Below are 57,671 nucleotides of genomic sequence, written 5' to 3'. Positions count from 1 at the left end.
CCAGGACGCCAGTAATTTGCTGCTGCTCAGCGATCCGGCGCGCCTGATCCTGGGTTGCCGGCTGGCCAACCTTGGCAATGCGATATACCGCGTAGCCTTGCTGCGGCAATGTCACGCCGACATAGGCTGGCAATTTAGTGGTATTGGCCTTCATCACTGCCTCGAATGCCAACGGATCGATACCTTGGTTCTTGGCGCGCGATACAGTTTGCGTTGCACCGAAACCACTGGCGTTGTCTTGCGCTTTCAAAGCTGCCAGCTTTTCTTCGCCGGCCTTCTTGGCCAGTGCAGTTTCTTCGGTGCGGGTAACCTTGTCGCGAATGATCGCCTGGACTTCTTCAAACGAACGTTTCGTGACCGGCTTGTATTCAACTACATGGCCGGCGATAAACGTATTCGGCGCAACTTCGACTGCTTCAGTATTGTGCTTGTTCTTCAGCGACTCGTCCGAATACAGCGCTGTCAGGAATTTTTGGTTGTTGTATGGAGCGGTAGCAGCAACGGCTGGATTAGGCTGGCGGCCCAGATTCGCTGCCGACTGAATTTGCAGATGCAGCTTGTCAGCGACCGCCTTCAGGCTATCACCTTGCTCATACACTGTGTTGCTGAAGGTTTCAGCCATTTCAGTGAATTTGCGCGCAGCCAGTTGTTTCTTGATTTCAGCGCCGATTTCGGCCTTGACTTCATCCAGCGGCTTGAGCTGGGCGGCCTTGATGCCGGTCAGTTCGATAATGTGATAACCGAAATCGGACTGCACCAGATCGCTGATCTCGCCTTGCTTCAGCTTGCTGGCAGCATCGTCGAACGGCTTGACCATCATGCCGCTGCCGAAATAACCGAGGTCGCCGCCCATTTCAGCGGAGGCAGTATCTTGCGAATTAGCCTTGGCTACTTTGGCAAATTCAGCCGGATTCTTGCGCACTTCTGCCAGCAAAGCCTCAGCCTTGGCTTTAGCCGCAGCCTGCTCGGTAGCCGGTGCATCCTTCTTTACCGAAACCAGGATATGGCTGGCGCGGCGCTCTTCCGGCGTTGTGTAACGGCTCTGGTTCTGATCGTAATAGGATTTGATGTCGGCATCGCTGACCGTCACTTGCGCGGCAATTGCGGCACTGTCGAGCAGTACATAGTCGGCCTTGATTTGTTCTGGAATCTCGAATTCCTTGGCGTTCCTGGTGTAATAGTCCTGCAGCATGGCGTCAGTGACTTTCACCTGCGCGGCATAGTCGGCAGTCTTGAACAGCAATTCCTGCACATCACGTTCCTGATCGTTGATATCAGACAAACGCATGGCAACGGTTTTAGGTGTAAATGCCGTAGCTTGCACCGCGCCATTCAATTGCTGCATAGCCATGTCCTGACGCAAACGGGCCTCGTACATGGTCGGCGCCATGCCTTGTGCGGCCAGCAAAGACTTGTATCGTTCGTTATCGAACTTGCCATCCGCGCCCTGCAATGCAGGCACGCTCAGAATAGCTTGTTGCAGGCTTTGATCGGAGACGGACAGGTGTTCACTGTTGACAGTTGCGGCCAACACACGTTGTGAGATCAGATTATCCAGTACGCCTTGCTTGGCTTCCGGCGTCTCAAGCATCTTCGGGTCGAAACGCTCGCCGAACGCCTGGCGCATGCTATCCATTTGCTGGCGCAGGGCGTTGTCCAGTTCCTGCTGAGTGATCGGCTGGCCGGCGACCTTCGCCACCGTGTTGGCGCCATCGCCAAAGCTGCTATAGCTTTGCAGCCCGACTAGAGCAAAAGAAGGGATGATCAACAACAGCAACAGGAATTGCATCAAGCGCTGGTGGGTACGGACAAATTCAAACATGGTCGGCCAATCGAGATCAAGTAAGGCTGCAATACAAACCAGATGGACATAAGAAAAAAGGCGAACTTTCGTTCGCCTTTTTTGTATTTTGGCGGAGTGGACGGGACTCGAACCCGCGACCCCCGGCGTGACAGGCCGGTATTCTAACCAGCTGAACTACCACTCCTAAAACTACTCACAAATCTAAGCTGTTCTCACAAAACCTACGGTTTCATGAACCCATTTAAAATTCGTTTTTTCTGCCTGACTGTTGTTGGTGGGTGCTGAGAGGCTCGAACTCCCGACCTACGCCTTGTAAGGGCGCCGCTCTACCAACTGAGCTAAGCACCCTCGTTTGCCGGATTTATCAGGATCAATACAAAACCACCTGAAATAAAACACGACAGATTAGCCAGTCAAACATTTGGCGTTTGTCACCACGCCAAAAGACGCTAGTTTACAGCATCTTTCAACGCTTTGCCAGGCTTAAATTTAGGAACTTTCGCTGCCTTGATTTTAATTGCCTCTCCGGTACGTGGATTACGACCGGTACGCGCTGCACGTTTGCTTACCGAGAACGTGCCAAAACCAACCAGCGTCACGGAGCCGCTCTTCTTCAGAGTGGCTTTAACCGCGGCGACTACGGCGTCCAATGCGCGTGCCGACGCGGCCTTGGAGATATCTGCCGACTTGGCGATGTGATCGATTAGTTCGGTTTTATTCACTTAAGTCCCCTCACATGGATTGAAATTCGAGATGGTGGATGATGATGGATATTCCAGCATTTTTTCAGAAAATCATCGCAGACGGAGTACGGAAAAAATCTGCAAGGACGTATTAAACAAGCCGCAAAGCCTTGTGTCAAGCGGTTTGCGGGCGATATGGCCGTGGATTAACTTGATTTTACAAACTTGATATTTTCAACATTAAACGCATACATGTATGCAAAAAAAAAGCGCTCTTGCGAGCGCTTTTTTAAAGAACGAAAATTAAGCCTGTGAATTCAACAGCTTATTCCAGTCGCCTGGCAGCTTAGTTTCGTCTTAATGCTTGACTACACTGGGATCCGACTTCTCGCTACTCTTGGCGACCGTCGCATCCAGTATGGCTTCCTCTTCGGTCAGCGGCACCGGCTGACGCTCCAGAGCGACCTCCAGTACCTTGTCGATCCAGCGCACCGGTACGATTTCCAGCTTGTTCTTGACGTTGTCCGGAATCTCGGCCAGGTCCTTCACATTCTGCTCTGGAATCAATACCGTCTTGATGCCGCCGCGATGTGCCGCCAACAGCTTCTCTTTCAAGCCGCCGATAGGCAAGACTTCGCCGCGCAAAGTGATTTCGCCAGTCATGGCGACATCGGCACGCACCGGAATCCCGGTAAAGATCGAGACCAGGGCGGTAGTCATTCCGACACCGGCCGACGGACCGTCTTTCGGTGTTGCGCCTTCGGGCACGTGGATATGGATATCGCTCTTTTCGAACGCCTCTCCTTTTATGCCCAACTTCGCGGCGCGGCTACGCATGACAGTGCGCGCTGCCTCGATCGATTCCTTCATCACATCGCCCAAGGTACCGGTACGAATGATCGCACCCTTACCCGGCATCTTGACGGCTTCGATGGTCAGCAATTCGCCACCCACCTCAGTCCATGCCAAGCCGACCACCTGGCCGATTTGATTTTCCTTCTCGGCCACACCGTAGTCGAAGCGCCGCACACCGAGGAATTTATCGATGTTCTTGGAAGTGACCGCCACTTTCTTCTCTTGCTTCTTCAACAGCAGCAGCTTCACCACCTTGCGGCAGATTTTCGAGATTTCCCGCTCAAGCGAACGCACCCCGGCTTCACGCGTGTAGTAACGGATGATGTCGCGGATCGCACCTTCGGCAAGGCTGATTTCCTCGACCTTCAAACCATTGTTCTTGATTTGTTTAGGCAGCAGGTAACGCAGCGCGATATTGGTCTTCTCATCTTCGGTGTAGCCGGACAAACGAATCACTTCCATCCGGTCCAGCAACGCTGGTGGAATGTTGAAGGAGTTCGAAGTCGCCACGAACATCACATCCGACAAATCGAAATCGACTTCGATGTAATGGTCCGAGAACGTATGGTTTTGCTCAGGATCAAGCACTTCCAGCAAGGCCGACGACGGATCACCACGGAAATCCATGCCGAGCTTGTCGATCTCATCCAGCAGGAACAGCGGATTGCGCACCCCGACCTTGGACAGGCTTTGCAAAATCTTGCCTGGCATGGAGCCGATGTAGGTACGGCGATGACCGCGGATCTCAGCTTCATCGCGCACGCCACCCAAGGCCATCCGCACGAATTTACGGTTGGTGGCACGAGCGATCGATTGACCCAGCGAGGTTTTACCCACGCCTGGAGGACCCACGAAACACAGGATCGGCGCTTTCAGTTTGTCGACGCGCTGTTGCACGGCAAGATATTCCAGGATGCGTTCTTTAACCTTATCAAGGCCGTAGTGATCGCCTTCCAGGACTTTTTCCGCATTACCCAGTTCATTGTTGACCTTGGATTTTTTCTTCCACGGCAAAGCGACCAGCGTATCGATGTAGTTGCGCACCACCGTCGCTTCGGCTGACATCGGCGACATCAGTTTCAGCTTCTTCAGTTCGCTTTGCGCCTTTTCCAGCGCTTCCTTAGGCATCTTGGCGGACAGGATCTTCTTTTCCAGCTCTTCCAGATCCGCGCCTTCTTCGCCTTCGCCCAATTCCTTCTGGATCGCCTTGACCTGCTCGTTCAGATAGTATTCGCGCTGCGATTTTTCCATCTGGCGTTTGACGCGGCCGCGGATGCGTTTTTCAACTTGCAGGATATCCAGCTCGCCTTCGAGCTGACCCAGCAGGTGCTCGTAACGCTTGGCGATATTGAAAATTTCCAGGATTACCTGTTTTTGCTCAAGCTTCAACGGCAAGTGCGCAGCAATGGTATCGGCCAGGCGGCCGGCATCATCGATACCGGACAGCGAAGTCAGGATCTCTGGCGGGATTTTCTTGTTCAGTTTGACGTACTGGTCGAATTGCTGAACGATGGCGCGACGCATCGCTTCCACCTCAGCCTCATCGCCCAACTCGGATTCTACCGGCGTCAGATCGGCCACAAAGTGCGTGTCGAGTTCGCTGATGTGATGAATGCGGGCACGTTGCGCCCCCTCCACCAGCACTTTGACCGTGCCATCAGGCAATTTCAACATTTGCAAGATGTTGGCAACGCAGCCGATTTCATAAATATCGTCCGGCGACGGTTCGTCCTTGGCTGCGGCTTTCTGGGCCGCGAGCATGATGCTCTTGCCTTGCTCCATCGCGGCTTCAAGAGCCTTGATCGATTTCGGGCGGCCGACGAACAGTGGAATCACCATATGCGGGAATACCACGACATCCCGTAAAGGCAAGAGAGGTAACTGAGTTTGTTCAGTAAATGTAGAAGTCGTCATGGTGAGCCCTATCAAAAAAACTTATTAATGATGTTGGCACGAGTGGCCGAAACACAAGCCCCGGTTTCAACAATAAATCACCACTTCTATTGGTAATGCGCTTGCGATACATTTGCGATGGCCAATAAAAAAGCCACACGCGAAGTTAACTTCGGGTGGCTTTGCGATTGAAGCCAAATCGTATATTTTGGTAAATTGTACTACTTTTAGGTCAAAAACCTGCTTAAACCCCTGCCTTTTACATGGTTTTACAAATTTAGCGGGATTGGCCTTGCCGGCAAGGATCCGTGGCACGGCGTGGGCACTGGCGCCCGCCCTACAAGTTCAAACCATGACTGTAGGATGGGCAAGTTTTTTTGCCCACGGGGCTATCTTATTTCGCGCCCGACACCTTCGGTTGATCATGGTAAATCAACAATGGTTTAGCGCCGTTGTTGACAGTATTTTCATCAACCACGACCTTGGCGACATTTTGCTGACTTGGCAAGTCGTACATTACGTCGAGCAATACATGCTCCAGGATCGAACGCAAGCCACGGGCGCCGGTTTTACGCGCCAACGCACGTTTGGCGATGGCTTGAAGCGCGGCAGGCCGGATTTCCAGCTCAGCGCCTTCCATTTGCAGCAATTTCGAGTATTGCTTGACCAGCGCGTTCTTCGGCGCGATCAGGATCTCGATCAGCGCTTCTTCATTCAACTCGGCCAGCGTTGCAATCACCGGCAAACGGCCGACCAACTCTGGAATCAAGCCGAAACGCGTCAAATCCTCTGGCTCTGCGTCCAGCAACACTTCGCTGGAGGTGCGCTGGCTCTGGCTTTTCACATTTGCCGAAAAACCGATTCCACTCTTTTCCGAACGTTCGGAAATAATCTTGGCCAGGCCATCAAAAGCGCCGCCGCAAATGAACAGGATATTGGTAGTGTCGATTTGCACGAAATCCTGGTTAGGATGCTTGCGTCCGCCTTGTGGCGGCACCGAAGCCATGGTGCCTTCGATCAGCTTCAGCAAAGCCTGCTGCACGCCCTCACCCGACACATCGCGGGTAATCGACGGGTTATCGGACTTACGGGAAATCTTGTCGATTTCATCGATATAGACGATGCCTCGTTGCGCCTTCTCGACTTCATAATTGCAATTTTGCAGCAATTTCTGAATGATGTTTTCAACGTCTTCACCGACATAACCGGCTTCGGTCAAGGTAGTAGCGTCAGCGATCACGAACGGCACGTTCAACATGCGCGCCAAAGTCTGCGCCAGCAAGGTTTTACCGGAGCCGGTTGGGCCGACCAGCAAAATATTGCTTTTTGCCAGTTCGATGTCGTCCTTCTTACCGAGATGCTTGAGGCGCTTGTAGTGGTTGTACACCGCCACCGACAAAATCCGCTTGGCAGGCTCCTGGCCGATCACGTATTGGTCGAGCAGCTCGCAAATCTCTTGCGGGATCGGCAGTTCCGATTTTTGACCATCCAGCGTCTCGACGTTCGAGGCTTCATCGGTAATGATGTCATTACAGAGATCGATACATTCATCACAAATGAATACCGACGGCCCGGCGATGAGTTTTTTCACTTCATGCTGGCTTTTGCCGCAGAAGGAACAATAAAGCAGTTTTTCGCCGCTGGAAGATTTTTTATCAGACATAAAAGGCAGACTTTAATTAAAACTTTAGAGGGTGGGCCGCAGCATTGATTTGTTGCACGGATATCCAGTATTGAAATCCGGTATGGAATCGCAGTAACGATTTTATATTACCCGCGAAATCCGAATCCGTCACGCCCGGGCGTTTTTTGAAAAGCAAAACGCCCGTACCTTTGGGGCCGGGCGCCTAGCATTCCATCAATTACTTAGCAATCAAGCGCGTGTCGCCAGGACTTTATCAATCAGGCCATATTCCACAGCTGCATCTGCAGACATGAAATTATCCCGATCTGTATCCTTGCTGATCTGCTCAATGGTCCTGCCGGTCTTGTCAGCCAGGATACCGTTCAGGCGCTCGCGCAAATACAGGATTTCGCGTGCCTGGATTTCGATATCCGAAGCCTGCCCCTGAGCGCCGCCCAACGGCTGGTGAATCATGATGCGCGAGTTAGGCAGCGAAAAACGCTTGCCCTTGGCGCCGGCCGCCAACAGGAATGCACCCATCGAAGCTGCCATACCGGTACACAAAGTCGAAACATCCGGCTTGATGAACTGCATGGTATCGAAAATCGCCATGCCGGCAGATACCGAACCGCCAGGAGAATTGATGTACAAGGAAATATCCTTGTCAGGATTTTCACTTTCCAGGAACAGCAATTGCGCCACGATCAGGTTGGCGGTCTGGTCGTTGACCGGACCCACCAGGAAAATCACGCGCTCACGCAGCAAACGCGAATAAATATCATAGGATCGCTCGCCGCGGCCACTCTGCTCAATCACGATAGGCACCATGCCAAGCATGTCAGTATCCAGTGCCGAATTACGATTAAAGCCTGTCATATTTTTCCTTATGGAGAGCGCTCAAAACTTAATCAATCCACCGAACAGGTCCAGACATTACGTCTGAACCTGGAACTCAGCCGAAGTACAGCTAAGCTGCGGCTCGATTAAGCCTGTTGCCCGTTGTTGCTCATCAATTCATCGAACGCGACCGCTTTTTCGGTCACTTTCGATTTGCCCAACACGTAGTTGACGACGTTTTCTTCCAAAACAAGGGCTTCGACCTCTGCCAGGCGGCGGCGATCGCTAAAATAATATTTCAGGACTTGTTGCGGGTCTTCGTAGCTTTGGGCGAAATCTTCAACTTGAGCCTTAACTTGCTCAGGAGTTGCCTGCAGTTTGTTTTCCTTGACCACTTCGGCCAGGATCAGACCCAGGCGAACGCGACGCTCAGCCTGGGCTGTGAACAGCTCTGGCGGGAACGGCATGTCATTGACCTTCATGCCACGCTGCGCCATATCCTGGCGTGTCATTTCAACCAGACGCTCGATGTCTTGCTCGACCAGTGCTTTCGGCACGTCCAGGTCGCTGACCTTGATCAGTGCATCCATGACGCTGTCTTTGTTCTTCGCCTTGACGCGGGAACCGACTTCGCGCTCCAGGTTCAGCTTGATGTCAGCGCGCATTTTTGCCAGGTCGCCGTCTTCGACGCCCAGGGTTTTTGCAAACTCGGCATCAACTTCCGGCAGGTGTGCCCATTCCAGCTTCTTCAGCGTGATGGTGAATTCTGCAGTCTTGCCGGCTACATCCTTGCCGTGGTAATCCGCAGGGAAAGCCAGTTCGAAAGTCTTGGCTTCGCCGACTTTCAAACCGATAGTCGCGTTCTCGAACTCAGGCAACATGCGGCCTTCGCCCAGTACGTAAGCGTAATCGTCAGCTTTGCCGCCTTGGAATTCAACGCCGTCGATCTTGCCGACGAAGTCGACAGTCACGCGGTCGCCGTTCTTGGCTGTCAGGTCGCTGCCGCCATCGCCGTGCGCGCCTTGCTCGCCCTTGACGTGGTAGTGCACGCGTTGCTTGCGCAGGATATCGATGGTTTTATCGATTTCAGCGTCGCTGACTTCAGCCTTGGTCTTTTCGACTTCAACGCCGGTCAGATCACCGATCTTGACTTCAGGATAGATTTCGAAAGTAGCGTCGAATGCCAGCGTGCCTTCGGCTACGCCTTCGCTATTCTTTGGCTCGATCTTCGGGTAACCGGCAACGCGCAGGTTGTTTTCGTTGGCAGCGGTGTTGAAAGCATTGCCGACCTTGTCGTTCAGCACTTCGGTTTCGACCTGATAGCCGTATTGTGCAGCGACCATCTTCATCGGCACTTTACCTGGGCGGAAGCCAGGCGCTTTTGCTGTGCGGGCGCGAACTTTCAGGCGCTTTTCGACTTCGGTTTGCACTTCGCTCAGAGCGATAGTGAGGGTAAGGCGGCGTTCAAGTTTATCCAGAGTTTCGACTGCAGTTGCCATGTGGATCGTCCAAAAATTAAAAATTCCGTGGTGCGGCTAAGGTAAATGCGGAGTAAAGCGATGAAATGATGTCATTTCAACCCCAACCCAGCCGCGCTAAAGTCCGATATTCTATACGTAAAACAGTCCGTTGCGCCAAAACGCGTCACTCCGCTACTGCAATAACGCTATAAATAACGCAATATCAAGCCCGCTCATTTGAGCGGAATCGGATTACTGGCCGGCACCGGCACCGCCGTGACACTGTTTTGCGGGCTGCCATCGACCAATTTATCCGAATAGGTCAGATACACAAGTGTATTACGCTTGGGATCAACCAGCCGTACAATATGCAGGCGCTTGAACAGCACCGACATGCGCTCGGTAAATACATCTTCCTGCAGCGGCAGCTTGGCGCTGAACTGCACCGTGGCGGCGACCTGGCGACAGGCTATCGACGCCTCAGTCCGGTCCTCAGCCAATCCCACCGTGCCCTTGACGCCGCCGGTACGCGCCCGCGACACATAGCAGGTAATCCCTTGCACCTTGGGATCGTCATAAGCCTCGACCACTACCCGGTCATTGCGCCCGACCCAGCGAAATGCGGTACTCACCTCACCCACCTGCTCCGAAGCCGCCTGTACCGAGCCCATCGTAATTGCTGCCAGCCCCAAACCCAAACCAAGCGATACGATCAACACCAAGGATTTTGTACGCATATTTATTCCAGGAAAGAAATTACCATTGATTGTATGCCGGAGAATCCATTTGCCGCCGGCCATTGCAGGGGATATTCGAATGAAAATTCGAGCGAATACTCAAAGGGAAAATTGCAGGCGTAAAAAAACCCTCATCAGAGGGTTCTTCCATTGTCAGCTAGCCGCCAATAATCAATAACACTGGCAGAGCTGGTGCGACCGAGAGGACTCGAACCTCCACAAGATTGCTCTCGACAGGACCTAAACCTGTTGCGTCTACCAATTTCGCCACGGTCGCATTTCCATCAAATACAGCGCAATCCTGCTCAGCAAGATTGGACAGCCCGCTATTCTACTGCAAGCTGTCCGATATGGCGATAGGCTAGAGCAATTTTCGACTCACTTACCCCCCGTTATTCAGTTTATTGCGCCATCAATGCCTTGGTAGCAAAAAACAGCAGCGAAGGGCCAAGCAGACAACCTAATCCCGTATAAAAAGTCGATGTCATCGCACCATAAGGCACCAGCTTGGGATCGACCGCAGCCAACGCACCGCAAACACCGCTGGTGGTCCCCATCATGCCGCCGAAAATCATGGCTGTGCGTGGATTGTCCAGGCCGATGTACTTGCTTACAAAAGGCGTAACAACCATCACCAATACAGATTTGACCAAGCCAGCCGCGATGCTGAGCACAATGACTTCAGAACTTGCGCCAATTGCAGCGCCTGTGACCGGGCCGACAATATAAGTTACCGCGCCGGCGCCGATAGTAGTCATGCTGACGGCATCGGTGTAACCGAATGCGTAAGCCACTCCCGCGCCGACGATAAAGGACATGAATACCCCGACCAGGAGTGAAATGAGGCCACTCAGGCCGCAGCGCCGCATATCGCTCAGCGTGGCGCCGTAAGCGGTCGAGACAATCGCAAAATCACGCATCATGGCGCCGCCCATCAAGCCGATCCCGCTAAATAATTTGAGATCGACAAGACCTTGCTTGCCGCCGGTAGCGACACCGCCCATATAGGCCAACAACAGACCTATGATGATCGCCAGTGCCGAACCGTGTAATTGACCGCGGGTTAATCGCGCAGATAAAAAATAAGAAACCCACATTGTCAGCCCGATCACGGCAAAAGCAGTCAACAAGCCATTTTTAACCAGCAAATCGGTCAACACCTCGTTCATGTCGACTCCTGTTCATTTTTGTCGGCAAGATGTTCGGCCGCGATAAACCTGGCTTTACCGATACGATCAACTACAGGAATCAGCACAAAACTCACCGCCACGGCCAGCACACCGGCCAATATCGCCGCAGGCCCTCCTTTCAAGGCAGCAACCACATTTTGCTGCGCTGCCATCGCCACCACCACAGGGATATACATTGCGGTCCAAAAAGTAATTCCCTGCGTTGACATTGCAGGCATTTTTTTTGCGCGCTGCAGATAATCGGTTGCCACCAACAGCAATATCATCGCAAAACCGACTCCACCGACGTTAGCCTGCACGCCCAACACCACGCCAAGAATATTCCCTGCAAACTGACCGATTAAAGTGCAAATAGCGAGTATCGCTACGCCATAGATAATCATGATGCTGCCTCCATTCTTGCAACGTCTGCTTATATATTCATTGCCCTTCACCGCAGGTGCGCAGGTAGAGCTGGGAATGATGGTTCCGTCTGGGCCGCAGGGATAAATTGCCGGCGCAGTTTTCTGCTCAGGCTGTTAACAATGCCGGAGGCCGGCGTTGCACCCATTGCGTGGCTTGTTCATATGCATAGGCCAACTGCAATACAGCGAGATCGGCGCCACGCTTGCCTATGATTTGAACGCCCATCGGCAAACCTTGCACACCAAAACCAACCGGCACGTTGATAGCAGGACACCCTGATAACGACACTGGTACTCACAAGCAGGCCTCCCAGCGAAGAACCTCCCAACATTGCCAGGCCGCCGCCGGCTAGAAATTTCCTGCGCTGTGGTGAATTTGCAGATGTTTCGCCTGCATTCTCGGAAGTGAAGTCGCTTGTCATTGCAGTCTCCATTAATTTTTATATTTACCGAATACGGAGCGCATTTTTCTCAGCGTCTACGGCTCGGGCAAGATCGACTATTGCACAAGAAGCATCATGATGCAATAAAAACAATTACACAAACAATAACAATCGATTGTCGATATTGCCTGTATTTTTTAAAGATGAGATCGCATCGTCGAGGCGTGAAAATGCAAAGACCTCCGGAGGTGGCGGTCTTCTGGGTCACTCTATAATTGCACTCTACGATTGAGCTTTACTATTGAATTGCTGCTGCCAACACGCGATGTTTACTGCGGTTTCTTAACCCTGAACCAGGCCGCATACAAAGCCGGCAAAAACAGCAGGGTCAAGCCAGTTGCAACAATCAGGCCGCCCATGATCGCCACCGCCATCGGCCCCCAGAACACTGAGCGCGACAAGGGAATCATGGCCAGCACCGCCGCTGCCGCAGTCAGCATGATTGGCCGGCAACGACGCACCGCCGATTCGACAATCGCATCCCATGGCGCTACGCCATTGGCGATATCGTGTTCGATCTGGTCGATCAGGATCACCGAGTTGCGGATGATCATGCCGAACAGTGCAATCACTCCCAACTGGGCGACAAACCCGAACGGCCGCTGCAACAATAACAACGCCGCCGCTGCACCGGCGATGCCCAGCGGCCCTGTCAGGAACACCAGCAAGGATCGTGAAAAGCTATGCAATTGCAGCATCAGCAAGGTGAAGATAATGAAGATGACCAACGGCACATTGGCGGCAATCGAAGCCTGTGCCTTGCCGCTGTCATGGGCGGCGCCAGCGACGTCGATCACGTACCCTGGCGGCAATTGCGCCCGTATCTTGTCGAGCTGCGGATTGATCTGGTCGGTGACGGTCGGCCCTTGCACGCCATCGATCACATCGGCTTGCACCGTGATGGCCCAATTGCGCCATTCGCGCCATACGACACCCGGCTCCCACACCAGCTTGACGGTAGCAATTTGCGCCAGCGGCACCGACTTGCCACTGGCTGTCGGCACGTTGGCCTGGTTCAAGGCGTCGATGGTGGCCCGCTCATCCAGCGGTTGCCGCACCACGATGTCGATCAAACGATCATGCTCGCGATATTGGCCGATGGTGGTGCCGGTCAACAAGGTGTTCACGGTCTGCATCACGGTTTGCGAGCCGATGCCGAGGGCGCGCAGCTTGTCCTGGTCCAGGTCGACCCGCAGTACCTTGACCGACTCGTTCCAGTTGTCATTCAGGCCGATGATATTCGGATTGCCGTTCATGACGTTCTTGACCTGGTCGGCGATCGTCCTGACCTTGGCGGCGTCGGTGCCGCTGACGCGGAATTGCACCGCATACGGCACCGGCGGGCCGCTAGGCAGCAATTTGACGCGGCCTCTTACTTCCGGGAAGCCGTGTTTGAACGCCTCGGTAATTCTCAGGCGCAGGGCATCACGCGCCGCCAGGTTCTTGGTCAACAACACCACTTGCGCCACATTGGTTTGCGGCAGGATCTGGTCCAGCGGCAGATAAAAGCGCGGACTGCCGCTGCCGACATAGGTGGTCATGCTTTCCAGTTCAGGCGCGGCATGAATGAATGCTTCGAACTTCCTGGCCTGGGCTTCGGTTGCGGCGAAAGACGAACCTTCCGGCAACCACAGTTCGATCATCAGTTCGGGCCGGCTGGAATCGGGGAAAAATTGTTCTTCGATAAACTTGAAACCGAACACACCCAATGCGAAGATCATCAACGTCAAGGCGATGGTGGTCTTGCGCCATTCGACACACCAGTTAACGGCATTCCTGACACGTGTATAGAACGGTGTATTGAACAACTCGTGATGCCCGTCGGCGCCGGCTGCCGGCTTCACTTTCAACAGCAGATAGCCGATATATGGCGTAAACAGCACCGCCACCAGCCACGAGATCAGCAAGGCCAGTGCATTCACCGAGAACATGGAAAAGGTATATTCACCCGCCGCCGATTTGGCCAGCCCGATAGGCAGGAAACCGGCCGCGGTGATCAACGTTCCGGTCAGCATTGGCATGGCGGTCGAGGTATAGGCAAAGGTTGCAGCTTCCAGGCGCGACAAACCCTCCTCCATCTTGCGCACCATCATTTCCACCGCGATGATGGCGTCGTCGACCAGCAAACCCAGCGCAATGATCAGCGCTCCCAGCGAAATCTTGTGCAAATCGATGCTGAAGATACTCATGAACAGGAAAGTGATCGCCAGCACCAAAGGAATCGTCAAAGCCACCACCAGCCCGGGCCGCACGTCGATGCGGAACGGTTTGGTATGAAAACCGAGCGACAGGAAACTCACTGCCAGCACGATCAAGACTGCTTCCATCAGGGTCTTCAAGAATTCGTTGACGGATTCGGCAACGATCTTCGGCTGGTTCGTGACCCGCTCCAGATCGATACCGACCGGCAGCTTGGCCTTGATCTGGGCCGTGATGATTTCCATATCCTTGCCGAGCTGAATAATATCGCCGCCCTTCTCCATCGACACGCCGAGTCCGATCACTTCCTTGCCATTGAAGCGCATCTTGGTCTGCGGCGGATCCTGGTACTCGCGCTTGACTACGGCAAAATCGCCCAGCCTGAAGGTCGTGTTATTGGCCCGCAATTGCAGGTTTTCCAGATCCTTGGGAGATGCCAGCGCGCCGCTTACGCGGATCTGCAGATTATCGGTGGCCGTCGCCAGCATGCCGGTCGACTGCAAGGCATTTTGCGCGCTCAGCTGGTTGACGATGTCTTGTACGGTAATCCCCAGCTGCGAGAATTTTTTCTGCGAAAATTCGATGAATATTTTTTCATCCTGGACGCCGAACAAATCCACCTTGGCAACCGAAGGCAAGGTCAGCAATTGCTGACGGACGAAATCGGCATAGTCCTTGACGTCGGCATAGTTGAAACCATCGCCCGAGACCGCAAAAATCGAGCCGTAGGTTTCACCGAATTCATCATTGAAGAACGGCCCCAGCACACCTTGCGGCAGGGTCAGCTTGATGTCGTTGATCTTCTTGCGCACCTGATACCAGGCATCGACCGTTTCCTTGGGTGTGGCCGATTCCTGCAACTGCAGGATGATCAGCGTTTCGCCCGGTTTGGAATAACTGCGGATGGTATCGACGTGCGGCGTTTCCTGCAGCTTCTTTTCCAGTTTGTCAGTCACCTGGTCGGCCATTTGCAAGGCGGTGGCGCCGGGCCACTGAGCCGACACCACCATCGCGCGAAAGGTAAACGGCGGATCTTCATCCTGCCCCAGGCGGCCATAACTGAGGATGCCGCCGATCACCAGCACTACCATCAGGTAACGTGTCAGCGGTATGTGTTCCAGCGCCCAGCGCGACAGATTGAATCCGGTCTTTTTGCCATCGCTCATCGGGCCGCTCCGCCCGCTGGAGTGGAAACTGATGCCTCATTCGACGCCAATGGCTGATTCGACACGCTCTTAGGCGCAGGCAGACTACCTTCCGGCGCATTCAGAATAGTGACTTTTTGTCCCGGCTTCAGTTGGTTGACGCCGGCGGTAACCACCTGCTGGCCAGCACGCAGCGCGCCTTGAATCCACACCTCGTTGCCGTGCTGTCCGGTGACTTGCACCACCACCTGGCGCACCGCGCCACCATCGACCACCCATACCGCGCTATGGTCCTGCACCCGCAAAAGCGCCGTCAACGGAACCTTGATCGCATCGTCGCTGGTCTTACTGATGAAGCTGGCATAAGCCGTCATTCCCAGCTTCACGTTAGGCGTATCGTCGGGGATCGCAATCTTGATAGCGTAAGTGCGGGTTGCCGGATCGGCAATCGGCGACACCTCGCGTACCGTGCCTTGAATTACTTGCTTGGGATCGGCCCACAGACGCACTTGCACATCGTGGCTGCCGCGCAATTTGTCGACCAGGTTTTCGGGAGCGCCCACCACCACTTCCTTCGCTCCCTGACGCGCCACGCTAACCACCGGCGTGCCTGCCGCAACGACCTGCCCCGCCTCGGCATTGATGGCAGTGACCACGCCGTCCACGTCCGACTCCAGAGTGGCGTAAGCGGTCTGGTTCGATTGCGTCTTTAATGCAGCCTCAGCCTGATCGTAAGTGGCTTGTGCGGCCTTGAACTGCGACTCTTTCGCATCCAATGCGGCCTGGCTGACGAAATTCTTGTCGCGCAGTTCCTGGTAACGCTTCAAGTCGGCCCTGGCCGTATCGCGATTGCTGGTAGCCGAGGTAACCGCAGCCACAGACTGTGCTTGCGCCAGCTGCAGATCTTTCGGATCCACCCGCATCAGTACCTGGCCGCGTTTGACGATAGTACCGACGTCGACCTGGCGAGCAATAATCTTGCCCGCCACCCGGAATCCGAGTTGCGATTCATAACGGGCTTGCACGGTGCCCGGAAACTCTGAGGTGACGTCGGCATTGGCCGGATTCAGCACCACCACCCGCACCGGGCGGATATCTTCAACCTTTTCGACGTGCTTGGAACAAGCTCCCAGCAGCAATGTACAAATAAGCAACAAGCCTGGAGCGCGCATGAGCGATGGGATCGCTGCAACCGGACGCGGATTTATCTGGGTCAACACGGTTTTTCCTTTACTATTCTGGGCAGTAATGTTGCTACAGATCGCAAGTTAATAACTCTCAAGTCAGTTATTATAATTGCGCCGGATCAAGTTTGCCCAAAGCTTTTTTTGCATCTGACAACAAGATAGAAAAATTGTTCTTTTGATAAAAATATTTCCGTTTTTTTCTGTCTTTTTACCATCTTCTTGCCGTCCCAAAGTTTCTTAACTAATGCCTTAATGTCTATCAATCATTACGAAAATTTTCCCGTTGCTTCCCTGCTCCTGCCAGCCCGTTTGCGTCCTGCAGTCAAAGCCATCTACGCATTTGCCCGTAGCGCAGACGATATCGCCGACGAAGGCAATGCCAGCGCCGACCAGCGCCTGCGCGAACTGCACGCCTATGAAGCGGCTTTAGACAGGATAGAACATAAGCAAGCCGCGGAAAGCCCGTTGTTTCAAACCCTGGAACAAGTGATTATTGAATACCGGCTGCCGCTGGCGCCGTTCCGTGACTTGCTGTCCGCCTTCAAGCAGGACGTGGTCACTACCCGCTACAGCCAGTTCACCGATTTGCTCGATTACTGCCGGCGCTCCGCCAATCCGGTCGGCACCCTGATGTTGCATCTGTATGGCGCGGCCACCGAACAGAACCTGAGCGATTCGGACGCCATCTGTTCGGCATTGCAATTGATTAATTTTTGGCAAGACGTCGCGATCGATTGGCAAAAGGCGCGGATCTATCTGCCGCTGGAAGACCTGCAACGGTTCGGCGTGTCGCAGACACAACTGGCCAGCGGTACGGTGGATCACGCCTGGCGCCGCCTGATGCAGTTCGAGGTGCAACGCGCGCGCAGCATGATGACCGGTGCTCAGGCACTGGCGCTGAGGCTGCCTGGCCGGATCGGCTGGGAATTGCGGCTGGTGATACAGGGCGGCTTGCGCATCCTTGAGATGCTGGAAACGGTTGACTACGACATGTTCCGCCACCGTCCGAAACTGAGCAAAGGCGACTGGTTCCTGCTGCTCTGGCGTGCCTTGCGCATGAGATAAAGGGGCTCGCTCTCCTGGATCACAGTCTGTATCGATGAAAATACTAAAAATCAGCAAACAATCCGTGTTCTTACGTATACTTCGGGCAAATTGTTTTTAAGCCGTTCTCCATATCCATGTCCCCAGACGATTACTGCCAGCAAAAGGCCGCTCAGAGCGGATCCAGTTTTTATTACAGCTTCCTGTTCCTGCCGGCGGAGCGGCGACGCGCCATCACGGCGCTGTACGCCTTCTGCCGCGAGGTCGACGATATGGTCGACGACTGCACCGACGAGAGCGTGGCGCGCACCAAATTGATGTGGTGGCGTAAAGAAATCACAGCCATGCTGGCCGGCAATCCATCCCATCCGGTGACCCAGGCTTTGCAACCGCATCTGCAAACCTACGGATTGGACGGCAAACACCTGCAAGCCATCATCGATGGCATGGAGATGGATCTGAACCAGACCCGTTATCTGGACTATCCGGGCTTGAAGCAATATTGCTGGCATGTGGCCGGCGTGGTCGGCATCCTGTCGGCCAGCATCTTTGGCGTGAGCCAGCCGCAGACGCTGCAGTTTGCCGAAAAACTCGGCCTCGCATTCCAGCTGACCAATATCATCCGCGACGTCGGCGAGGATGGCCGCAAAGGCCGTATCTACCTGCCGGTCAATGAATTGCAGCAGTTCGGCGTTACCGCTGCCGACATCCTGAACGCACGCTATAGCGAGAATTTTGTCAACCTGATGCGTTTCCAGGTAGCGCGTGCGCAGCAAGCCTACGACGATGCATTTGCCTTGCTGCCCAAGCAAGACCGGCGCGCACAGCGACCCGGCTTGATGATGGCCGCCATCTATCGGGCCTTGCTGAACGAGATCGAGCGCGACGGTTTCCATGTATTGAATCAACGCATCTCGCTCACACCGATCCGCAAATTGTGGCTGGCATGGAAAACGTATGTGCGTGGTTAATAACAGCATGCTGTCACTACCCTTTTCTTCGCTCTGAAAATGGCCGCAGAAGCACAACACATCGCCGTCATCGGCGGCGGCTGGGCCGGTTGCACTGCCGCCGTCGAGCTGACGCAGGCTGGTCATCAGGTAACCCTGTTTGAAGCGAGCCGACAACTCGGCGGCCGTGCGCGGCGGGTCGACATCAATGAGATCGCGCTGGACAACGGCCAGCACATCCTGCTTGGCGCGTATAACCAAACCCTGCAAATGATGCGCAAGGTCGGCATAGATCCGGCCAGCGCCATGCTGCGCCTGCCCCTGCAAATGTGTTACCCCGCCGATAGCGGCGGCATGACCTTTACCGCACCGCGTCTGCCGGCGCCTTTGCATCTGCTGTTTGCGCTCTGGCGCGCACAGGGCCTGGAGCGTCAGGACAAACTGGCGCTTGCGCGATTTTCTTCCGCGGCGCGCTGGATGGGCTGGCAGTTGCACGACGATTGCAGCGTCAGCACGCTGCTGGAACGCTTCGACCAGACCGACCGTTTGATCCGGCTGATGTGGCGGCCGCTGTGCATCGCGGCACTGAATACCAGGCCGGAGCACGCCTCGGCGCAAGTTTTCCTGGCAGTGCTGCGCGATAGCCTCGGCGCCCGCAGACGCGCATCGGACATGTTGCTGCCGCGGCTGGACCTGAGCAGCCTGTTTCCGCAACGGGCCGCAGCATTTATCGAGGAACGCGGCGGTAATGTCGAGTCCGGCTGCAGCATCAGGCAATTGCGCCGCAACGGCGAACAATGGCAATTGCAGGGCAACGACGCCAACCTGGATTTCGATGCCGTCGTGATCGCCACACCGCCTGAAACCGCGGCCACGCTGCTGGATGGCAGTGCCGATGCCGCACTTCTTGCCACTTTACGCAGTTTTGAGTACGAACCGATTACCACCTGCTATCTGCAATATGCCAGCGACACGCGCCTGCCGCGGCCTTTCTTCGCTTTGCTGGACGACCCGGAAAATGCTGGCAAAAATGTTGACGACACAGCGGCCTGGGGCCAGTTCGTGTTCGATCGCGGCCAGCTCGATCCGACTCAGGCTGGCTTGCTGGCGGTAGTCATCAGCGCCTCGTCCGCAGCGATACAAGCTGGCCACGAAGAATTGGCAAAAGCCGTCGCTGCACAACTGGCCGCAACCTTCAAGCAGCCACAACTGGCAGCGCCTTCCTGGACTAAGGTCATTTCAGAAAAGCGCGCCACCTTCGCCTGCACCCCGGGACTGGTTCGGCCAGCCAACGATAGCGGACTGGACAAGCTGATGCTGGCCGGCGACTACACCGCCAGCGACTATCCGGCGACGCTGGAGTCGGCGGTACGCAGCGGTAAACAGGCAGCACAGGAACTGCTGGTCCAACTCCGCTGATCGTTTGGGTTGAAAATGGGTTGAAAATGATTCATGCCAGACATCAATTGATTTCTACTATGTCGGCATTCTTTTCATCTAATATAGCGCCATACAAGCCACCAAGAGAACCCTATGCCTGTGATTACCTGCGTTGAAGACTTGCGTCTGCTGGCCAAGAAACGTGTACCTAAAGCATTTTACGATTATGCTGACAGCGGCTCGTATACCGAATCGACCTACCGCGCCAACAGCAGCGACCTCGCCGCGCTTCATTTGCGCCAGCGGGTTGCCATCAACGTCGATCAACGCTCAACCCGCAGCACCATGATCGGCCACGACGTGACGATGCCGGTGGCCATCGCCCCTACCGGACTGACCGGCATGCAATGGGCCAACGGTGAAATGCTGGGCGCCATCGCTGCCGAGAAATTCGGCATCCCGTTCACGCTGTCGACCATGAGCATCTGCTCTATCGAAGATGTCGCCAGCGTCACCACCAAGCCGTTCTGGTTTCAACTGTACGTGATGCGCGACCGTGGTTTTATCAAATCGCTGATCGAACGCGCCAAGGCCGCCAAATGTTCGGCGCTGGTGCTGACGCTGGATCTGCAAATCCTCGGCCAGCGCCACAAGGATCTGAAAAACGGTATGTCGGTACCGCCGAAAATGACCCTGGCCAACCTGATTGACCTCGCCAGCAAACCCGGCTGGGCTCTGCGCGCACTGGGTGGCCGTAAATCGTTTGGCAACCTGGCTGGCCACGTCTCCGGCGCCGACGGCATCATGACCCTGAGCAAATGGACTGCCAGCCAGTTCGACCCAACCCTGAACTGGGACGACATCGCCTGGATCAAGGAGCAATGGGGTGGCAAGCTGATCCTGAAAGGGATTCTGGATATCGAGGACGCCAAGATCGCTGCCACTACCGGCGCCGACGCCATCGTCGTCAGCAATCACGGCGGGCGGCAACTGGATGGCGCGGTGTCGTCGATCTCGGCGCTGCCGGCGATTGTCGATGCGGTAGGCGATCAGATTGAAGTCTGGTTCGACGGTGGCATCCGCAGCGGCCAGGACGTGCTGAAAGCGGTCGCCCTGGGCGCGAAGGGCACCATGATCGGCCGTGCGTTCCTGTATAGCCTGGGTGCAATGGGGGAAGCCGGCGTCACCAAGATGCTGCAGATCCTGCAGCAGGAACTCGATGTCAGCATGGCGCTGACCGGCACTAAGGATATCAAGGATGTGGGTCCGCACATCCTGACTTAAGTTAAATCAAGTTAAAGTTTGCCGGCTTGTTTGAGGCGATGAGTCAAGCCGTCGGCGATATCGTTGTGATCGAATTTCCTGGCGAGGTCGATCGCTGTCATGCCGACATCGTTTTTCAAGGTGACGTCGGCGCCGCTATCGAGCAGCAGCTTGACTGTCTGGATTTTGCCGGCGCGCGCAGCCATCATGATCGGCGTCGTGTTATTGGGTGAGCCGGCGTCGATGTAAGCCGAGGCATCCAGCAGCATCTGCACGATTTCATCATTACCGACCGCGGCGGCATAGTGCAGCGCCGTCCAGCCGGTGTTGTTGGGCTCGGCTTCCTTGTCCAGCAAAGCCTTGACTGCCGTTACGTCGCCCTTGTAGGACGCAATCATCAAAGCGGTGTCGCCGTTGCGCGAGCGCAGGTTGAGATCGATACCGTGCGCGTTGAGCAAGACGTTGAACACTTTCTTCGAGTCCTCATGCACTGCCAGCATCAAGCCGGTTTCGCCACGCTGCTTTTGCGCTATCAGATTCGGATCGACGCCGGCAGCCAGAAGTTTCTTCATGCCACGCTCGTCATCCAGCTGGACTGCCTTGGCATAGGCGTCGGCGGCTTTGCTGTCATTACCAGCGGCATGACTCACGGACGGCAAACAAGCCAGCGCCAACAGCAGCAACACAAATATTGAAAACTGCGAACGCATGTTTATTCGATTGACCGTGCGATTAAATAAGTTAGGCATGCGCCTGATCCTTTGCCAGTTTGAACAAATTGAAGAAATTATCGGTGGTTTGCTGCGCCACCTGCGTCGCCGGCACGCCCTTTAAATTGGCCAGGAATTCGCCGACATGCATGACCCATCCCGGCTCGTTCATTTTGCCGCGATGCGGCACCGGCGCCAGATACGGCGAATCGGTTTCAATCAACGTGCTGCTCAAAGGCACCGCCAGGGCGACAGCCTGCAGCTCCTTGGCGCTCTTGAAGGTGACGATGCCGGAAAACGAAATATAGAACCCCATCGCCATTGCCGCCTCGGCCACTTCCAGCGATTCCGTAAAGCAGTGCATGACGCCGCCGGCGCCACCTGCATTGGTACCGGCGCCCTCTTCCTGCATGATGCGAATGGTATCTGCCGAGGCCGCACGGGTATGAATGATCAAAGGCTTGCCGGTCGCGCGCGAGGCCCGGATGTGGCGTCGGAAACGCTCGCGCTGCCATTCCAGGTCGCCTTGCAAACGGTAATAATCAAGGCCGGTTTCACCGATGGCGATGATTTTCGGATGATCGGAAAGACGAATCAGATCGTCGACGCTAGGCTCAGGCGTATCTTCATAGTCAGGGTGCACCCCGACTGATGCGTAGATATGCGGATAGGTCTTGGCCAGTTCCAGCACTTGCGGGAAATCGGGCAGGTCGACCGATACGCACAATGCATGGGTAACCTGGTTTTGCGCCATTTTGGCGAGTACTTCCGGCATCCTTGCGGACAGCTCCGGAAAATTGATATGGCAGTGGGAATCGATATACATAGACCGGATTATATCGCTTACACACGGCCCATCGATAACGCGGGCGTAGGGTGGGCACGTTTTTGTGCCCACGCGCCAATTTATTCAGCCAAACCCAAAGCTTGTTTTTGCAACTGGATCAACTCGCCGATCCCGCCTTGCGCCAGATCCAGCAGGCTATTCAAGGTAGGCCGGTCGAAAGCAACGCCTTCCGCCGTACCTTGCACTTCGATGAAATGGCCGGTGTCGGTCATCACCACATTCATATCGGTATCGCAACCGGAATCCTCGACATAATCCAGGTCCAGCACCGGCGTGCCTTGATAAACGCCGACCGAAATCGCCGCGACAAAGTGCTTCAAAGGAATCGCTGCGATTGCCTTCCTTTCCAACAAGCGGGAAAATGCATCGTAAGCCGCCACCATGGCGCCGGTAATCGAGGCAGTGCGGGTACCGCCGTCAGCCTGGATCACGTCGCAATCCAGATGCAGGGTGCGTTCGCCGAAAGCCTGCAGATCAAATGCTGCCCGTAATGAACGTCCGATCAAACGCTGGATTTCCTGGGTACGGCCGGATTGCTTGCCGCGTGCTGCTTCGCGGTCCATGCGGGTATTGGTAGAGCGCGGCAACATGCCGTATTCAGCCGTCAGCCAGCCCTGTCCTTTGCCCTTCAGGAAACCAGGGACTTTTTCTTCCAGGCTGGCGGTACAGATAACCTTGGTGTCGCCGAATTCAACCAGTACCGAACCTTCGGCGTGTTTAGTGTAATTGCGGGTCAGGCGGACGGTGCGCAAAGCATCGGCGGCGCGTCCGCTGGGACGGGTAATAGGCAACATGTAAATTCCTTAAATATTTTTTTCAATAGCGCCGCGGATTTCCGCAATCGCCTGTTCGATATCGGCATCGCTGAAGCCGTCCGGAGCGTCTGTCGCCCCAAGTCGCGGCGCCTGGATGGTGGTGGTCAGGCTGCCAATCGGCAGCGTATGGGTAACGATTGAAGTAGAAGGATCATCAATATTCGGATCGCTGCCCCAGGCCATTGCCAAAGCGGTAACATTATCGCTGGTTTTACCGGCAATCCCAAGCGCATTGTTCACCAGCTCCGGCACTGCCCGCACGATGGTGCTGGTTTGCAGACGTTGCGCCAATACGTGATCGGGCAACATCGACCACAGCCCGTCAGAGCATAACAGCACGACATCGCCCGCCTGCAGGCTGACGCGGCGCGACAGCTCAACGATCGGCATGTTGGTGGCGCCGAGACAGTTGAACAGCTTGTTGCGGTCCGGATGGGTAGCACGCTCGGAAGGATCTGCCTTGCCCTGCGCAATCAGGCTTTCGATGCGAGAGTGATCGCGAGTGCGCGCCAGGATCTGGCCGTTACGCATCCAGTACAGGCGCGAATCACCGCAGTGTGCCCAGAATGCGCTGTTGTGCTGGATCAGGCAGGCCACCACCGTGGTGCGCGGTGTTTCCGAGAGTTTGTGCACTTCCCGGTAACGATGGATTTCCATGTGCGCAGCGTAGAAAGCGTCTTCCAGAAACCGCTCCGGCTTTTTGATATAAGGCTGGGCATTCTTCTGGAATAGCGAACCGATGGTCTGCATCGTAATGTTGGCGGCGATCTCGCCGTGCAAATGACCACCCATACCGTCGGTCAGCAACAGCAACAAGGCATCACGCGTGAAGCTGTAGCCCATCCGGTCCTGGTTGACCTTACGGCCGCCGATATGGCTTTCTTGATAAACAGAAAATCGCATGACTATGTACAATTCTTGCTAAAAATGCAGCTAAAAAACGGGGCAATGACGCGGCGCGTTGCAGAGCGCTATGCGGTGCACTTTGTGGAACACTTTGTGGAGCACGTCACTGCATGTTTATTGTGGTTTTTTCGTATTTTTTACTGCGTGTTTTCCTGGATCGTCGTATCCGGATTGCTCTCGGCTTTCCGGCGGAACTGGATATGCGTGAAAAAGACGTTACGTATCTTGCGCGTCACCATATCGCGCACGCTTACCTCTTCTTCCTGTACCGGCTCCATCAACGCGCGCTGCACCGCAAACACGCTTTGCGGCCGTTGCAGCGGATCGATCATCAGGCACCAACGCACCACCTGGATCAATTCCGGCGAATACAGGCCTTCCAGCTTGCGGAAATGCCCTTCCATCTTGTCGTTGACCTTGCGCTGATCCACCGGCTGCGGCGGCGCACCGACCATGCAGGCAAAAATCGAGGCGCCGATACTATAGATATCGGTCCACGGCCCCAGGTTGCCATTGCGCTCATATAGTTCGGCCGGAGCGAAACCCGGTGTATACATCGGGTACAACTTGGGCGAATCGGAGCGCAGGGTCTGGCGGGCGGCGCCGAAGTCCAGCAGGATCGGCGTGCCGTCAGCGCGCAAATAGATATTTGCCGGCTTCAGGTCCAGATGCAGCAGCTTATGCGTATGCACCTCGCGCAGGCCGTTCATCACGTGACGGAACATCTTGCGGATGAATTTTTCCGACACCAGCGGCTTTTCCCCTTTATCGCGGCGGCGCAGGATATGTTCCTGCAGCGAGCGTCCGGACTCGTAGGCCATCACCATGTACACCGTTTCATTGGCGCGGAAGAAATTGATAACGCTCACCACGTTCGGATGCGCGATGCGCGCCAAAGCGCGGCCTTCCTCGAAAAAGCACTTAAGGCCGATCCTGAAGGTCGGCAGGTTTTCCGGCGAAATTGCCGGCGCCAGTTCGCCCCACTGTCGTAACGCCAGCGAACTTGGCAAATATTCCTTGATGGCGACTGCGTTGCCATCTTCATCGTATGCCAGATAGACAATACTGAACCCGCCAGAAGCAATCTTCTTTACAATGCGGTATCCAGCAATTTTTAGCCCGTCAGGCAATGGTGCATTGTTTTGCGCGGCCATGCGATCCTACCCTAGTAATTGGTGTAAGGATTGTCTTGATAAATCGCTGACTTGTAAAGAAAAACCCTTGCAAACCAGAAACAAAGGACAGCATTTTGACTATCTGTAGCATGACAGGTTACGCCGTCACCAACCGCGAGACGGCCGCAGGCACGATTACCATCGAAATCAAGAGCGTCAACTCGCGTTTTCTCGACCTGCAATTCCGCATCAATGACGACCTGCGCTCGCTCGAACCGGCGTTGCGCGAGGCCATCATCGGCCGCATTGCACGCGGCAAAGTCGAATGTCGGCTGAGTTTCGGGCGCAAGACGGCTTCCGGCGCATCGCAAGCCCTGAACACGACGCTGCTGGCATCTCTTGTCGATTTGCAAAACGCGGTACGCCAGCAATTCATCGAAGCGGCGCCGTTCACCGTCAATGAATTGCTGCGCTGGCCCGGCGTCATCGAAGAAGCGGTGATCAGCCAGGATACATTACAGGCCGATATCCAGGCCACCATGGGCGCAACGCTGGAAGCGTTTGTCGAGTCGCGCGCGCGCGAAGGCGCGGCTCTACAAGCCACGTTGATCACCCGTATCGATGCCATGGAAGCCATCGTACAACGCATCACGCCACTGGTACCGCAAGTGGTGGCGCAATTCCAGCAAAAAGCCATAGAGCGCATGCAAGAGGCGCTGGGCCTGGCGCAACAGGATGCTAGTAATTCAAGCCTGTCGCGTGAAGAAGCGCTGGACCGGATTCGCCAGGAAGTCACCTTGTATGGCATTCGCATCGATATTGCCGAAGAATTATCACGGCTGGCGGCGCACTTGGGCGAAACCCGTCATATCCTGAAAAAAGGCGGCCAGGTTGGCAAGCGCCTGGATTTCATGATGCAGGAACTCAACCGCGAAGCCAACACCGTTGGCTCCAAGGCTGCGATCAAGGAACTAGCCGACGCCTCCATGGAATTGAAGCTGCTGATCGACCAGATGCGTGAACAGGTGCAGAACCTCGAATAGCAAGCAGTCGTACCCCCGTAAACTGAAAAGCCGCTGCAGATATGACATCTGCAGCGGCTTTTTGCCTGATGCGGGCAATTTTCCCCGGCGCTTACTTCGCGGCGATGAAGTTCTTCAGTTCCTTGGTGCGCTGTACGGTGTGGCCGCGCATGCATCCCAGGAATTCGAGGTTACGAATGGATCCGCTCTCGTTGTAGGTATAGACAGCGTCACAATCTTTTTTACGGAAAGTGACCCAGGCACGCTGTGCCTCGATCAATTTTTTCTTGACCTCGCCATAGCGCACGCCATCCTGGTCAGGCTTGGTGATTTGCTGAACCAATTGCTGATAGGTGTCGTTCAAGGTTTTTTCGTCTTTGTCGAACTCGGTCTTGGCGCAGGCATTCATATCCACGGTGCTGCTCTGCGAAAGACAAGGGTCGACTTGGGCAAATGCTGCTGCGGGTAGTACCAGGCACAGGGCCATCAACATCTTACGCATACACTCTCCTTGTAGTCAGCCATCAAATCAGCCATTAAGTCAGCAAATAAGTCATCAACCATCAAGACAGACGATTAACCCAACTCTTCCAACCGAATCTTGGTCACCGTGCCAACTACGGTCGCCAAGGCTTCAATCTTTGCAATCGCCGCTTCGACATTTTTTTCCTGCGTCTGATGCGTCAGCATGATGATATCGGTACGGGTCTCGCCCGCTGCCGGCTCTTTTTGCAGCATGGCATCTATCGAAATCGACGAGTCCGCCAGAATCCGCGTGACATCGGCCAGCACTCCAGGCTGATCGGCGACGTGCATGCGCAGATAATAGCTGGTGGTGATTTCCGCCATCGGCAGGATAGGCGTGTCAGCCATGGCGTTCGGCTGGAATGCCAGATGCGGTACGCGATGCTCAGGATCGGCGGTCGCCAGGCGCGTGATGTCGACCAGGTCGGCGATCACCGCCGAAGCGGTAGGCTCGGCGCCAGCGCCTTTACCGTAGTACAGCGTATCGCCGACAGCATCGCCGCGCACCAGCACCGCATTCATGGCGCCTTCAACGTTGGCGATCAGGCGTGCGCTCGGAATCAGCGTCGGATGCACGCGCAGCTCGATGCCGCCCGCAGTGCGCTTGGTGATGCCGAGCAGCTTGATGCGATAGCCGAGTTGTTCGGCGTAGCGGATATCGGTGGCCTGCAGCTTGGTAATGCCTTCTACATGCGCTTTGTTGAACTGCACCGGGATGCCGAACGCGATCGAGGCCATGATGGTCAGCTTGTGGGCAGCATCTACGCCTTCGATATCGAAGGTCGGATCGGCTTCGGCATATCCAAGGCGTTGCGCTTCCTTCAGCACGACATCAAAGTCGAGCCCCTTGTCGCGCATTTCGGACAGGATGAAATTGGTGGTGCCGTTGATGATGCCGGCAATCCACTGGATGCTGTTGGCGGTCAAGCCTTCGCGCAGTGCTTTAATGATAGGAATACCGCCGGCAACCGCGGCTTCAAAGGCAACGATCACGCCCTTCTCTTGCGCCGCCTTGAAAATCTCGTTGCCATGCGTTGCAATCAGCGCCTTGTTGGCGGTGACCACATGCTTGCCGTTGGCGATCGCCTGCAGCACCAGATCCTTGGCGATACCGTAGCCGCCGATCAACTCGATGACGATATCGATGTCGGGATTGTTGACTACCAGTTTGGCGTCGTTGACCACGGTGACTTCACCGTTGGTCAGCTGTTTGGCACGCTCGACGTCGAGATCGGCCACCATCGTAATTTCAATAGCTCTCCCTGCGCGCGCTGCAATTTCTTGCTGATTACGCTTCAATACGTTGAACGTGCCGGAACCGACCGTACCTATGCCAAGCAAACCTACCTTGATGGATTTCATGATCTCTGTTGTCTGTAAAAAAAATCTGATGATGCCGGGCTGGCAGCTGCACCAGTCCGACGTAATAAATAAACTATAAACCCAACTAAAAACCCGACCCTAAACCCTACATCAGGTCGTGCCGTGACGCCGGCGATAACCTTCGAGGAAATTCGCAATGCGCCCCATCGATTCCGCCAGGTCGTCGGTGTTGGGCAAGAACACCACGCGGAAATGGTCCGGCGTCGGGCAGTTGAAACCGGTGCCCTGCACAATCAGTACGCGCTGCTCTGCCAGCAATTCGTAAGCGAAATCCTGGTCGTCTGCAATCGGATATATCTTCGGATCCAGGCGTGGAAACATATACAGCGCAGCCTTCGGCTTGACGCAGGTAACGCCCGGGATATCGGTCAGCAGCTTGTAGGCCATGTCGCGCTGGCGCGTCAAACGGCCGTGCGGCCCGACCAGGTCATTGATGCTCTGGTAGCCGCCCAACGCTGTCTGGATTGCATACTGACCGGGCGCATTGGCGCACAGGCGCATGGACGCCAGCATGTTCAAGCCCTCTATATAACTCTTGGCGTGTTTTTTCTCGCCCGACACCACCATCCAGCCGGCACGATAACCGCAGGAACGATAGTTTTTCGACAAGCCGTTAAAGGTGATGAACAGCACATCGTCAGCCAGCGAGGCCAGCGAGGTATGGGTCTCGCCGTCATACAGTACTTTGTCGTAGATTTCGTCGGCAAAAATGATCAGTTGATGCTGGCGCGCCAGATCGACGATCTGTTGCAGCAGCTCCACCGGATACAAAGCGCCGGTAGGATTATTCGGATTGATGACGACAATCGCACGGGTATTCGAATTGATTTTCTTTTTGATATCTTCGATATCAGGAAACCAGCCGGCTTGCTCGTCGCAAACATAATGACGCGGGGTGCCGCCGGACAGGCTGACCGCTGCGGTCCAGAGCGGATAATCCGGCGCCGGCACCAATACCTCATCACCGGTGTTGAGCAACGCATTCATGCTCATCACGATCAACTCCGAAGCGCCGTTACCCAGGTAGATATCGTCAATCGTGACGCCCTGAATATTCTTTTGCTGGCAATAATGCATCACCGACTTGCGTGGCGCGAACATGCCTTTGGAATCGGTATAGCCCGAAGCGTTGCCCATGTTGAGAATCATGTCCTGCACGATTTCATCGGGCGGCTCGAAACCGAACACGGCCAGGTTGCCGATGTTCAGCTTGATGATCTTATGACCTTCTTCTTCCATTTGCCGCGCCTTTTCCAGCACCGGGCCGCGAATGTCATAACAAACGTCATCTAGTTTTTTCGATTTTTGAATCGGTCGCACAGCACAATCCCTTGTATTTTACGCAACATTATCGAGCTTTAAAAAGCTGTCTGGAAAATTGAGGTATCGTCACACTTGATTACGTGCGCCGCAGCAAATGCAAGCAATAGCCCCTTGTAAGGGCCTCCCAAGCTATTTCACGACTTTTCAGACAGCTTTCTGGCAGTGCACAAATCACTGCCCGAACCACCCATTCTGCCGAAAGCGTGAGGTTTTATCAATCGATAACGCAAGTTCCGCGACGGAAAACGCTACAATGCAGCACTTTATTTTCCATTTTCCGGAAATTTGCACATCGTCTGCGGTCTATCCTGTGGTTTTGCTAATTATTGGCGGGTAGGATTTTTCCCTCAACGAGTAAAGATAATGCAATGAAGCTACATACCACATCGACCCAACAGTATCAGACAGTCACGGCCTACGACGACAAGGGCGTGGAAATCAACGCCGTCCGCTACGAGCACAGCTTGCTGGTGCTGCCCGAAGTGGCGCCGGTCGCATGGCCGGTCAGCGGCTTCGACGCCCTCCATGCCGAACATTTTGCCCATATAGACAGCACCCGGCCCGATGTCGTGATCCTTGGCACCGGCTCGCGCCAACGTTTTGTGCACCCGAAACTGACCACGGTGCTGACCTCGCGCCGCATCGGCGTCGAGTGCATGGACAACAAGGCTGCTTGCCGGACTTACAACATTTTAATGGCCGAGGGACGTAAAGTCGCCCTGGCCCTGATTTTCGATACCGACAAGGAAACCGCCCAAGATGCGTGAACTGCACAAATCAAAAACTTTCGTCTGGCTGCTGTTCCTGTTGTTCTGCATCATCTGGTTTTACATGCTTGGCGCCCGTACGCTGGTGCCGACCGATGAAGGCCGCTACGCCGAAATGGCGCGTGAAATGGTCGCCACCGGCGACTGGATTACCTTACGGCTGAATGGCCTCAAATATTTTGAGAAACCACCACTGCAAACCTGGATGAATGCGCTCACGTTCGAGTTGTTTGGCCTGGGTGAGTGGCAGGCACGTTTGTGGACTGGTTTGTGCGGCTTGCTGGGCGTGGTGCTGGTGTCGTTCACCGGTACCCGCATGTTCTCCGCGCGCATCGGTTTCTATGCGGCGCTGGTGCTTGGCTCCAGCTTCCTGTGGGCCGGCCTTGGCCACATCAACACGCTGGACATGGGCTTGTCCGGCATGATGACGATTTCCTTGTGCGCCCTGTTGCTGGCGCAGCGCAGTGAAATCAGCCATAGCGCACAGCGCAACTGGATGTTGCTGTGCTGGGCCGGCATGGCGCTGGCGGTGTTGTCGAAGGGCTTGATCGGCCTGCTCATTCCCGGCGCGGTATTGGTGTTGTATACCCTGTTTTCACGCGACTGGTCGATCTGGAAGCGCTTGCATATGGTATGGGGCCTGATCCTGTTCTTTCTGATCACGACACCGTGGTTCGTACTGATTTCGATGAAAAATCCGGAATTCCCGCAATTCTTTTTTATCCACGAACAATTCCAGCGCTTCACCAGCAAGATTCACAACCGCTATGGCCCGCCCTATTACTTTGTCCCTATCCTGATATTGGGCATCGTGCCGTGGCTTGGCATCTTGTTCCAAAGCTTGTGGAGCGGCGCGCACGAACGTAGCGCGACATCCGGCTTCCAGCCGAAAAAAATGCTGCTGATCTGGAGCATATTCATTTTCGTTTTCTTCAGCATTTCCGATTCCAAGCTGCCGTCGTACATCCTGCCGATCTTCCCGGCGCTGGCACTGCTGATTGCCTGCCATCTGGATAACGCCAGCAACAAGTCGGTACAAGCCTCGGCGTGGCTGCTGCTGGTGCCGGCTATCGCCGGCCTGGCGCTGTCCTCCAAAATCCCGACGTTGGCCAAGGACGCTTACTCCCTGCCATTGATGCAAGCCCACGTGCCTTGGGTTTTCGCCGCATCGGTAGTTGCCTTTATCGGCGGCATAGCGGCATTGATGCTGGTGCGCCGTCAACGCGAATGGGCCATCGTCGCCCTCGCTGCCAGCGGCTTCATCGGCGGCCAGCTGTTGATGTACGGTCACGATCCGCAAGGACGTTATTCCGCCGGGATCGACCTGGTGCCTGCCATCAATGCAGAAATGACGCCGCAAACCACGCTTTACGTGGTCGGCAAATACGAGCAGGCGCTGCCGTTCTACCTGCGCCGCACCATGACCATGGTGCAGCATAAGGATGAACTGGAGTTCGGCATCGGCCAGCAACCGGAACTGTGGATTCCAACCATCGATGCATTTGCCACCAAATGGACCGCCGATCACGTAGCCGGCAAGAAGGATATCGCCATCATCCGCCCGGAAAACTATCGCGAGCTGGAACAAAAGGGTGTGCCGATGCGTGTCATCGGCCAGGATCCGCGCAGGGTCGTGGTGACCAACCAGGGGATTCCTGCTGCCGCTCCGGCGCCAGCGGCTCCCCCGGCTGTAGCTGAGCCTGCGCCTGCGGCAGCGGAATCCGCCCCGTCTAGCGCACCTGCCTCGCCTTACTAACCAGCGACACACATGAATCTAACCACATTTGCCTTTATCTTCGCCGGCGTATGCCTCAACGCGGCAGCGCAACTCTTGCTGAAAGCCGGCACTAACGCTGTCGGCGTCATCAGCCTGACGCCGCAAAACTGGTTTGCCACTGGCATCAAACTGGCCACCCAGCTGCCGATTATTGCCGGCCTGAGCTGCTACGTCATCTCGGTGGTGGTCTGGATCATCGGCCTGTCGCGGGTCGACGTCACCATCGCCTACCCTATGCTGTCGCTGGGCTATATCATCAGCGCTGCTGGCGCCTGGTACTTCCTGGGCGAAGCGGTATCGGCGCAGCGGTTGATGGCAATCGGCGTCATTATTGTCGGCGTGGTGATGCTGACCCGCAGTTAACCTTATAGTTAACCATATATAGATAAGCTGTTGAATATTTCGTCGCTTACTTTGTCAACATTTCTGCCAAACTTACATCGGATTTCACAACCAACATGAGCCAACAACCCTTCCTGCCGTTTGCCAAACCTACCATCGATGAAGCCACGATCGCAGCGGTCGGCGATGTCCTGCGTTCCGGCTGGATCACCAGCGGCCCCAAGGTGCAGGCATTCGAAGCGCAGCTGTCCGAGTATTTCGGCGGCCGTCCGGTGCGCACCTTCAATTCCGGCACCTGCACCATGGAAATCGCCTTGCGCATCGCCGGCATCGGCGCCGGCGATGAAGTCATCACCACGCCGATTTCCTGGGTTGCCACAGCCAACGTGATTATTGAAACCGGCGCCACGCCGGTGTTCGCCGACATCGATCCGGTTACCCGCAATATCGACCTGGCCCAGGTAGAAGCCGCCATCACACCGCGCACCAAGGCCATCATTCCGGTCTACCTGTCGGGTCTGCCGGTGGATATGGATCGCCTGTACGCGCTGGCAAAAAAACATAATCTGCGCGTGGTGGAAGACGCCGCACAAGCATTGGGATCGACCTGGAACGGCAAGCGCATCGGTGCTTTGGGCGACTTTGTCTCGTTCAGCTTCCAGGCCAACAAGAACGTCACTTCATCCGAAGGCGGCTGCCTGGTGTTGAACAATGCCGAAGAAGCACGCCTCGCAGAAAAATATCGCCTGCAAGGCGTTACCCGCAGCGGCTTCGACGGTCTTGACGTCGATGTCCTGGGCGGCAAATTCAACATGACCGACGTTGCAGCAGCCATCGGCCTCGGCCAGTTTGCCCATATCGAAGCGATTACCGCCCATCGGCGCGAACTGGCGCAGTACTACTTCACCTGTTTCGGCAGCGATTTTGAAGCGAAGTACGGCGCGCAGTTGCCGGTTGCCGATTTCGACAACAGCAACTGGCACATGTTTCAGCTGGTGCTGCCGGAGCGCAAGGACGGCAAACCGGCGCGCGCCACTTTCATGGAGCAGATGCAGGAACGCGGCATCGGCATCGGCTACCACTATCCTGCGATCCACCTGCTCAGCATGTACCGCGCACGTGGCTTCAAGGAAGGCATGTTCCCGATCTCGGAAAGGGTCGGCCGCCTGATCGTCTCGCTGCCAATGTTTAATGTGATGACGAAGAACGATGTCGAACGTGCGGTTTCGGCGGTAAAATCCGTGCTCGAACAAAACTAAACAAAACTAACAAGCGATTGATGAAACCAGAACTTTCCGTCGTCATCCCGGTATACAACGAGGAATCGGGCCTCGCCAAACTGTTCGAGCGCCTCTACCCGGCGCTTGACGCACTTGGCATCAGCTATGAAATCCTGTACGTCAACGACGGCAGCCGCGACAAATCGGCGGCGATACTGGCCGAGCAATTCCGCTTGCGCCCGGACGTTACCCGCGTGGTCCTGTTCAACGGCAATTTCGGCCAGCATATGGCGATACTGGCCGGCTTTGAAGCCAGCCGCGGCGAAATTATCGTAACGCTCGACGCCGACCTGCAAAATCCGCCGGAAGAAATCGGCAACCTGGTCGCCAAGATGCGCGAGGGCTACGATTACGTCGGCTCGATCCGCCGCAAACGCCAGGATTCTGCCTGGCGCACGATTGCCTCCAAAGCCATGAATGTGCTGCGCGAAAAAATCACCGGCATCAAGATGACGGATCAGGGCAACATGCTGCGCGCTTATGGCCGCAACGTGGTCGACCTGATCAACCAATGCAAGGAAGTCAACACCTTCGTGCCGGCGCTGGCTTATACCTTCGCCCGCAACGAGACCGAAATCGTGGTCGAGCACGAAGAGCGTTCGGCCGGCGAATCGAAGTACTCGCTGTATAGCCTGATCCGCCTGAATTTCGACCTGGTCACTGGTTTTTCGATTGTGCCCTTGCAGCTGTTTTCGCTGATCGGGATTATCCTGTCGTTCGCTTCCGGGGCGCTGTTTGCCATTCTGGTGGTGCGCCGCTTCCTGTTCGGCGCCGAGGTGCAAGGTGTGTTCACGCTGTTCGCGTTTGCCTTCTTCCTGATGGGCATGATCCTGTTCGGCATCGGCCTGGTCGGCGAGTATGTCGGCCGTATTTATCAGCAAGTGCGGGCCCGGCCACGTTACGTGGTGCAAGCCATGCTGGAGCAATCCTCGGCCGAGGATAAAGAGACATCATGAGAGCCGTCGTTTTCGCCTATCACAATGTCGGTGTGCGCTGCCTGAAAGTCTTGCTGGCGCGCGGCGTCGACATCGCACTGGTCATTACCCACGAAGACAATCCGGCCGAAACCATCTGGTTCGAGTCGGTCTCCGCTTTGTGCAAGCAACACGGTATTCCAGCGATCGCCCCGAGCGATCCTGCCGCGCCGGAGTTGCTGGCCCAGGTTGCAGCCTTGCAGCCGGATTTCATCTTCAGTTTCTATTACCGCCATATGCTGCCAGCCGCCTTGCTGGCACTGGCCAAACACGGCGCTTACAATATGCATGGCTCCCTGTTGCCGAAATATCGCGGCCGGGTGCCAATCAATTGGGCGGTCTTGCATGGCGAAACCGAAACCGGCGCCACGCTGCATGAAATGGCTGCCAAGCCCGACGCCGGCGCTATCGTGGCGCAAACCTCGGTGCCGATTCTGCCCGACGACACCGCCTATGAAGTATTCGGCAAAGTCGTGGTTGCCGCCGAACAGACGCTGTGGAATGTGCTGCCGGCCATGCTGGCGGGGAAAATCCCCAGGTTGCCGAACGATCTGTCGCAAGGTAGTTATTTCGGCGGACGCAAGCCGGAAGATGGCAAAATCGACTGGAATCAACCTGCGCATGAGGTCTACAACCTGTATCGCGCAGTCGCGCCACCCTATCCCGGCGCATGGACTATTGTCAAAGAGCGCACTTTTATTATCGGAAAAGCACAATTATCGGCCAACTTGATCGAAAATCTGCCTGCAAATTTGCCTCGGGGCTTGGCGGTAGTGGATAATCGCATTGTTGGCGTTTGCGGCGATGGCCGTGCGCTATTGATTAACGAATTGCTGGCGGATGGTCAAACCGTTACGCCAGAGGCATTACATAACATCCTTTTATAATATAAATAATACAAAGCCTGCTGCATGATTCTGCGAGCACGATGGGAGTTTTTGATTACCCTGCCTGCCAAGAACTGCAGCGTTTGAAATTCCGCCTTGCGGAATGCCAATCCAACAATAATAGATCACCATGAAAAAAGTCCTCATCCTCGGCGTCAACGGTTTCATCGGCCACCACCTGTCCAAGCGTATCCTGGAAACTACCGACTGGCACGTCTACGGCATGGACATGATGACCGACCGCATCCGCGACCTGCTGGACAACGATGCCTATAAGTCGCGCATGCATTTCTTCGAGGGCGACATCACCATCAACAAGGAATGGGTTGAGTACCACGTCAAGAAATGCGATGTGATCCTGCCGCTGGTGGCGATCGCCACACCGTCGACCTACGTCAAGCAGCCGCTGCGCGTATTCGAACTGGACTTTGAAGCCAACCTGCCTATCGTGCGTTCGGCTGCCAAGTATGGCAAGCACCTGGTATTCCCGTCGACGTCGGAAGTGTACGGTATGTGCCACGACGAAGAATTCGATCCGGAGCAATCCGAACTGATCTGCGGCCCGATCAACAAGCCACGCTGGATCTACTCCTGCGCCAAGCAATTGATGGATCGCGTGATCTGGGGCTATGGCATGGAAGAAGGCTTGAACTTCACGCTGTTCCGTCCGTTCAACTGGATCGGCGCCGGCCTTGATTCGATCCATACGCCGAAGGAAGGCAGCTCACGCGTAGTGACCCAGTTCTTCGGTCATATCGTGCGCGGCGAGAATATCTCCCTGGTCGATGGCGGCCAGCAAAAACGTGCCTTCACTTACATCGATGACGGTATCGACGCCCTGATCAAGATCATCGCCAACAAGGACGGTATTGCCAGCGGCAAGATCTACAACATCGGCAATCCGGTCAACAACTACTCGATCCGCGACCTGGCCGACATGATGTTGAAACTGGCGACCGAATATCCTGAATACGCCGACTCGGCGAAGAAGGTCAAGCTGATCGAGACCACTTCAGCGGCGTACTACGGTAAAGGCTATCAAGACGTGCAAAATCGCGTGCCGAAAATCACCAACACATGCGACGAACTGAACTGGCAGCCGACCACCACCATGGCTGACACCTTGCGCAATATTTTTGATGCATACCGCGGCCAGGTGGCCGAAGCTCGCGCCTTGATGGACTAAACAGGTACTCGGTGGAACAGCCGCGCTTTAGAAGGTCAATAAAGCGGATAAGGTTGTTCCACCCTTGTAGTTGGTAGATGCAACAACAGAATCCGTTTTACGTATTTGGTTTATAGCCGGCTCCGAAGTTTTCCCATCCCTTCTTTCTCGCTAGCCCAGACAACTTGCCCCTCCTCACCTTAAAAATCGACGCCGACACCTATCGCGGCACACGTGAAGGGGTGCCGAATCTGGTGCGCCTGCTGAGCAAATACCAGGCTCGCGCCACTTTTCTGTTTTCGCTCGGGTACGACCATACCGGCTGGGCATTGAAACAAGTATTTCGCCCCGGCTTTTTCCAAAAGGTGTCGCGCACTTCGGTGGTCGAACATTACGGTCTCAAGACCTTGATGTACGGCGTGCTGTTGCCGGCTCCGGATATCGGCAAGACTTGTGCAAGCTATATGCAGGCGGTACGCGACGCCGGTTTCGAATGCGGCGTCCATACGTGGGATCACCGCGTGTGGCAAGACCATGTGCGGCAGCGCGGCGCAGACTGGACTAGCCAGCAGATGCAACGTTCGTTCGATCGCTTCACGCAGATTTTCGGCCAGCCGCCGAAAACCCACGGCGCCGCCGGCTGGCAAATGAATCCCTACGCCTTCGAGCAGCTGGAAAAATTCGGCATTGCCTATTCCTCCGACGGCCGCGCCATGCTGAACGATGACGGCGCCCTGGCCGACGCCGCGGCCGGACCGCATCGCTTGCAGGTGAATGGCAAGACGCTGGCATGCATACAACTGCCAACCACCCTGCCGACACTGGATGAATTGTTGGGCAGGAGTTTCAACGGCGTTGAGCTGACGCCGTCAAATATCGCAGCCCATATCCTGGCCCTGACAGCAACGCCCCGCGATCATGTATTTACTCTGCATGCAGAGCTTGAAGGCCAAAAACTCGCCCCCATATTTGAACAATTGCTGCAGGGCTGGCAGGCGCAGGGCTATGATCTGGTCGCGATGGAAGATTATTATCGACAAGTCAAAGACCGGGAGTTGCCCACTGTCCCGCTGACATGGGCGGAGTTGCCGGGACGATCGGGTGAGATGATCATGCAGGCACAGGCAAGCAATAGCTGATCAGTGCAAGGCGCACAAGGCCCAAGACCCTGATTGGTGACCGATTCATCATAATCTAGTGAACAGGACAATACAGTGGCCGACAATACCTATCCTTCCATCATCAACATGACCGTGCCCGACTTCTCTGCAGCCATGACTGGCGAACAGACATTCCAGTTGTCGAAGTACCACGGTCAAAAAATAGTGTTGTATTTTTATCCCAAGGACAATACGCCCGGCTGCACCACCGAGGCGATCCAATTCCGCGACATGTATGCTGAGTTCCAACGCAACAACACCCTGATATTCGGCGTCAGCCGCGACAGCATTCGCTCTCACGAGGGTTTCAAGGGCAAGCTGGGGCTGCCGTTCGATCTGATCGCCGATCCCGACGAGACGCTATGCGCCATGTTCAATGTCATGAAAATGAAAAATATGTACGGCAAGCAAGTGCGCGGTATCGAGCGCAGCACGTTTGTGATTGACGCCGCCGGCATATTGGTGAAAGAATGGCGTGGAGTGAAGGTGCCATCGCATGTTGAGGAAGTATTGGAGTTTGTAAGTCATTGAAATCAAAAAAATTATTTCTGGAAGCCGTTTGCGGACAAGGCCTGAGGGCCTTCCCAAACGGCTTTTTTACTTTTTAATTTGTAAATTCCTATCCGAGCCTGTTGTCCATTGATGTTTTCTAAATATATTTTGTTGTTTTTGTGTAGTGCCGTTGCTTCACCCGTTTGGTCCGGTTCGTGTTATCACCAAAGCGAACACTTTTTTCATCTTTAAAGCGAGGTTCTGATGCCCTTACCAAAATTACCGACCAAACCCGCTGCTTTACTGTCCGTTCAAGATTATCCGAAAGCGGAAGCCGGCAAAGCCGTCAAACCACGTATCGCCGTAGTTGAACCGATTACCCGTAACAAAGAAGTTGCTCCACAAGCGCGCAACAAAACCGTAGAAAACCGCAAAACCGGCAAGGCCCCCGCGGAAAATTCGCGTGCCGTTGCCGACAAATCCGCGAAACCGGCCGAAGGCCACATCCGACCGAAGTCGATGACCAGTCGCGCCGCCGACAAAACCGGCGTGACCAAATTGTTCGTGCTGGACACCAATGTCCTGATGCACGATCCAACGTCCCTGTTCCGTTTTGAAGAACATGACATCTACCTGCCGATGGTGACGTTGGAGGAACTCGATAACCACAAGAAAGGCATGTCGGAAGTCGCACGTAACGCGCGTCAGGTATCCCGTTCACTGGATGCGCTGGTGGGCGATGTGGTGGACGATCAGATCGACCATGGCATTCCTTTATCGAAACTCGGCAACAAGGACGCAAAGGGCCGCCTGTTCTTCCAGACCAAGCTGCAAAACGCCGATCTGCCTGAAGGTTTGCCGGTTGGTAAAGCCGACAACCAGATTCTCGGCGTCGTACGCGGACTGGAAGCCGAGTCGCCTGGCCGTGCGGTGGTGCTGGTGTCGAAAGACATCAACATGCGCATCAAGGCGCGGGCGATGGGCTTACCGGCGGAAGATTATTTCAACGACCATGTGCTGGAAGACACCGACCTGCTGTATTCGGGCATTCAGCAATTGCCGGACGATTTCTGGATCAAGCACGGCAAGGGCATCGAATCCTGGCAGGAAAACAAGCATGGCACCGGCTATACTTACTATCGCCTGAGCGGGCCACTGGTACCGTCGTTGCTGGTCAATCAGTTCGTCTTCATCGAACCGAAAAACGGCGAGCCTGCGTTCTACGGACAAGTCACCCAGATCAACGGCAAGACGGCAGTACTGCAAACCTTGCGCGATTACGGTCACGCCAAGAACAGTGTGTGGGGCATTACCGCGCGCAACCGTGAGCAGAATTTTGCGTTGAACCTGCTGATGAATCCGGATTGCGACTTCGTCACCCTGCTCGGCCAGGCCGGCACCGGTAAAACCTTGCTGGCGCTGGCGGCCGGTTTGGCCCAGGTGCTGGAAACCAAGACCTACAACGAAATCATCGTGACCCGCGTCACGGTGCCGGTCGGTGAGGATATCGGTTTCCTGCCGGGTACCGAAGAAGAGAAGATGGGGCCGTGGATGGGCGCCTTCGACGACAATCTGGAAGTGCTCAACAAATCCGATTCGGATGCCGGCGAATGGGGTCGCGCCGCCACCCAGGATCTGATTCGTTCGCGCATCAAGATCAAGTCGCTCAACTTCATGCGCGGCCGTACTTTCGTCAACAAGTTCCTGATCATCGACGAAGCGCAAAACCTGACGCCGAAGCAAATCAAAACGCTGGTCACACGTGCCGGCCCTGGCACCAAGATCATCTGCCTCGGTAATATCGCCCAGATCGATACGCCTTACCTGACCGAAGGCTCCAGCGGCCTGACGTATGTTGTCGATCGTTTCAAGGGCTGGTCGCACAGCGGCCATGTGACGCTGGCGCGCGGCGAACGTTCGCGCCTGGCCGATCATGCCAGCGATGTGCTGTAAGAGATGTTGTAAAAAATGTTGTAAGAGCGGCTAATAGCTAGCGCAGAGATGCGCTGGCCGGACGGCTGAACGGGTGCAATTCAATTTCGGTTGAATTGCACCCGTTTTTATTTGATGATGTGGTATTCCGCCATCTTTCATGGCGAAACCAGCCGATGGGTACGCCAATGAGACTCGCCATTCTTTCCGACATTCACGCCAACATCTGGGCGCTGGAAGCCGTTCTGGCCGACATCAGGAAGCAAGGGGTGGATTTGATCGTCAACGCCGGCGACATCCTGTCCGGGCCGCTGGAACCCGCGGCGACCGCAGATTTATTGATGCCGCTGCAACTGCCAACCATTCGCGGCAACCACGAGCGCCAGTTGCTTGCCTGCGAACAGCAAGCCGGCCATCCCAGCGATCAGTTCGCGTTTGAACACACGACGCAGGCGCAGCGCGACTGGATCAAAGGATTGCCAGGCACACTGGTTATCTCCGACGAGGTTTTCATGTGCCACGGCACGCCGGCCAGCGATTTGATTTATTTTCTTGAGCAGGTCGACCAGCACGGCTGCCGCATGGCCGCGGCTGCCGATATCGAAACCCGTGCCGCAGGCATCACGCATAGCCTGATCATTTGTGGCCATACACACAAGCCACGCGCCCATGCGATCTCCGGCGAGCGCCTTGTGGTTAATCCCGGCAGCGTCGGCTTGCAAGCATACGACGACGACCAGCCCTACTTCCACGCCATCGAGAACGGCAGCCCGCATGCCCGTTATGCCATTTGCGAACAAACCGCGCATGGCTGGAATGTCATGCATCTGAATATCAGCTACGACCATCACAAAGCAGCCGCGACGGCGCTAAAGAACGGCAGGAGCGACTGGGCGACGTGGCTGTCGACGGGAAGAGTCTAAGCAAGAGCCAGAGCAAATCGGGCAAAAAAAACGGCGCATCGAACACGATGCGCCGCAACCTTAAGACACTACTAGAACTCAGAATGCCACAGGACGCCATTTAAGCAAACGTTTTTCCAGAGTGGTCAGCAAATAGTCCGCAGCCAGGGCCACCACCGCCAGCACGATCATCGCTGCAAACACGCCGCTGGCATTGAAAGCGCCTTGTGCGGTTGATATCAACAGGCCGATACCTTGCTTGGAACCGAGGAATTCACCCACCACCGCACCAACCAGGGCAAAACCGAAACTCACGTGCAGACTCGCCAGGATCCAGCTCAATGCGGAAGGAATTACTACCGACATCGTGACCTGGCGCGGCGACGCACCGAGAATCTGCGCATTGGCAATCATGTAACGGTCGGCTTCACGTACACCTTGGAAGGCGTTGCCGAACACCACGAAGAACACCATCACCACCGCCAGCGCAACTTTGGACGCCATGCCGAGACCCAGCGCGATGACGAAAATCGAACCCAGCACCACCCGTGGAATCGAATTGGCAATCTGGATATAAATACTGAAGACATCGGACAGCAATTTATTACGGCCCAGCAAAATACCGCAAATAACGCCGGCCACGGAACCGATCAGGAATCCCAGCACGGTTTCTTCCAGGGTTACCAGGACCTGGGTCCATAACGGGCCTTGCGAGGTACCTTCCATGATCCAGTCATAGATTTGCACCACGATCAGCGAAGGTTGCGAAAAGAAGAATGGATCAATCCAGTTCAGTCTTGCCGCCAGCTCCCAGCCGCCTAGCGTAAAAATCAGGATGGCGACGCGCAGTGACATCACCAGCCAATAGCGTTGCTTGATTTTTCGTTGCGCCTCTTGTTCAACAGTGGCCAGGCTGGCCGCGCTGAGCTTGTCGATTGTGTGTACTTGATTCATGATAATTGCCTTTTTGCTTCCGTCCGGGATGATATCGATGTTGATATCAAGCCGGGCAACGGTATGTAAATGGATAAAGCCAGGGATTAGCTAATGTGCACTTCTTCGCGCAGATCGGCCCAGATCTTGCGGGAGATATCGATGAAGCGCTGTTCATAACGCACTTCCGACATCACCCGTGGGCGCGGCAGATCGATCTCGTACACACTCTTCAAGGTGGCAGGACGCGCGGTCAAGACATAGACTTTGTCGGCCAGCGCAATCGCTTCTTCCAGATCATGGGTAACGAACACCACCGAACCGGATTGCGACGACCACAACTGCAGCAACTCGTCTTGCATCAGGGTGCGGGTCTGCATGTCGAGCGCGCTGAAAGGCTCGTCCATCAACAAGATCTCAGGGCTGTTGATGAACGTCTGCGCCAGGGCAACGCGTTTGCGCATGCCACCGGACAATTGATGCGGATAGTGATTGGCGAACTTGTCGAGGCCGACACGGCGTATCCACTCTTCGGCAAGGGCATAAGCGGCGTCTTTCGGTTTGCCGCGGAACAGCGGTCCGGCTGCCACGTTGTGGAGCACGCTGCGCCAAGGGAATACCGCATCGTTCTGGAATACAAAACCAATCCGCGGATCGATGCCGCTGACCGGTTCGCCCATGATGCGCACTTCGCCCACGGTTGGCTTGAGCAACCCGGTGATCATGCTCAGCGTCGTCGATTTACCGCAGCCGGTCGGTCCCACGATAGCGACGAACTCACCGCGCGCCACGCTCATGGTGAAATCACGCAGCGCTACCGTGGCCTTGCCGTCAGGCGAGATGAAACGGCACGACACGTTACGTAATTCGATGGCGGGGGTGTCCCGCAAAACTTGAGGTGCCGCCGACGATGCCGCGGTTTGCGCGTAAGTTGCTTGGTTCATTTGAAGTTCCTGGTTATGCGTTGTTTTGCCTATCGTAGCCACACCGACGTATCCGGTTGGCGCGAGTCTCGTCACCGGAGCCGCTGCGCGACTCCGGTCCACTCACTTATTTGTTACTAAGATTCGCTGTTAAGCTTGTGCGGCGTCAGCCTTATTTGGCCAGACTGACAAACTCGTTGGTATAGGTTTTAGCAAGGTCAATATGCTTGCCCTTGACGTTCGGATTGAAGCCGGACAGAACCGACAGTACTGTTTCCGGGCCGCCGACAGGCATTTTGCCGTCCGCTGAAAACATCGGCAGGGAGTTTTGCAAGGCCTGCACATACATCGGCTTGTTATTGCCGTAGTAATCCTTCGGCATCTTGTCTGCGATTTCCTCAGCGCTGTGGGTATTGATGTATTTGAGTGTCTTGACAAAGGCACGTGCCAGCTTGCCGGCTTCAGCCTTATGCGACTTCAGCCAAGGCCCTTGGACATACAGGCTGGACGCAGGGTACAAACCACCCAGCGCCTTGACCGTGCCTTCGACGGTACGCATGTCGACCAGCACCGAAGCCTCACCGGTTTTCAGTAGCTGCGACACGGTCGGCTCGGTAGTCATGCCTGCATCGATGCGTCCTTGCTTGATCGCGACGATGAAAGTGTTGTCGGCGCCCACTGGCAACACCGAGTACTGGCTGGAAGTGATACCGTGCTTGGCCGCCAGATACTGGGTCAGGAAATTAGTCGAGGAACCGAGGCCGGTTACGCCCAGTGTTTTTCCCTTGACGTCAGCCATGCTCTTGATCGTAGCGGCGGCTTTGGTCGATACCATTTCCACTTCGCCCGGAACCTGGCCGAAAATCGTAATCGCGGTGACTTCCTTACCCTTGCTTTGCAAATCGATAGAGTGATCGTAAAAGCCGACTACCGCCTGCACCGCGCCAGCCAGCAATTCATTTTCGGCATCCACGCCGGCCGGTTGCGATTGCAACTCGACGTCCAGTCCCTCTTCCTTGAAATACCCCAGCTGCTCGGTAAGCTTGGCCGGCAGGTAGATCATCTTGGTGATGCCACCGACCATGATGGTGATTTTTCCTGAATCGGCTGCCATTGCCGGGCTTGCGCCAACGACACCGGCAGCGACGAGCAAAGCGGAAATCAGTGATCCACGAATGAGGGTATGCATTAAGTTGTCTCCATTTATTATTGGGATATTGACCGGATACATGCGGCGGGGTGCCGTTGCTCCAGTCTTGAGCGTATTCTAGAGTGCGCTAACTTTCATCCAGCTTTCCAAATTCGCGTTATTTCGTTTAAATTTCGTGTAATTTAGCTTGCACTGCAACATAACCAATCTATCCTGTTTCCATGAAATTACTCCTGATCGAAGACAATCCACCGCTTGCGCTATGGCTCAGCAAGATACTCAAGGAAGAGAAGTTCACCCTTGATGTCGCCACCGATGGCGAAGCCGCCGACCGCCTGCTGCAAAGCGAAAACTACGATGTGGTCTTGCTCGACCTGCAGCTGCCGAAAATGAGCGGCAAGAGCGTCTTGCGCCGCTTGCGCGAGCGGCATAACAACGTGCCGGTCATGATTCTCACCGCCAGCGGCTCGATTGACGAGAAAGTCGATTGCCTCGGCGCCGGCGCCGACGACTACCTGGTCAAGCCGTTCGAGGTACGCGAACTGGTCGCCCGGATCAAGGCACTGATCCGCCGTCAAACGCCCGGCAAGACCGCAGAAATGCAATGTGGCGACCTGCGCTATGACAGCAACACGCGACAGTTTTCGATTGCCGGCCAGGTGCTGGCGCTGCCCGGACGCGAACACGACGTACTCGAAATCCTGATGCTGAAACAAGGCAAGACCGTCTCCAAGAGCGCCTTGATGGATGGCGTATTCGGACTCGACGATGAACCCAGCGCCGACGCGATTGAAATCTATATCCACCGTTTGCGCAAGAAACTGGAGCACTGCCAGGCCGCCATCATGACCCTGCGCGGACTCGGTTATCTACTAAAGCAGAAAGACCTCAATTGATCATCAGCCTGCGCCTGCGCTTACTGTTGTGGTTGCTGATTCCGCTGACTTTATTTGTCGCGGTCAGTGCTGCGCTGTCGTATCGCAGTGCGCGGCAGACCGCGGACCTGTTGCAAGACCATGCGTTGCTGGCGTCGGCGCAGGTGATCGCCGGCGAGATCCAGTGGCTGGACGGCGTGCCGCATGCCAGCATACCGCCGGCGGCGCTGGAGTTGCTGGTCTCTCCGGAACAGGACCAGGTGTATTACCAGGTGATTACCGACCAGGACAGATTGCTGGCCGGCCGGCCCGACTTCCCGCAGGCGCTGCGCTTTCCACTAGGTACGCCAGCCTTCAGCGACATCGACTACCATGGCCAGATGTTGCGCGTGGTCAGCCAGGTCCGTACGCTGTATAACGCCGGCCAGTTGCACAAGATCGCCATCCTGGTTGGACAGACCCCCCGCGCCCACGACCAGATGGTGGCAGACCTGTGGCGCCCTTCCCTGCTCCGTCAAGTCGCCATGTTGTTGTTGGCCGCGATTCTGGTAGTGCTTGGCCTGACCATGGAGTTGCGGCCGTTGATGCACCTGAAAGATCAACTGGCTTCGCGCGATTCCACTTCTGTGTCGCCGATCAGGCCTGGCCAGTTGCAACTGGAACTGCGGCCTATCGTCGAAGCGATCAACCAGACCATCCAGCGCCTGAACACACAGGTCGCAGCGCAAAAACGCTTCATCACCGACGCCGCCCATCAATTGCGCACACCCCTGACTCTGCTCGATTCCCAGATCCAGTTTGCCCGCCGACTGAACGACGAAGAGCGGCGCAGCGAAGTACTGCAAGCGATGCAGGAAAGCAGCCGCAACATGACCGAGCTGACCAACAAGCTGCTGCTGCTGTCGCAGGCGGAAGCCTCCAATACCACGGCTTTCCTCAGACAGCCGGTGGATTTGATGGCAGTCTCGGCAGCGGTGCTGGAAGATATTGTCGACCTGGCTCAGCGCAAGAATATCGACCTTGGACTTGAGACAAAAATGCAGCATGCCTGGGTGATGGGAAACGAAGCCTTGTTCACGGCCATGATGATGAACCTGGTCGACAACGCCATCCGCTACACCCCCGTCAATGGCAAGGTCACCGTCGCCATCGCGGCCGGTCACGAACAGGTCGACATCAGCGTCAGCGACAACGGCCCGGGGATTCCCGCCGAAGTACGCAACCGCGTGTTCGAGCGGTTTTTCCGTAACGCGGCGCCAGGCCAGGAGGGCACCGGCCTGGGCCTTGCCATCGTCAAGGAAATTGTGATCGCAGCACAAGGCACGGTGACGTTGGCCGCCGGCGATCAACAACGCGGCCTGGCTGTACTGGTGCAACTGCCCGCGCTTGCAACCGGCCCCGATGAAGCAGCCGCCAACAAGATCTGAATAACTGTTCTAGAGTGTTCTCAGCAAGGAGTTTTATTTTGCAGTATATTCTTGCCTAGGCAATGAATATTAGTGCATTAAATCAAGTACCAAGTTGAGAAATAAGTTGAGAGCGTCGTGAACAAACCACCACTATTCACTCTGGATGCGTATCAGATTGAAGAGAGCATAGGCTATTTATTGGCGCGCTCGCGCGCCATGCTGACCAAAAGCTCTGATGAATCCCTGGCGCAATACGGGATAACCCATGCGCAAGGCGCTATTATCCTGATGTTGTCATCAGGAAAGTATTCGACTGCAGCCGATCTGGCGCGCGACACGTACACCGACGCCGCCTCTACCAAACGGATGATCGACCGTCTGGTAGCCCGCGATCTGATTAAGCGCGAACCATGTGTGCACGACAGGCGTTTGATGAAATTGCACCTGACTGCGGATGGCCTGGCGTTATCGAAAGTGATGCCACAGGTATTTTGCGGCGTACTGAACAAGCATTTTTCAGACTTCAGCGCGGAGGAAATCGGCTTTTTGAAATCGATGCTAAAGCGTTTGCTGGCGAATAACGTTTCTAATACCCCGTCAGAAAAAACACATTGACTAAGCAAGAATAATTTATTCAATATTACTTTTAAACAAGCAGCCTTGGCATAGTCATTCGTAGTCATTCGTAGTCCTCGCAGTCGCTCTATCCTTGGCCGCTAAACCAACCAGTCACATCAACAACGACATGAACTCTCATCCATCTTCAGTCCGACGCAGCCTGCCAAAACTCGGCACCCAGCGCCTTGCCATCAGCGCCGCCGCACTACTGCTGGCGGCTTGCGCCAATTTCAGCGGCATCCATAGCACCGCCCACTCCAATAGCCCGGACGACTATGCATCGACATCGTCCTTGCCTGGACAAGGCGGCATGTGGCCGGCCACTTCGTGGGTCAGCAATATAGGTGGCAGCCAGCTACAGCAGTTGGTCGATGAAGCGCTGGCGAGCAATCCTAATCTGCAAGCCGCTGCTGCCCGCATAGCAGCATCGCGCGCCATGGTGGAAGCGGCTGGTGCAACCGGCAAACCGCAGGTCGGCGCCAGTCTGTCGGCAACGCGTGAGCGCTTCAGCGAGAACAGTATTTACCCGCCGCCATTCGGCGGCATGTATGTAACTGACTATGAAACCGCGCTGAATTTTTCTTACGACCTGGATTTCTGGGGCAAGCACGGTGCGCAGCTGAGCTCGGCCGTATCGCAAAGTAAAGCTGCGGAAGCCGAACACTACGCAGCACGCCTGGCGCTGACTGCAGGCATCTCGAAAGCCTGGCTGCAGCTGGGACGCCAGTATGCGCAACTGGACCTGACCAATCAGCAGCTGGCATTGCGCGACAAGCTGGACAAGCTGACGCAGCAACGCTTTGCCGCCGGCCTCGATACGCAAACCGATAATCAACAAAGCCGGCAACAGGTGGCCAACTTGCGTGCGGAGCAGTCGCAATGGCAGGAAGCGATCGCGCTGACCCGTAACCAGATCGCGGCGTTGATGGGGCAAGGTCCTGATCGCGGTTTGAAAATCCCGGTGCCGACGCTGCCTGCGGATAGCAGCATCGCCCTGCCGGACCAGTTGCCGCTAGGGTTGCTGGGACGCCGTCCCGATGTAGTCGCCGCACGCTGGCAAGTCGAAGCCGCGCAAAGCGACATCAAGGTTGCCAAGACCGAGTTCTACCCGAACGTCAACCTGTCGGCCATGGCCGGTTTTTCCAGCCTTGGTTTTTCACAGTTCTTGACTCATGGCAGCAAGGTAGTCGGCATCGGTCCGGCGATCCATCTGCCGATCTTTGAAGGCGGTGCATTGCGCGCCCAGCTCAAAGGCCGGGTCGCAGCTTATGACGGCGCGGTGGCGACTTATAACCAGGCGCTGAATGACGCTTTCCACGAAGTGGCGGATAGCGTGCAGTCGTTGCGTGCGGCTGAAACCCAGGACAAGAGTCAACAAGCCGCGGTCGACGCAGCCGAGCGCGGCATGAAACTGGCTGAGCAACGGCAGCAGGTCGGCACCGGCAACATGCTGCAAGTGGTGAGCACCCAAATTGGCTGGCTGGCACAACGTAAAACCGAACTTGATGTGCGCGCCCGCAGAGCCGATTTGCGCGTCAACCTGATCAGGTCGCTAGGTGGCGGCTTTGACGCTACGGCCGAGGGACTCAATCCTGCAGAAGCCAATGCAAGCAGCGCCGCCACTCCTCAGGCAAGCACGGCAAACTGATCGCTTTCGACTGAAAACCGATTCACTAAATAAACCGTTCACTTATTGCGAAACCCGCATCATGACAACACCAAATCAAACTCCGCAAGAACCATCCACCGCTGCAGCCTCTGCTGCGCCGGCATCTGTCGCCACCAATGGCAACGGCAAACGCCGCGGTCTGCTGATCGGCGTCACTATCGCGCTTATCATTGTCCTGATCGCCTATGGCATCTGGTGGTTCATCTATGCTCGCCACTACGAAGGCACCGACGACGCTTATGTCGGCGGCAACGTGGTCCAGGTCACGCCGCAGGTTGGCGGTACTGTCTTGGCGATCCACACCGACGATACCGAGCTGGTGCAGGTCGGCAGCCCGCTGGTGGACCTGGACCAGGCCGACGCCAAGGTAGCACTGGCTTCGGCCGAAGCCCAGCTGGCGCAAACCGTGCGCCAGGTGCGTACGTTGTTTGTCAACAACAACGCCCTGGCTTCCAATGTCACCGCCCGCGCTGCGGAACTGGATCGGGCGCGCTCGGATCTGGCGCGCCGCTCGCAACTGATCAGCACCGGCGCTGTCTCCAAGGAAGAACTGGAACACGCTAAAGTAGCAGTGCAAGGAGCGGAAGCCGCGTTGCAAGCCACTCGCGAGCAACTGGCGTCGAACAAGGTATTGACCGACCGTACCACGGTCGACCAGCATCCGAACGTGCTCAACGCTGCTGCGCAAGTACGCAACGCTTATATCAATCTGGCCCGTACCACATTGCTGGCGCCAACCACCGGTTATGTCGCCAAGCGTTCGGTGCAGGTTGGCCAGCGTGTTGCTGCCGGTACCCCGCTGCTGTCGATCGTGCCGCTGAACGCACTGTGGGTTGACGCTAACTTCAAGGAAGTGCAGATCAACAATATGCGGATCGGCCAGCCGGTCACCTTGAAGTCTGATTTGTACGGTTCCAAGATCGAGTACCACGGTAAGGTAGTCGGCCTGGCGGCTGGCACCGGTTCCGCTTTCGCGCTGCTGCCGGCGCAAAACGCCAGCGGTAACTGGATCAAGATCGTGCAGCGGATTCCAGTACGTATTTCGCTGGATCCGAAAGACCTGGAAAGCCATCCGCTGCGTATCGGCGTATCGATGGATGTCAGTGTCGACGTAGCCCAGACCGAAGGCACTTCGCTGACCGCAGGCACCGCGCGTACTGCGCCGGCCTACACCACCGACGTCTTCGACAAGAGCGGTCAGGAAGCCGATGCGCGCATCGCCAGCATCATCGCCGCAAATCATTAAAAATCACTAAGCTTCTGCCGGGTGCCGTCGTCGCGACGGCATCCGTTACGCGAACCCTTACCGGAATGCATTCATGAGTTCCCCAAAACCGGCGCCGCCAGCGCGGCCGCCATCGCAACCACTGCCGCCGCTAACCGGCGGCAAGCTAGTCATGGGTACGGTAGCACTCTCGCTAGCCGTGTTCATGAACGTACTCGATTCGTCGATTGCCAACGTTTCCATCCCCGCCATCTCGGGCGACCTGGGCGTATCGCCGCAACAAGGTACCTGGGTCATTACGTCGTTTGCCGTCGCCAACGCGATCTCGGTGCCGCTGACCGGTTGGCTTACCCAGCGTTTCGGCCAGGTCCGCCTGTTCGTTACGTCGATTATCCTGTTCGTGCTGTCGTCCATCCTGTGCGGCCTGGCTCCCAGCATGGAAGTGCTGATCGCGGCGCGGGTGCTGCAAGGCGCGGTCGCGGGACCGATGATTCCTTTGTCGCAATCGTTACTACTGTCTAGTTACACTCCCTCCAAGAGCGGCATGGCCCTGGCGTTCTGGGGCATGACTACACTGGTGGCGCCGGTCATGGGGCCGTTGCTGGGCGGCTGGATTTCGGACAATTACACCTGGCCATGGATTTTCTACATCAATATTCCGGTTGGCGTATTTGCCGCCTGGGCCACCTGGTCGATTTATCACAAGCGGGAATCGACGACATATAAACTGCCGATCGATAAAGTCGGCCTGGCGTTACTGGTGGTCTGGGTCGGCTCATTGCAGATCATGCTGGATAAGGGCAAGGAACTCGACTGGTTCAATTCTTCGACTATTGTGATATTGGGCGCGGTCTCGCTAGTCTCCTTCATTTACTTCGTCATCTGGGAGCTGGGCGACGATCATCCGGTGGTCGACCTGACGCTGTTCAAGAGCCGCAACTTCAGCGGCGGCGTGATTGCGATCTCGGTCGGCTACGGCCTGATGTTCGGTGGCCTGGTGATCCTGCCGCTGTGGCTGCAGACCACTCTTGGCTATACCGCAACGCTGGCGGGTGAAGTGATGGCGCCGGTGGGTATTTTCGCCATCCTGCTGTCGCCGTTCATCGGCAAGATCTTGCCCAAGGTCGATGCCCGCTGGGTTGCCAGCACGGCATTCTTCATCTTCGCGGTGGTGTTCTACATGCGCTCACAGTTCACCGAGAACGTCGACACTTTCACCCTGATGATTCCTACCATCATCCAGGGCGCCGCGATGGCCATGTTCTTTATCCCGCTGACCTCGATCATCCTGTCGGGCCAGCCGCCGGAAAAAATCCCGTCGGCAGCAGGTTTGTCCAACTTCGTGCGGATCATGTTCGGCGGCATGGGAACTTCGATCACCAGTACCCTGTGGGACCGGCGTACATCGCTGCATCACTCGCAACTGACTGAGTTCACCGGCCCGCATAGCCCGGCGTTTACCGAGGCGGTACATAATCTCACCGCCCAAGGCATGCCGGAGCCGGCCGCCTGGGCCACTATCGAGCGCCTGATTACAGTGAAAGCCGCCACGCAGGGCGCCACCGATATTTTCTGGATCTCGGCGGTATTGTTCCTGATGTTGATCGCGCTGGTCTGGCTGACCAAGCCTTCACGCTCCAGCGTGCCGGTCGATGCCGGTGGTGCGCACTAAAGCTTAGGTCGGATTATCTTCAGACCCGGCTGAAAACATCGATGCCACCTGGACGGTGGCATCGATCTCACCAGAGATAACGCAAACCGAGCGTAATCCGGTTCACCCGATTATGCGATTCCGCTTGCAGATCGTAATCTGCAAACAGGTTCAAACGCGCCGAAGCGGCATAAGACAGGTTAACGCCTGCCAGCACTGCATCGCGGCCGAAATCCACACCTTTCACCGTAAACTCGCTACCCGGGGCACCAATCAGCGTCGCCTGGTATTGCGCTTGAGCGTCCATGAATTCGTGCATCCAGCGCAGTTGTGCGCCCAGGGTAATTGAACCCGTGGACAGCGGGAATTCCTGGCTGGCCTTGACGCCGAGGCTGCTGCGCAAGCTATTCAAGGTATTGCTCTGAGCGGAAAGTCCGAGGTTTTCGGCATCGGTTTCAGTGAATCCATCCTGGCGCAAGCGGGTGTAATGCAACGCTGCGAACGGCTGCAAAACAAACTGGTTGCTCAGTTTCGCCCGATAACCCAGTTCACCGTATGCGCTGGCTTGCCGGCCGTCATACGAACCCTTGGCACGCAAGGTTGCGCCGGTGCCGGTCAGCACGTCTCGCTGGATATCAGTGCTCTGTATCGCATAGCTGACAATCGCATCGAGATACAGCGGCCCCGGCGCATAACTGGCATATGCGCCTATCTTGTAACTGTCGAGCTTGCCGTTACCGTTATAGTCATCGAAGTCAGCATGCAAATGCGCATAATCGAGACCGCCGCCGACGATCCAGTCCGGGCTCACGACGCGATCGATACCGGCGCTGATGCCGCCTATCTGATAACGGGCGCCTGAAGTGTCGGCAGTAGCGCTCAATTTACCAAATGAGCCGTAAGGCCGTACCCACACGCCGTTGTCGGTAGTCTTGCGCTCGGCGTCGCGCTGGGTATCCAGGCGCATCGAAAACGCGCGGCCGAACAAATCATTTTCGCGTAGCGCGAGTTGCGAGAAGGTTGCATGTACGCCACCGGTCAGGCTACCGACCGTTGCTTGCAATTCTGCCTTATCCAGCAAATTCAGCGTATTCACCGTCTCCGCCAGCGCGCCGGTCGCTACAGGCACGCCGGCAGGCGTAACAGTAGGTGACGCCGGCTCTTCAGGCGTAGCCTGGGGACGGCTGGTATCGATAGCCTGGCCGATCGCCGCATTGTTACCGCTGGTGACCACTGCCGCGATCGGCGCACGGGTAATGACCAGATAGGCATTGCCGTTGTCATAGGCCAGGGTCGGCGTCAGCAATGCTGTTGCATTTGCCTGCAATTGGCCGAAATTACCGCTGACGCCGCCCGCCGCCGTGACAATCGGCAGCCGTATCTGGTCAGGATATGCACCCGGCAGCATGGTGGCATTCACAGTGCCGCCCAGTAAGCTGGCGCTGCCGCCTACCGTCAGCAAGCCGGCGGAAACCGGCGAAGCTTCAGTCTGGAATATCGCATTAGCCGCATGGGTGAAATTGCCCGTCACAGACAGGCCTCCGGTACCATCGCCGACGCCTGGATGCAAGGTGCCCTGATTCACCAGATTGCCCGCGATCGTGCCGCCGGTGCCGGCCAACGTTGCTCCCGATGAGATGGTGGTCGCGCCACCCAAGGTCCCAGTCAGGTTAAATAGACCGGTCTGGATCTGGGCAACATTGAAAGCACCATTGCCGCTCCAGGTCCAATCGTCTCCTTGCGCTTGCAAGGTGGCGAAGTTCCTGAACGTGTTCGACGCGGTGCCCGATCCCTGCAGCACCACGGTGCTACCGGCGTTACCGCCACCGTCGGCGGCGCCGTTGATCACCGAGCCGGTTTGCAATATCAGCGTATTCCGTCCAGTACCCATCGAGATGGCAGTACCGGCGCCGCTTTGCAGCAGGCCGGCGTTGATGACGGTGCTGGCGCCGTTGAGAGTGCGGACCGCAGCACCTTGCTGGCTGATGATTTGCCCGCCCGCCTGGTTCTCGATACTGGCGAAGAAGCTGGACCCCACTGTATTGGAAAATACTGCATCGGAGCCGCTGCCAGAAGCGTTGATCGTGCCGCTGTTGGTTAGCTTGTCGTTATTGCCCTGCATGTACACGGTCGGGCTGTTAGCGCCGGTGGTCGACAATTTGCCGCTATTCGTCACGACGCCGTTGCCACCGAGGATAGAGATGGCGCGGGCATTGCTGCCGGCCGTCGTAATCGTCCCCGAATTGCCGATGGTGTTATTCAACTGGCCCAGGTTGGTCTGGCCCCAGGCGGCCGATATCCCGAATGCGCTAGGGCCAGAAGTTGAAATAGTGCCTTGGTTGATCAGTGTATTGCCGCTGCCGTTGGCGGCCATGCCGTCGTTGAAAGCGCCGGTGGTGGTAATACTCGCCTGCGCGGTATTGGTCAGCTGGTTATTATTGTTCACACCCAGCAACGCCGCGCCGCGATTGCCGCCGGTGCCGCCACCACCGGTCAAGGTGATGCTGCCATTATTGGTAATACTGCTGGAGGTATCCACGCTAAACGCGATCGGACTGGTGCTGCGTGGAATGCTGGTGACGACACTGGCGTCGAGCGTGACGGCGACGCCGCTGCTGCCAACCTGTGCAATAACCGGCGTTACGCCAGTGCCAGAACAAATTACTGAGGCGCCGCTGGCCGGTGCGTTGCTGTTGCAGGTAGCATGAGCTTGTGAAACCAATACTCCAGCAAATGTGATGATGACGCCATTCATGCCTGTCTTGAATGCTCGTTGCATTGTATGCTCCTGGTTCGATGCATAGAGAACGTGTTTTCGTAAGAAAATTGCGATCAATTTCCCAATAAAAACTTTTGTATTAGCAATAGAAAGACTTGGCAACAACACAAAAGTTGCATCATGTTGCCAAATTAGCATAAAAAAAGGGCGATGCAGAAACATACTGCATCGCCCTTCTTTGATTTTTTGCCAGCTCGATTACAAAATGTGCTTGCCGATCCACCAGGCAATCGCAGCCATGAAGGCCGAGGCTGGAATCGTCAGGACCCAGGCCCAAACAATGTTCCCCGCCACGCCCCAGCGCACCGCGGAGACCCGGCGTGCGGCGCCGACACCGACGATGGCGCCGGTAATTGTGTGGGTAGTCGAGACCGGCACGCCGAGCATGGTCGCCATGAACAAGGTGATGGCGCCGCCGGTTTCAGCGCAAAAGCCGCCCACCGGTTTCAGCTTGGTGATTTTCTGGCCCATGGTCTTGACGATACGCCAGCCGCCGAACAAGGTACCCAGGCTGATCGCGCTGTAGCAGGAAATAATCACCCACCATGGCGGCAAGCTATCGCTCGCTTGCGAAAATCCGGTCGCAATCAACAGCATCCAGATGATACCGATGGTCTTTTGCGCATCGTTGCCGCCGTGACCAAGGCTATACATGGAGGCCGATACCAATTGCAGGCGGCGGAACCACTTATCGACCTTGCGCGGCGTCGAGCGCACGAAAATCCAGGACACCAGCACCATCATGATGGAACCGAACACGAAACCCAGCAGCGGCGACAACACGATAAATGCAATCGTCTTGATCAGGCCGGCCGAGATCAGCGAACCGGTGCCGGCCTTGGCTACCGCAGCGCCGACCAGGCCGCCGATCAAGGCATGCGAGGATGACGACGGAATACCGTAGTACCAGGTCAGGATGTTCCAGCAGATAGCACCGACCAATGCGCCGAAGACGACGTAATGATCGACCACATTGGGATCGATAGTGCCCTTGCCCACAGTTGCGGCAACGTGCAGCTGGAACACCGCAATCGCGACGAAGTTGAAAAGCGCCGCCATGGCTACCGCCTGCTGCGGCTTCAAGACACCGGTCGACACCACGGTAGCGATAGCATTGGCGGCATCATGGAAGCCGTTCATGAAATCGAATACCAGCGCCAGTGCAATGAGAAAAACGAGGACGTAGATACTGATTTGAAGAGTATGCATGGATCAGGCGTTTTCTACGATAATGCCTTCGATGATGTTGGCCACATCTTCACAACGGTCGGTGACCGTTTCCAGCAGTTCGTAAATGGCTTTCAGCTTGATCAGGGTACGTACGTCGGGCTCGTCGCGGAACAGTTTCGACATGGCGGCGCGCATCACGTGATCGGCATCCGATTCCAGGCGGTCGATCTCGACGCAGATCGCCAGGATTTCGCGCGAGTTATCCATATTGTGCAACAGGCCTACTGCAGCCTTGACCTTCTCCGCGCAACCCAGGCACAACTCGGCCAGGCGTTTTGCTTCTGGTGTAATCGCCTTGATGTCGTACAGGGATATGGTCTGCGCTGCATCTTCCAGCAAGTCCAGGATGTCATCCATGCGGGTGATCAGCTGATGGATGTCATCGCGATCGATAGGTGTGATGAAAGTCTTGTGCAACATGTCGATAGCATGGTGCGTGACCTGGTCGGCCTGCTTCTCTATGCCTTCGATCGCATGCACGCGAATTTCCAGATCGTCGAAATTAGTCATCAACGCCACCATTTCTTTGGCGCCCTTGACGCATAGCTCTGCGTGCTGGTTAAAGAGCTCAAAGAATTTGCCCTCGGTGGGCATCAATCGTCCAAACATGTTTATTCTCTCTTCTGAGGGTTAAGCTGAATCTACTTACGGCACTTCTTAATTTAAAGCAAACAAATGTCACGAAACTGAAATATATCAGGCTCGGGTAGGTAACACTAAACAGGTTTTGCTAGTTTTGCGTTATTGCAACAAAATGACATCAAGGGTAAAGCAACAAGGATTACAGGGATACTTAGTCACCGCCGTACGGCGCGTCCAGGTTACCAACGTAATTGTCGAATTTAGTATATTGACCAAGGAAGCTCAGGCGTACGCTACCGATCGGGCCGTTACGCTGCTTGCCGATAATGATCTCGGCGGTGCCCTTTTCCTGCGAATCAGGGTTGTACACTTCGTCGCGATAAATAAACAGGATGACGTCGGCATCCTGCTCGATAGCGCCGGATTCGCGCAGATCGGACATCACGGGGCGTTTGTTGGGGCGTTGTTCCAGCGAACGATTCAACTGCGATAACGCAATCACCGGGCACTGCAGCTCTTTAGCCAGGCCCTTCAGGTTACGCGAGATTTCAGAAATTTCGGTAGCCCGGTTTTCACCGGCGTTATTGGCTGACATCAGCTGCAAATAGTCGATGATGATCAAACCGAGCGTGCCGCACTGGCGCGACAGGCGGCGCGCGCGCGCGCGCAACTCGATCGAGCTCAGGGCCGGGGTTTCATCGATGAACAACTGGGCATCGTTCATTTTCTGGATCGCATGCGTCAGGCGCGGCCAGTCTTCGTCGTTCAGGCGACCGGTACGCAAGCGGTGCTGATCGAGCTTGCCGACCGAACCCAGCATACGCATGGCGAGCTGGGTACCGCCCATTTCCATCGAAAAAATCGCTACCGGCAAACCGCTGTCGATGGCGACGTTTTCTCCGATATTCACTGAGAACGCCGTCTTACCCATCGAAGGACGTCCCGCCACGATAACCAGATCGCCCTTTTGCAGGCCGGAAGTCATCTTGTCGAGATCGATGAAGCCGGTCGATACGCCGGTGATGTCGCTTTGGTTGTCGCGATTGTAGAGTTCGTCGATGCGCTCCACCACTTGCGTCAGCAAAGGCTGGATTTCCTGGAAACCCTGGGCGCCGCGCGCACCTTCCTCGGCAATCGCAAAAATCTTGGATTCGGCCTCGTCCAGCATCTGCTTGACTTCCTTGCCTTGCGGGCTGAAAGCCTGG

The 57,671-nt window shown here is 55.8% G+C and carries 48 protein-coding genes, 3 tRNA genes and 1 pseudogene (2 of these 52 running past the window's edge); 22 read left to right on the top strand and 30 right to left on the bottom strand.

Annotated elements, in window-relative coordinates:
* The 15 genes and pseudogenes from BM029_RS03265 to BM029_RS03195 all read right to left on the bottom strand — a co-directional run.
* Positions 1 to 1,822: the 5' portion of a SurA N-terminal domain-containing protein gene (locus BM029_RS03265; RefSeq protein ID WP_092432564.1), read on the bottom strand. It extends 110 nt beyond the left edge of the window; 1,822 of the gene's 1,932 nt are visible here — the first part of the coding sequence; it begins with the start codon at positions 1,820 to 1,822; the stop codon falls past the left edge of the window.
* Between the two features lie 89 nt (positions 1,823 to 1,911).
* A tRNA-Asp gene (locus BM029_RS03260) sits at positions 1,912 to 1,988 on the bottom strand.
* Positions 1,989 to 2,076: 88 nt separating this feature from the next.
* Positions 2,077 to 2,152: transfer RNA gene (locus tag BM029_RS03255), tRNA-Val, on the bottom strand.
* 101 nt (positions 2,153 to 2,253) lie between these two features.
* Positions 2,254 to 2,526, bottom strand: coding sequence for an HU family DNA-binding protein (locus BM029_RS03250; protein ID WP_092432562.1), 273 nt, complete (start codon positions 2,524 to 2,526; stop codon positions 2,254 to 2,256).
* A gap of 318 nt (positions 2,527 to 2,844) precedes the next feature.
* Complete coding sequence (gene lon / locus BM029_RS03245) at positions 2,845 to 5,256, bottom strand: endopeptidase La (RefSeq protein WP_092432560.1); 2,412 nt, start codon at positions 5,254 to 5,256, stop codon at positions 2,845 to 2,847.
* Between the two features lie 373 nt (positions 5,257 to 5,629).
* Positions 5,630 to 6,898, bottom strand: a complete 1,269-nt coding sequence (gene clpX, locus BM029_RS03240; protein ID WP_092351637.1) for an ATP-dependent Clp protease ATP-binding subunit ClpX — start codon at positions 6,896 to 6,898, stop codon at positions 5,630 to 5,632.
* A 210-nt stretch (positions 6,899 to 7,108) separates the two neighbouring features.
* Positions 7,109 to 7,735, bottom strand: a complete 627-nt coding sequence (clpP, locus tag BM029_RS03235) for an ATP-dependent Clp endopeptidase proteolytic subunit ClpP (protein ID WP_092412075.1) — start codon at positions 7,733 to 7,735, stop codon at positions 7,109 to 7,111.
* Positions 7,736 to 7,842: 107 nt separating this feature from the next.
* Positions 7,843 to 9,195: a trigger factor gene (gene tig, locus BM029_RS03230; protein WP_092432559.1), complete on the bottom strand. Its 1,353-nt coding sequence runs from the start codon at positions 9,193 to 9,195 to the stop codon at positions 7,843 to 7,845.
* 194 nt (positions 9,196 to 9,389) lie between these two features.
* Complete coding sequence (locus tag BM029_RS03225; protein ID WP_092432620.1) at positions 9,390 to 9,893, bottom strand: CreA family protein; 504 nt, start codon at positions 9,891 to 9,893, stop codon at positions 9,390 to 9,392.
* 190 nt (positions 9,894 to 10,083) lie between these two features.
* Positions 10,084 to 10,170, bottom strand: a tRNA-Leu gene (locus BM029_RS03220).
* A gap of 124 nt (positions 10,171 to 10,294) precedes the next feature.
* Positions 10,295 to 11,062: a malonate transporter subunit MadM gene (madM, locus tag BM029_RS03215; protein WP_092432557.1), complete on the bottom strand. Its 768-nt coding sequence runs from the start codon at positions 11,060 to 11,062 to the stop codon at positions 10,295 to 10,297.
* Positions 11,059 to 11,466: a malonate transporter subunit MadL gene (gene madL, locus BM029_RS03210; protein WP_092432555.1), complete on the bottom strand. Its 408-nt coding sequence runs from the start codon at positions 11,464 to 11,466 to the stop codon at positions 11,059 to 11,061. The genes madM and madL overlap by 4 nt, the downstream gene beginning before the upstream one ends.
* Before the next feature lie 127 nt (positions 11,467 to 11,593).
* Positions 11,594 to 11,782 (bottom strand): annotated as a pseudogene (locus BM029_RS03205) (amidase family protein); the annotation flags it as partial.
* A gap of 417 nt (positions 11,783 to 12,199) precedes the next feature.
* Complete coding sequence (locus tag BM029_RS03200; RefSeq protein WP_092432553.1) at positions 12,200 to 15,295, bottom strand: efflux RND transporter permease subunit; 3,096 nt, start codon at positions 15,293 to 15,295, stop codon at positions 12,200 to 12,202.
* Positions 15,292 to 16,494 carry an efflux RND transporter periplasmic adaptor subunit gene (locus tag BM029_RS03195; RefSeq protein ID WP_092432552.1) on the bottom strand — a complete coding sequence of 401 codons (1,203 nt, stop codon included), beginning with the start codon at positions 16,492 to 16,494 and terminating at the stop codon, positions 15,292 to 15,294. Before BM029_RS03195 ends, BM029_RS03200 begins: the two co-directional genes overlap by 4 nt.
* Before the next feature lie 219 nt (positions 16,495 to 16,713).
* Between BM029_RS03195 and hpnC the strand changes: the two genes are divergently transcribed.
* The 4 genes from hpnC to BM029_RS03175 all read left to right on the top strand — a co-directional run bounded on the left by hpnC (position 16,714) and on the right by BM029_RS03175 (position 21,119).
* A complete protein-coding gene (hpnC, locus tag BM029_RS03190) occupies positions 16,714 to 17,526 on the top strand; it encodes a squalene synthase HpnC (protein ID WP_092432551.1) in 813 nt (270 codons plus the stop codon).
* 116 nt (positions 17,527 to 17,642) lie between these two features.
* Complete coding sequence (gene hpnD, locus BM029_RS03185; RefSeq protein WP_092432549.1) at positions 17,643 to 18,476, top strand: presqualene diphosphate synthase HpnD; 834 nt, start codon at positions 17,643 to 17,645, stop codon at positions 18,474 to 18,476.
* A gap of 39 nt (positions 18,477 to 18,515) precedes the next feature.
* Complete coding sequence (hpnE, locus tag BM029_RS03180) at positions 18,516 to 19,874, top strand: hydroxysqualene dehydroxylase HpnE (protein WP_092432547.1); 1,359 nt, start codon at positions 18,516 to 18,518, stop codon at positions 19,872 to 19,874.
* Positions 19,875 to 19,988: 114 nt separating this feature from the next.
* On the top strand, positions 19,989 to 21,119 hold the full coding sequence (locus tag BM029_RS03175) for an alpha-hydroxy acid oxidase (protein WP_092432545.1): 1,131 nt from the start codon (positions 19,989 to 19,991) through the stop codon (positions 21,117 to 21,119).
* An 11-nt stretch (positions 21,120 to 21,130) separates the two neighbouring features.
* Here BM029_RS03175 and BM029_RS03170 read toward each other — a convergent pair whose 3' ends face one another.
* From BM029_RS03170 to BM029_RS03150, 5 genes are all read right to left on the bottom strand, one after another.
* Entirely contained in the window at positions 21,131 to 21,847 is a 717-nt protein-coding gene (locus BM029_RS03170) for an ankyrin repeat domain-containing protein (RefSeq protein ID WP_092432543.1), read from the bottom strand.
* Complete coding sequence (locus BM029_RS03165) at positions 21,840 to 22,634, bottom strand: TatD family hydrolase (RefSeq protein WP_092432540.1); 795 nt, start codon at positions 22,632 to 22,634, stop codon at positions 21,840 to 21,842. Before BM029_RS03165 ends, BM029_RS03170 begins: the two co-directional genes overlap by 8 nt.
* An 80-nt stretch (positions 22,635 to 22,714) precedes the next feature.
* Positions 22,715 to 23,449 (bottom strand): ribonuclease PH, encoded by a 735-nt coding sequence (rph, locus tag BM029_RS03160; protein WP_092432537.1) that lies wholly within the window; start codon positions 23,447 to 23,449, stop codon positions 22,715 to 22,717.
* Positions 23,450 to 23,458: 9 nt separating this feature from the next.
* Entirely contained in the window at positions 23,459 to 24,373 is a 915-nt protein-coding gene (locus tag BM029_RS03155; protein ID WP_092432536.1) for a PP2C family protein-serine/threonine phosphatase, read from the bottom strand.
* 140 nt (positions 24,374 to 24,513) lie between these two features.
* Complete coding sequence (locus BM029_RS03150) at positions 24,514 to 25,530, bottom strand: serine/threonine protein kinase (RefSeq protein WP_014006434.1); 1,017 nt, start codon at positions 25,528 to 25,530, stop codon at positions 24,514 to 24,516.
* A gap of 95 nt (positions 25,531 to 25,625) precedes the next feature.
* On the opposite strand from BM029_RS03150, the gene BM029_RS03145 reads away from it, so the two are divergent.
* Entirely contained in the window at positions 25,626 to 26,534 is a 909-nt protein-coding gene (locus BM029_RS03145; protein ID WP_244544878.1) for a YicC/YloC family endoribonuclease, read from the top strand.
* A gap of 91 nt (positions 26,535 to 26,625) precedes the next feature.
* On the opposite strand, the gene BM029_RS03140 is transcribed toward BM029_RS03145, so the two are convergent.
* The 3 genes from BM029_RS03140 to BM029_RS03130 all read right to left on the bottom strand — a co-directional run bounded on the left by BM029_RS03140 (position 26,626) and on the right by BM029_RS03130 (position 29,741).
* Positions 26,626 to 27,015, bottom strand: coding sequence for a lysozyme inhibitor LprI family protein (locus BM029_RS03140; RefSeq protein ID WP_092432532.1), 390 nt, complete (start codon positions 27,013 to 27,015; stop codon positions 26,626 to 26,628).
* A 74-nt stretch (positions 27,016 to 27,089) separates the two neighbouring features.
* On the bottom strand, positions 27,090 to 28,400 hold the full coding sequence (locus tag BM029_RS03135) for a homoserine dehydrogenase (RefSeq protein ID WP_092432530.1): 1,311 nt from the start codon (positions 28,398 to 28,400) through the stop codon (positions 27,090 to 27,092).
* Between the two features lie 111 nt (positions 28,401 to 28,511).
* Positions 28,512 to 29,741 carry a pyridoxal phosphate-dependent aminotransferase gene (locus BM029_RS03130; RefSeq protein ID WP_092432528.1) on the bottom strand — a complete coding sequence of 410 codons (1,230 nt, stop codon included), beginning with the start codon at positions 29,739 to 29,741 and terminating at the stop codon, positions 28,512 to 28,514.
* 371 nt (positions 29,742 to 30,112) lie between these two features.
* Between BM029_RS03130 and BM029_RS03125 the strand changes: the two genes are divergently transcribed.
* The 11 genes from BM029_RS03125 (at position 30,113) to BM029_RS03075 (ending at position 41,443) form a co-directional block, all read left to right on the top strand.
* Positions 30,113 to 30,511, top strand: a complete 399-nt coding sequence (locus tag BM029_RS03125) for an Mth938-like domain-containing protein (protein WP_092432525.1) — start codon at positions 30,113 to 30,115, stop codon at positions 30,509 to 30,511.
* Positions 30,504 to 32,267, top strand: a complete 1,764-nt coding sequence (locus tag BM029_RS03120; protein ID WP_092432523.1) for a glycosyltransferase family 39 protein — start codon at positions 30,504 to 30,506, stop codon at positions 32,265 to 32,267. The genes BM029_RS03125 and BM029_RS03120 overlap by 8 nt, the downstream gene beginning before the upstream one ends.
* Before the next feature lie 12 nt (positions 32,268 to 32,279).
* Positions 32,280 to 32,651: an EamA family transporter gene (locus BM029_RS03115; RefSeq protein WP_092432521.1), complete on the top strand. Its 372-nt coding sequence runs from the start codon at positions 32,280 to 32,282 to the stop codon at positions 32,649 to 32,651.
* 95 nt (positions 32,652 to 32,746) lie between these two features.
* Positions 32,747 to 33,889 carry a DegT/DnrJ/EryC1/StrS family aminotransferase gene (locus tag BM029_RS03110; RefSeq protein WP_092432520.1) on the top strand — a complete coding sequence of 381 codons (1,143 nt, stop codon included), beginning with the start codon at positions 32,747 to 32,749 and terminating at the stop codon, positions 33,887 to 33,889.
* A gap of 20 nt (positions 33,890 to 33,909) precedes the next feature.
* Positions 33,910 to 34,866 carry a glycosyltransferase gene (locus BM029_RS03105; RefSeq protein WP_092432518.1) on the top strand — a complete coding sequence of 319 codons (957 nt, stop codon included), beginning with the start codon at positions 33,910 to 33,912 and terminating at the stop codon, positions 34,864 to 34,866.
* Complete coding sequence (locus tag BM029_RS03100; RefSeq protein ID WP_092432517.1) at positions 34,863 to 35,771, top strand: formyltransferase; 909 nt, start codon at positions 34,863 to 34,865, stop codon at positions 35,769 to 35,771. The genes BM029_RS03105 and BM029_RS03100 overlap by 4 nt, the downstream gene beginning before the upstream one ends.
* A gap of 130 nt (positions 35,772 to 35,901) precedes the next feature.
* Positions 35,902 to 36,957: a bifunctional UDP-4-keto-pentose/UDP-xylose synthase gene (locus BM029_RS03095; RefSeq protein WP_092412124.1), complete on the top strand. Its 1,056-nt coding sequence runs from the start codon at positions 35,902 to 35,904 to the stop codon at positions 36,955 to 36,957.
* A 164-nt stretch (positions 36,958 to 37,121) separates the two neighbouring features.
* Complete coding sequence (locus tag BM029_RS03090; protein WP_092432514.1) at positions 37,122 to 38,075, top strand: polysaccharide deacetylase family protein; 954 nt, start codon at positions 37,122 to 37,124, stop codon at positions 38,073 to 38,075.
* A 108-nt stretch (positions 38,076 to 38,183) separates the two neighbouring features.
* On the top strand, positions 38,184 to 38,627 hold the full coding sequence (locus BM029_RS03085) for a peroxiredoxin (protein ID WP_092432617.1): 444 nt from the start codon (positions 38,184 to 38,186) through the stop codon (positions 38,625 to 38,627).
* Between the two features lie 225 nt (positions 38,628 to 38,852).
* Positions 38,853 to 40,541 carry a PhoH family protein gene (locus BM029_RS03080; protein WP_092412130.1) on the top strand — a complete coding sequence of 563 codons (1,689 nt, stop codon included), beginning with the start codon at positions 38,853 to 38,855 and terminating at the stop codon, positions 40,539 to 40,541.
* A 167-nt stretch (positions 40,542 to 40,708) separates the two neighbouring features.
* Positions 40,709 to 41,443: a metallophosphoesterase family protein gene (locus BM029_RS03075; protein WP_092432512.1), complete on the top strand. Its 735-nt coding sequence runs from the start codon at positions 40,709 to 40,711 to the stop codon at positions 41,441 to 41,443.
* Positions 41,444 to 41,521: 78 nt separating this feature from the next.
* On the opposite strand, the gene BM029_RS03070 is transcribed toward BM029_RS03075, so the two are convergent.
* The 3 genes from BM029_RS03070 to BM029_RS03060 all read right to left on the bottom strand — a co-directional run bounded on the left by BM029_RS03070 (position 41,522) and on the right by BM029_RS03060 (position 44,467).
* The gene (locus BM029_RS03070) at positions 41,522 to 42,376 is read right to left on the bottom strand and encodes an ABC transporter permease (RefSeq protein ID WP_092432511.1); all 855 of its coding nucleotides are present in this window, start codon (positions 42,374 to 42,376) and stop codon (positions 41,522 to 41,524) included.
* An 86-nt stretch (positions 42,377 to 42,462) separates the two neighbouring features.
* Positions 42,463 to 43,299 (bottom strand): ABC transporter ATP-binding protein, encoded by an 837-nt coding sequence (locus BM029_RS03065; RefSeq protein WP_244544877.1) that lies wholly within the window; start codon positions 43,297 to 43,299, stop codon positions 42,463 to 42,465.
* Positions 43,300 to 43,450: 151 nt separating this feature from the next.
* Positions 43,451 to 44,467 (bottom strand): ABC transporter substrate-binding protein, encoded by a 1,017-nt coding sequence (locus BM029_RS03060; RefSeq protein ID WP_092432509.1) that lies wholly within the window; start codon positions 44,465 to 44,467, stop codon positions 43,451 to 43,453.
* 182 nt (positions 44,468 to 44,649) lie between these two features.
* Here BM029_RS03060 and BM029_RS03055 point away from each other — a divergent pair, with 182 nt between their 5' ends.
* From BM029_RS03055 to BM029_RS03030, 6 genes are all read left to right on the top strand, one after another.
* Complete coding sequence (locus tag BM029_RS03055) at positions 44,650 to 45,324, top strand: response regulator transcription factor (RefSeq protein WP_092432507.1); 675 nt, start codon at positions 44,650 to 44,652, stop codon at positions 45,322 to 45,324.
* Entirely contained in the window at positions 45,321 to 46,730 is a 1,410-nt protein-coding gene (locus tag BM029_RS03050) for a sensor histidine kinase (protein WP_092432505.1), read from the top strand. Before BM029_RS03055 ends, BM029_RS03050 begins: the two co-directional genes overlap by 4 nt.
* A gap of 117 nt (positions 46,731 to 46,847) precedes the next feature.
* On the top strand, positions 46,848 to 47,327 hold the full coding sequence (locus BM029_RS03045) for a MarR family winged helix-turn-helix transcriptional regulator (protein ID WP_092432503.1): 480 nt from the start codon (positions 46,848 to 46,850) through the stop codon (positions 47,325 to 47,327).
* Between the two features lie 130 nt (positions 47,328 to 47,457).
* Entirely contained in the window at positions 47,458 to 48,978 is a 1,521-nt protein-coding gene (locus BM029_RS03040; RefSeq protein WP_244544876.1) for an efflux transporter outer membrane subunit, read from the top strand.
* 61 nt (positions 48,979 to 49,039) lie between these two features.
* Positions 49,040 to 50,245, top strand: a complete 1,206-nt coding sequence (locus BM029_RS03035; RefSeq protein ID WP_092432613.1) for an HlyD/EmrA/EmrK family protein — start codon at positions 49,040 to 49,042, stop codon at positions 50,243 to 50,245.
* Between the two features lie 73 nt (positions 50,246 to 50,318).
* On the top strand, positions 50,319 to 51,896 hold the full coding sequence (locus tag BM029_RS03030; RefSeq protein WP_244544875.1) for a DHA2 family efflux MFS transporter permease subunit: 1,578 nt from the start codon (positions 50,319 to 50,321) through the stop codon (positions 51,894 to 51,896).
* A gap of 67 nt (positions 51,897 to 51,963) precedes the next feature.
* Here BM029_RS03030 and BM029_RS03025 read toward each other — a convergent pair whose 3' ends face one another.
* The 4 genes from BM029_RS03025 to BM029_RS03010 form a co-directional block, all read right to left on the bottom strand.
* On the bottom strand, positions 51,964 to 54,654 hold the full coding sequence (locus BM029_RS03025; protein WP_170850959.1) for an autotransporter family protein: 2,691 nt from the start codon (positions 54,652 to 54,654) through the stop codon (positions 51,964 to 51,966).
* 198 nt (positions 54,655 to 54,852) lie between these two features.
* Complete coding sequence (locus BM029_RS03020; protein ID WP_092432496.1) at positions 54,853 to 55,863, bottom strand: inorganic phosphate transporter; 1,011 nt, start codon at positions 55,861 to 55,863, stop codon at positions 54,853 to 54,855.
* Positions 55,864 to 55,866: 3 nt separating this feature from the next.
* Positions 55,867 to 56,493 (bottom strand): DUF47 domain-containing protein, encoded by a 627-nt coding sequence (locus BM029_RS03015; protein ID WP_014006461.1) that lies wholly within the window; start codon positions 56,491 to 56,493, stop codon positions 55,867 to 55,869.
* Positions 56,494 to 56,677: 184 nt separating this feature from the next.
* Positions 56,678 to 57,671: the 3' portion of a replicative DNA helicase gene (locus tag BM029_RS03010; protein WP_092351574.1), read on the bottom strand. The gene runs 407 nt beyond the window's last position; the window shows 994 of its 1,401 coding nt (coding positions 408-1,401); the start codon falls outside the window, past its right edge — the gene reads right to left on this strand; the stop codon is at positions 56,678 to 56,680.

The sequence above is a fragment of the Collimonas sp. OK607 genome (assembly GCF_900111995.1).
In the GTDB taxonomy this organism is placed as follows: domain Bacteria; phylum Pseudomonadota; class Gammaproteobacteria; order Burkholderiales; family Burkholderiaceae_D; genus Collimonas.
The sequence above is the reverse complement of the archived record's forward strand: the minus strand, read 5'-3'. Positions and strand labels throughout refer to the sequence as shown.

Bases quoted from the DNA above. Each gene is read 5' to 3' on its own strand.
- BM029_RS03155 (WP_092432536.1), bottom strand. From the start codon at position 24,373: ATGCGATTTTCTGTTTATCAAGAAAGCCATATCGGCGGCCGTAAGGTC.
- BM029_RS03200 (WP_092432553.1), bottom strand. From the start codon at position 15,295: ATGAGCGATGGCAAAAAGACCGGATTCAATCTGTCGCGCTGGGCGCTG.
- BM029_RS03110 (WP_092432520.1), top strand. From the start codon at position 32,747: ATGAGCCAACAACCCTTCCTGCCGTTTGCCAAACCTACCATCGATGAA.
- BM029_RS03125 (WP_092432525.1), top strand. From the start codon at position 30,113: ATGAAGCTACATACCACATCGACCCAACAGTATCAGACAGTCACGGCC.
- BM029_RS03065 (WP_244544877.1), bottom strand. From the start codon at position 43,299: ATGAACCAAGCAACTTACGCGCAAACCGCGGCATCGTCGGCGGCACCT.
- BM029_RS03020 (WP_092432496.1), bottom strand. From the start codon at position 55,863: ATGCATACTCTTCAAATCAGTATCTACGTCCTCGTTTTTCTCATTGCA.
- BM029_RS03015 (WP_014006461.1), bottom strand. From the start codon at position 56,493: ATGTTTGGACGATTGATGCCCACCGAGGGCAAATTCTTTGAGCTCTTT.
- BM029_RS03135 (WP_092432530.1), bottom strand. From the start codon at position 28,400: ATGAAATCCATCAAGGTAGGTTTGCTTGGCATAGGTACGGTCGGTTCC.
- BM029_RS03225 (WP_092432620.1), bottom strand. From the start codon at position 9,893: ATGCGTACAAAATCCTTGGTGTTGATCGTATCGCTTGGTTTGGGTTTG.
- BM029_RS03165 (WP_092432540.1), bottom strand. From the start codon at position 22,634: ATGTATATCGATTCCCACTGCCATATCAATTTTCCGGAGCTGTCCGCA.
- BM029_RS03030 (WP_244544875.1), top strand. From the start codon at position 50,319: ATGAGTTCCCCAAAACCGGCGCCGCCAGCGCGGCCGCCATCGCAACCA.
- BM029_RS03095 (WP_092412124.1), top strand. From the start codon at position 35,902: ATGAAAAAAGTCCTCATCCTCGGCGTCAACGGTTTCATCGGCCACCAC.
- BM029_RS03150 (WP_014006434.1), bottom strand. From the start codon at position 25,530: ATGGCCGCGCAAAACAATGCACCATTGCCTGACGGGCTAAAAATTGCT.
- madM (WP_092432557.1), bottom strand. From the start codon at position 11,062: ATGAACGAGGTGTTGACCGATTTGCTGGTTAAAAATGGCTTGTTGACT.
- hpnE (WP_092432547.1), top strand. From the start codon at position 18,516: ATGGCCGCAGAAGCACAACACATCGCCGTCATCGGCGGCGGCTGGGCC.
- BM029_RS03100 (WP_092432517.1), top strand. From the start codon at position 34,863: ATGAGAGCCGTCGTTTTCGCCTATCACAATGTCGGTGTGCGCTGCCTG.
- BM029_RS03085 (WP_092432617.1), top strand. From the start codon at position 38,184: ATGACCGTGCCCGACTTCTCTGCAGCCATGACTGGCGAACAGACATTC.
- BM029_RS03080 (WP_092412130.1), top strand. From the start codon at position 38,853: ATGCCCTTACCAAAATTACCGACCAAACCCGCTGCTTTACTGTCCGTT.
- BM029_RS03105 (WP_092432518.1), top strand. From the start codon at position 33,910: ATGAAACCAGAACTTTCCGTCGTCATCCCGGTATACAACGAGGAATCG.
- BM029_RS03140 (WP_092432532.1), bottom strand. From the start codon at position 27,015: ATGCGTAAGATGTTGATGGCCCTGTGCCTGGTACTACCCGCAGCAGCA.
- rph (WP_092432537.1), bottom strand. From the start codon at position 23,449: ATGTTGCCTATTACCCGTCCCAGCGGACGCGCCGCCGATGCTTTGCGC.
- BM029_RS03025 (WP_170850959.1), bottom strand. From the start codon at position 54,654: ATGCAACGAGCATTCAAGACAGGCATGAATGGCGTCATCATCACATTT.
- hpnD (WP_092432549.1), top strand. From the start codon at position 17,643: ATGTCCCCAGACGATTACTGCCAGCAAAAGGCCGCTCAGAGCGGATCC.
- BM029_RS03035 (WP_092432613.1), top strand. From the start codon at position 49,040: ATGACAACACCAAATCAAACTCCGCAAGAACCATCCACCGCTGCAGCC.
- BM029_RS03175 (WP_092432545.1), top strand. From the start codon at position 19,989: ATGCCTGTGATTACCTGCGTTGAAGACTTGCGTCTGCTGGCCAAGAAA.
- tig (WP_092432559.1), bottom strand. From the start codon at position 9,195: ATGGCAACTGCAGTCGAAACTCTGGATAAACTTGAACGCCGCCTTACC.
- clpP (WP_092412075.1), bottom strand. From the start codon at position 7,735: ATGACAGGCTTTAATCGTAATTCGGCACTGGATACTGACATGCTTGGC.
- BM029_RS03055 (WP_092432507.1), top strand. From the start codon at position 44,650: ATGAAATTACTCCTGATCGAAGACAATCCACCGCTTGCGCTATGGCTC.
- BM029_RS03075 (WP_092432512.1), top strand. From the start codon at position 40,709: ATGAGACTCGCCATTCTTTCCGACATTCACGCCAACATCTGGGCGCTG.
- BM029_RS03040 (WP_244544876.1), top strand. From the start codon at position 47,458: ATGAACTCTCATCCATCTTCAGTCCGACGCAGCCTGCCAAAACTCGGC.
- BM029_RS03070 (WP_092432511.1), bottom strand. From the start codon at position 42,376: ATGAATCAAGTACACACAATCGACAAGCTCAGCGCGGCCAGCCTGGCC.
- BM029_RS03120 (WP_092432523.1), top strand. From the start codon at position 30,504: ATGCGTGAACTGCACAAATCAAAAACTTTCGTCTGGCTGCTGTTCCTG.
- BM029_RS03060 (WP_092432509.1), bottom strand. From the start codon at position 44,467: ATGCATACCCTCATTCGTGGATCACTGATTTCCGCTTTGCTCGTCGCT.
- lon (WP_092432560.1), bottom strand. From the start codon at position 5,256: ATGACGACTTCTACATTTACTGAACAAACTCAGTTACCTCTCTTGCCT.
- hpnC (WP_092432551.1), top strand. From the start codon at position 16,714: ATGTCTATCAATCATTACGAAAATTTTCCCGTTGCTTCCCTGCTCCTG.
- madL (WP_092432555.1), bottom strand. From the start codon at position 11,466: ATGATTATCTATGGCGTAGCGATACTCGCTATTTGCACTTTAATCGGT.
- BM029_RS03170 (WP_092432543.1), bottom strand. From the start codon at position 21,847: ATGCCTAACTTATTTAATCGCACGGTCAATCGAATAAACATGCGTTCG.
- clpX (WP_092351637.1), bottom strand. From the start codon at position 6,898: ATGTCTGATAAAAAATCTTCCAGCGGCGAAAAACTGCTTTATTGTTCC.
- BM029_RS03115 (WP_092432521.1), top strand. From the start codon at position 32,280: ATGAATCTAACCACATTTGCCTTTATCTTCGCCGGCGTATGCCTCAAC.